Source organism: Streptococcus sp. HF-1907, from assembly GCF_015594605.1.
Taxonomy (GTDB): Bacteria; Bacillota; Bacilli; order Lactobacillales; family Streptococcaceae; genus Streptococcus.
On sequence record NZ_JADNQT010000011.1, the window covers coordinates 1 to 57,671 of the forward strand.

The window sequence follows — 57,671 nt, forward strand, 5'->3', positions numbered from 1 at the left end:
AGCCATTATCCGGCATAGCTCAGTTGGTAGTAGCGCATGACTGTTAATCATGATGTCGTAGGTTCGAGTCCTACTGCCGGAGTCATATAGAACTTTGAAGCGTTGAGAGGTCAGCGCTTTTTGTTTGAAAAAACTAAAGCGAAAAGCGGCACGAAAAAATTATCCTTATGCTAAGTTTAGTTGAAATTTTTAAATTTTAGTGTGTGTTAGATCTCTTGCCACAGTTCTATCGCCTTTATTTTGTCGTAACATGAGTTAGCAGGTGGAACATGCTTAGAGTTTTTGTGGAACTTATGATCAATGATTAAAATAAAGATTTGAGGTATTCTTATGCTATAATAGTTGTAAGATTTTTACAGAGGTTATGGTGTATTGAGCATTATTGAAAAAGCGCCAGCTAAGATTAATCTTGGTTTGGATATTGTTGGCAAGTTGGAAGATGGGTATCATGAGTTGTCAATGATTATGGTTAGTGTCGATTTAAATGATTATGTGACACTTTCAGAGATTGAAGGTTCTGATATTATTGTTGAATCCAATAATTACAGGATGCCTTTAAATGATAAGAATGATGTTTTCAAAGCAGCGCAATTGGTTAGGGAGCGTTTTTCAATTAAGAAGGGATTATTGATTTCATTAGATAAGTCAATTCCTATTTGTGCTGGTTTAGGTGGTGGCTCAACGGATGCTGCTGCTGTTATTCGAGGGTTGAATCAGCTTTGGCAGTTGAATTTGACGAATGAAGAGATGTTTACGATTGGATTTGAAGTCGGTACAGATGTTCCCTATTGTATTGAGGGGGGCTGTGCTCATGTTTCTGGTCGTGGAGAAGTAGTGAGACCTCTAGAGGAGACTATTTCTTCTTGGGTGGTTTTGGTTAAGCCGGATTTTGGAATTTCAACGCGAACGGTTTTTCGTGATGTGGATTGTCAGACAATTTCGAGAGTTGATATTCAGGCTTTGGAGAGAGCTATTTTGTCTAAAAATTATGGTGATATGATTGAGTATATGGGAAATTCTTTGGAAGATGTGACGATTGCTAGGAAACCGCTGATTCAAAAAATTAAAGATAGGATGCTGAAGTGTGGTGCCGACGTTGCTCTGATGACCGGTAGTGGTCCGACTGTTTTTGCGCTTTGTAATACAGAGAAAAAAGCTGACCGTGTGGTTAATAGTATGAAAGGATTTTGCAAGGAGGTCTATAAGGTGAGGACCTTGTAGGTGAGGCTGTTGTTCAACCCAGCTACCAATTATCGAAATTTATAAATGAAGAAGTGATTATTTGCTTCTTCTTTTTCTTCATGGTATAATTAACTGGTTAATGAATAGAGGTGTTTTTATGGCGGATTTAGCAAAAAAAGTTGATCATTTGGTTAGTGAGATTTTATTGAAGGCGGAGAATCAGCATGAGCTTTTGTTTGGGGATTGTCAGAGTGGGGTTAATTTGACCAATACACAGGAGCATATTTTGATGCTATTGTCGCAGGAGCGTTTAACCAACTCGGAGTTGGCCAAGCAGTTGAATGTGAGCCAGGCTGCTGTGACGAAGGCGGTGAAGGGTCTTATTGCCCAGGATTTGTTGGTGTCTGTCAAGGATACTAAGGATGCTCGGATTTCTTATTTCGATTTGTCTGATTTAGCTAAGCCGATTGCTGACGAACACTTGCATCATCATCATGCAACTTTAGGTGTCTATGATGACTTGGTTGAGCAATTTTCGACAGAAGATCAAGCTGTCATTGATCACTTTTTGGAAGTATTTATCAATCGTTTAGAAAGGTAGTTATGAGATATATTACAGTATCAGATTTAGCTTTCCAATATGATAATGAGCCTGTTTTGGAAAATATTAATTATCATTTGGATAGCGGGGAGTTTGTGACCCTTACGGGGGAGAATGGCGCAGCTAAATCAACACTTTTGAAGGCAACCTTAGGGATTTTAACGCCTAAGGTGGGAACCGTCACTATTTCTAAAAAGAATACAGATGGCAAAAAGTTACGGATTGCTTACTTGCCTCAACAGATTGCTAGTTTTAATGCGGGTTTTCCTTCGACGGTTTATGAGTTTGTGAAGTCGGGGCGCTATCCTCGAAAGGGCTGGTTCCGTCGATTGAACAAGCATGATGAGGAACACATTAAGGCTAGCCTAGAATCAGTTGGCATGTGGGAAAATCGTCACAAGCGTATTGGCAGCTTGTCAGGTGGGCAAAAGCAACGGGCGGTCATTGCGCGTATGTTTGCTTCGGATCCAGATATCTTTGTTTTGGATGAACCAACGACAGGTATGGATGCTGGAACAACGGAGACCTTTTATAAATTGATGCATCATAATGCGCATGAGCATGGCAAAGCTGTTTTGATGATTACGCATGACCCTGATGAAGTGAAAGGTTATGCGGATCGTAATATTCATTTGGTTCGTAATCAGGAATTGCCTTGGCGTTGTTTCAATGTCCACGCAAATGAACAGGAAGGAGAAACTGATGCTGACTGATATGCTTTCTTATGATTTTCTGCAACGTGCCTTGCTGTCAGTGATTGCCATTAGTGTTTTTGCACCGATTTTAGGAATTTTCTTGATTTTACGTCGTCAGAGTTTGATGAGCGACACATTGAGTCACGTCTCTTTGGCTGGGGTTGCTATGGGGATTGTTCTTGGGATGAATACGACCCTTTCAACCTTGCTAATTGTTGTGGTAGCTGCTGTGATTTTGGAATATTTGCAGACTGTTTACAAGCATTATATGGAAATTTCAACAGCCATCCTCATGTCGTTTGGTCTGGCAGTTTCCTTGATTGTCATGAGTAAGTCGAGCAATGCAGGTAGTGTCAGCCTAGAGCAATATCTTTTTGGGTCTATCATTACTATTAGCATGGGGCAGGTGATTGCTCTATTTGCCATTGCTGTGACAGTCTTCATTTTGACTTTACTCTTCATTCGTCCTATGTATATTTTGACCTTTGATGAGGATACGGCATTCGTAGATGGGCTTCCTGTACGTTTGATGTCAATTTTGTTTAATATTGTGACTGGGATAGCGATTGCCCTCACCATTCCCGCAGCGGGAGCTCTGCTGGTTTCTACTATCATGGTTTTACCAGCAAGTATCGCCATGCGTTTAGGGAAAAATTTCACTTCCGTTATTTTTATCGGTATCATCATCGGATTTGTTGGTATGGTCGCAGGTATTTTCCTTTCTTACTATTGGGAAACACCGGCTAGCGCTACAATTACCATGATTTTTATCAGCATTTTCCTACTGGTTAGCTTGGGTGGAATGCTGCGCAGAAAATTAGCCTAGAGCGACTATTTTAAAAGTTTAGTTAAAATAAGAAAATGCGCGGACAGTTAATTGTTCGTGCGTTTTTTAGCTAGATAATTGCAATAAAAAAACGAGCCGAAGCTCGCTTGTTACTAGTAAGTCAAGACGAAATATTTTTTCTTCCCGCGACGGATAACGGTTAGCTCGTTTTCCAATTTATCTTGGTCTGAAAGGTTGTAGTCTAGGTTTTGGATGCGTTCGCCGTTGATGTAGATGGCACCATTTTGGACGTCTTCGCGTGCTTGACGTTTTGAATTGACAACGCCGGCGGTAACTAGGATATCAACGATATTAAGGTTATCGTCAGCCTTGACATCGTAGTTTGGCACACCGCGGAGACCTTGCTTAAGTTCTTTAACTGAGAGGCCTTTGATGTTACCTGTAAAGAGTTGCTCTGTGATGTTAAGGGCTTCTTTGTAGGCTTCTTCACCGTGAACAAGAGTCACAACTTCGCGTGCCAATGTTTTTTGTGCCAAACGTTCATGTGGCGCAGCTTCAAATTGAACACGGATGTCTTCGATTTCTTCCAAAGTAAGGAAAGTAAAGATTTTCAAGAAACGAACAGCGTCAGCATCCATGACGTTGAGCCAGAATTGGTACATTTCGTATGGTGATGTTTTATCAGCGTCGAGCCAAACAGCATTTCCTTCAGATTTACCGAATTTTTTACCAGTTGAGTCTGTGATAAGTGGCACTGTCATCACGTGTCCAGTTTTATCAGCTTTGCGACGAAGCAATTCAGTACCAGCTGTCATATTGCCCCATTGGTCTGAACCACCGATTTGGAGAGTAACACCGTGCTTGTCATTGAGTTCGTAGAAGTCATAGCCTTGCATGATTTGGTAGGCAAATTCTGTGTATGAAATCCCTGTTTCAATACGTTTTTTAACTGATTCTTTACTCATCATGGCATTGACAGTAAAGTATTTACCAACATCACGAAGGAAATCGATGAAGCTGATGCTACCGAACCAGTCATAGTTGTTGACCATGACAGCCCTGTTGTCACCATTTTCAAAATCAAGGAAACGTGATAGTTGACCTTGGATTTTAGTGACCCAACCTTCAACGGTTTCTTTGGTTTGAAGGCTGCGCTCAGCATCCTTAAATGATGGGTCTCCAATAAGACCAGTGGCACCGCCCACAAGTGCATAAGGTTTGTGCCCTGCCATTTGCAAACGACGTGATGTCAAGATGGCTACCAAGTGCCCAAGGTGGAGGCTGTCAGCGGTTGGATCGTAACCTGTATAATAAGAAACAGAACCCTCTTCGAGCGCTTTTCGGAGTGCTTCTTCGTCCGTTGTCTGGAAGACAAGGCCACGTTCTTTGAGTTCGTCAAAAATGTTCATCCGTTTTCTCCTATAATAATTGTGTATCACTACAAACTATAGCAAAACTCTTTGAGATATGCAAGTCTAATAAAGTTTGTTATAATAGAAAACGAGGTATTGTTGATGGTTAAGAAAACTAGAAAAAAAGGGAAACGAGAGAAGCAGGCTGTTAACCTGTCTGAAGTTGGTTCCATCTTTTTACGAATTATGAAGTTGATGTCTGACTTCTTTTATATTATTTTACTATTATTTGGAATGTTGGGAATTGGTCTGGCTTTTGGGTATTTAGCCAGTCAGATTGATTCTGTTAAGGTTCCGAGTAAGGCTAGCTTGGTTAGTCAGGTGAGTTCTGTTAGTCGGATTTCGAGTTTGACTTATTCAGACGGTTCACAGATTTCTGAGGTTGATAGTGATTTGCTTAGGACACCAGTAGCAAGTAATGAGATTTCTGATAATATCAAGAAGGCGATTATTGCGACTGAAGATGAGAACTTCAACAGTCATAATGGGGTTGTGCCCAAGGCTATCTTTAGGGCGACAGCTGGGTCTTTACTTGGTCTTGGCGAGAGCTCTGGTGGGTCAACCTTGACCCAACAGTTATTGAAACAACAGGTTCTAGGAGATGACCCGTCCTTCAAGCGTAAATCTAAGGAAATTATCTATGCTTTGGCTTTGGAGCGTTATTCTGACAAGGACAGCATTTTGACCAACTACCTGAATGTGTCACCGTTCGGTCGTAATAATAAGGGTCAAAATATTGCTGGGGTTGAAGAGGCTTCGCAAGGAATTTTTGGTGTATCTGCTAAGGATTTGACGATTCCACAGGCTGCCTTCATCGCAGGTCTTCCTCAAAGTCCAATTGTTTATTCACCTTACACGGCAGATGGTCAATTAAAATCAGATGACGGTCTTTCTTACGGTTTAGCCCGCCAGCAAAATGTTTTGTACAATATGTACCGCACGGGTGTTCTGACCAAGAAAGAATATGAGTCTTATAAAGCTTACAATATTAAGAAAGATTTTATTGCATCAGAAACGGTTGAAACGACTGAGCATGATTATCTTTACTACTCTGTTTTGAGTGAGGCTAAGGATATCATGTATGATTACCTGGTTAAAAAAGATGGTGTCTCTGAGCAGGATTTGAAGAATGATGAGACCAAGTCAGCCTACAAGACTCGTGCATCCGAAGAGTTACAGCAGGGTGGTTACATAGTTAAAACAACGATTAACAAGTCAATTTACAATGCCATGCAGAATGCCGTTGCTCAATATGGCAATTTGTTGGATGATGGGACGGGAACTGTTCAGGTTGGTAATGTTTTGACAGATAATGCTACGGGTGCCATCTTAGGCTTCATTGGTGGGCGAAATTATTCAGCCAACCAGAATAACCATGCTTTTGACACGCAACGGTCGCCAGGGTCAAGTATTAAGCCAATTTTGCCTTACGGTATTGCTATTGACCAGGGGCTTCTTGGTAGCGCCAGCGTCTTGTCCAACTACCCAACAACCTACTCAAGTGGTGAGAAAATCATGCACGGCAATGACGAAGGAACGACTATGATTGACTTGCAAGAGGCTTTGAATACGTCTTGGAATATTCCGGCTTATTGGACTTATAAGCTTTTGCAGGATAAGGATGTTGATGTCAAATCCTACATGGATAAGATGAACTATAGTATTTCGGACTACAATATTGAGAGTCTTCCGCTTGGTGGTGGTATTGAGGTTTCTGTCGGTCAACAAACTAATCTTTACCAAATGATTGCTAATAATGGTGTTTATCACGAGCAGTATATGGTTGAGAGTATCACGGATAGTAGTGGCAAGGTCATTTATCAGCATAAGGATAATGGTGTTCGCGTCTTTTCTAAAGCGACAGCTACTATTCTTCAAGAACTGCTTCGTGGACCGATTTCATCTGGTAAGACGACGACTTTTAAATCACGTTTGCAAAGCCTTAATAGTGGTCTGGCAAATGCTGATTGGATTGGTAAGACCGGGACAACCAACTCGACATCTGATGTTTGGTTGATGTTGGCAACGCCTAAGGTAACTTTGGGTGGTTGGGCTGGTCACGATGACAATAGCTCGCTGTCAAGTTTAGCTGGCTATAATAATAATGCGAATTACATGGCTAATTTGGTTAATGCCATCAACAGCGCAGATGGTAGCGTCTTTGGAACTGGTAGCAAATTTAGTCTTGATTCTAGCGTCATCAAGTCAACGGTTTTGAAATCAACTGGCTTACAGGCTGGTGTTGTTTCTGTCAACGGACGTAATATTACGGTCGGTGGTGAGACGACAACAAGTAACTGGGCTAAGAACGGTGCAGGAACGATGACTTACAAATTTGCTATCGGTGGTACCGATAGTGATTATCAAAAGGCTTGGTCAAAACTTGGTGGAAACTAAGACGACAGGTCGACTGATTAAGGATTGAACGTCACTGTTCAGTCCTTTTTCTTATGCTGATTTTCTGGATTCGCTTTCAAAGTAAGATGGCTAAGACGCTTGGTTTAAAAGGGTTAAAAAGCAATGAATGCGACCAGAAAAATTTGCTTTTTTTCTTAAAATAGGTTATAATATTGTTAACTATTTGTCGTCTGTTCTAGCTGAAATATTGTCCAGCTGGGGCTTACAGCAGTTAAATCAACCTGATAAAGTGAGATTTAGCTGCTCTTTTTGTGCCTAATTTTGAGAAAAATGGGGTTTGTAACCTAGATTTAAACTTTCTGAAAATTATTGGTTTCAAGGCGATAAGAAGAGTATTTTTCTAGATATTCGATGTAACTAGACTGCAACTAGACGTTGTGGCTGCTGTATTTTAATAAAAGGAGCTAAAAACTTGGCAGGACATGAAGTTCAGTACGGAAAACACCGTACACGTCGTAGCTTTTCAAGAATCAAAGAAGTTCTTGATTTACCAAATTTGATTGAAATTCAAACTGACTCATTCCAAGATTTCCTAGATTCTGGTTTGAAAGAAGTATTTGAAGATGTACTTCCAATTTCAAACTTTACAGATACTATGGACCTTGAGTTTGTTGGTTACGAATTGAAAGAACCAAAATACACTTTGGAAGAAGCTCGTATCCACGATGCCAGCTACTCAGCACCAATTTTTGTAACCTTCCGTTTGGTTAACAAGGAGACTGGTGAAATCAAAACTCAAGAAGTTTTCTTCGGTGATTTCCCAATCATGACTGAAATGGGTACATTCATCATCAATGGTGGTGAACGTATTATCGTTTCTCAGTTGGTTCGTTCTCCTGGTGTTTATTTCAACGATAAAGTTGATAAAAACGGTAAAGTTGGTTACGGTTCAACTGTAATTCCTAACCGTGGAGCTTGGCTTGAATTAGAAACAGATTCAAAAGACATTGCTTACACGCGTATTGACCGTACACGTAAAATTCCATTTACAACACTTGTACGTGCACTTGGTTTCTCAGGTGATGATGAAATCATGGATATCTTTGGTGACAGCGAGCTCGTTCGTAATACTATTGAAAAAGATATTCACAAAAATCCAGCAGATTCACGTACTGACGAAGCACTTAAAGAAATTTACGAACGCCTTCGTCCAGGTGAACCAAAAACTGCTGACAGCTCACGTAGCTTGCTTGTAGCTCGCTTCTTTGACCCACGTCGTTATGACTTGGCAGCTGTTGGCCGTTACAAAATCAACAAAAAACTTAACCTTAAAACACGTCTTTTAGGTCAAACCATTGCTGAAAACTTGGTTGATGGTGAAACAGGTGAAATCCTTGTTGAAGCTGGAACTGAGATGACACGTGATGTCATTGATTCAATTGCTGAATACATTGACGGTGACCTTAACAAATTTGTTTACACACCAAATGACTACGCGGTAGTAACAGAACCTGTTGTACTGCAAAAATTCAAAGTGGTTGCACCAAATGATCCAGACCGTGTTGTGACTATTGTTGGTAATGCAAATCCAGATGATAAAGTACGTGCTCTTACACCAGCTGATATCTTGGCAGAAATGTCATACTTCCTTAACCTTGCTGAAGGTATTGGTAAGATAGATGATATTGACCACTTGGGTAACCGCCGTATCCGTGCCGTTGGTGAATTGCTTGCCAACCAATTCCGTATTGGTCTTGCTCGTATGGAACGTAACGTTCGTGAGCGTATGTCTGTTCAAGACAACGAAGTCTTGACACCACAACAAATCATCAACATTCGTCCAGTAACAGCAGCGGTTAAAGAGTTCTTCGGTTCTTCTCAATTGTCACAGTTCATGGACCAACACAATCCGCTTTCTGAATTGTCTCACAAACGCCGTTTGTCAGCCTTAGGACCTGGTGGTTTGACACGTGACCGTGCTGGATATGAAGTTCGTGACGTGCACTACACTCACTATGGCCGTATGTGTCCGATTGAAACACCTGAAGGACCTAACATCGGTTTGATCAATAACTTGTCTTCTTACGGACACCTTAACAAATATGGATTCATCCAAACACCATACCGCAAGGTTGACCGTACAACAGGTGTGGTTACCAATGAAATCCAATGGTTGACAGCCGATGAAGAAGATGAATTTACAGTAGCGCAAGCGAATTCTAAACTTAACGAAGATAACACATTTGCTGAAGAAATCGTTATGGGTCGTCACCAAGGTAATAACCAAGAATTCCCTGCAAGTATCGTTGACTATGTTGACGTTTCTCCAAAACAGGTAGTTGCCGTTGCGACAGCATGTATTCCTTTCTTGGAAAACGATGACTCCAACCGTGCCCTTATGGGTGCCAACATGCAACGTCAGGCTGTGCCATTGATTGATCCACATGCACCATTTGTTGGTACTGGTATGGAGTATCAAGCTGCCCACGATTCAGGTGCCGCTGTCATCGCTAAACATGATGGACGCGTTGTCTTCTCAGACGCTTCTAAAGTTGAAGTTCGTCGCGAAGATGGTTCACTTGATGTTTATCATATCACTAAATTCCGTCGTTCAAACTCAGGTACAGCCTACAACCAACGTACATTGGTTAAAGTTGGTGACCTTGTTGAAAAAGGGGACTTTATCGCAGATGGTCCTTCAATGGACGGTGGTGAAATGGCCCTTGGTCAAAACCCAATCGTCGCTTACATGACTTGGGAAGGTTACAACTTCGAGGATGCCGTTATCATGTCTGAACGTCTGGTGAAAGAAGATGTTTACACATCAGTTCACTTGGAAGAATTTGAATCAGAAACTCGAGATACAAAGCTTGGGCCTGAAGAAATTACCCGTGAAATTCCAAACGTTGGTGAAGATGCGCTTAAAGACCTTGACGAAATGGGTATTATCCGTATCGGTGCTGAGGTTAAAGAAGGCGATATTCTTGTTGGTAAAGTGACACCTAAAGGTGAAAAAGACCTTACTGCTGAAGAACGTCTCTTGCACGCTATCTTTGGTGATAAATCGCGTGAAGTCCGCGATACATCATTGCGCGTGCCACACGGTGGTGACGGTATTGTCCGCGACGTGAAAATCTTCACTCGTGCTAATGGTGATGAGTTGCAATCAGGTGTTAACATGCTGGTTCGTGTTTACATCGCACAAAAACGTAAAATTAAAGTCGGAGATAAGATGGCCGGTCGTCACGGAAACAAAGGGGTTGTTTCTCGTATCGTTCCTGTTGAAGACATGCCTTACCTTCCAGACGGAACTCCAGTTGATATCATGTTGAACCCACTTGGGGTGCCATCACGTATGAACATCGGACAAGTTATGGAACTCCACCTTGGTATGGCTGCTCGCAACTTGGGTATCCACATCGCGACACCAGTCTTTGATGGTGCTTCATCTCAAGACCTTTGGGATACTGTTCAAGAGGCAGGTATGGATTCTGATGCCAAAACAATCCTTTATGATGGTCGTACTGGTGAACCATTCGATAACCGTGTGTCAGTTGGTGTTATGTACATGATCAAACTTCACCACATGGTTGATGATAAACTTCATGCCCGTTCAGTCGGTCCTTACTCAACCATTACCCAACAGCCACTTGGTGGTAAAGCACAATTTGGTGGACAACGTTTCGGGGAAATGGAAGTTTGGGCTCTCGAAGCTTACGGTGCGTCAAATGTTCTTCAAGAAATCTTGACTTACAAGTCAGATGATGTGACTGGTCGTCTTAAAGCTTATGAAGCTATCACTAAAGGTAAGCCAATTCCAAAACCAGGTGTTCCAGAATCATTCCGCGTTCTTGTTAAAGAATTGCAATCACTTGGTCTTGACATGCGTGTCCTTGATGAGGATGACAATGAAGTAGAACTTCGTGATCTTGATGAAGGTGAAGATGATGACGTGATGCACGTTGATGATCTTGAAAAAGCGCGTGAAAAAGAAAAGGCTGCAGCTGCTGCGACAGAAGCTGAAGTTACTGAAGAAGAAAAATAAGCTAGGTCAGCGTAAGCTATTGACTTAGACTGATAAAAAGATACTAGTCCCCGAGGCAAGCCTCCTTGGGGTAGCTGGTGTCCTGCTAAAACGAAGAAAGGTAAAACTAGTGGTTGACGTAAATCGTTTTAAAAGTATGCAAATCACATTAGCCTCACCAAGTAAGGTCCGCTCATGGTCTTATGGTGAAGTTAAAAAACCTGAAACAATCAACTACCGTACATTGAAACCAGAACGTGAAGGGCTCTTTGATGAAGTTATCTTTGGTCCTACAAAAGACTGGGAATGTGCTTGTGGTAAATACAAACGTATCCGTTATAAAGGTATCGTCTGTGACCGTTGTGGTGTTGAAGTAACTCGTGCTAGAGTTCGTCGTGAACGTATGGGTCACATCGAATTGAAAGCACCAGTATCACATATCTGGTACTTCAAAGGTATCCCATCTCGTATGGGTCTTGCTTTAGACATGAGCCCGCGTGCTCTTGAAGAGGTTATCTACTTCGCAGCTTACGTGGTTATTGACCCAATGGATACACCGCTTGAGCCAAAATCACTCTTGACTGAGCGTGAATACCGTGAAAAACTTCAAGAATATGGTTATGGTTCATTCGTTGCTAAAATGGGTGCTGAAGCTATTCAAGACCTCTTGAAGCAAGTTGACCTTGATAAAGAAATTGCAGAGCTTAAAGAAGAACTTAAATCTGCAACAGGTCAAAAACGTGTCAAAGCTGTTCGTCGTTTGGATATTTTAGATGCCTTTAAGAAATCAGGAAATAAACCTGAATGGATGGTATTAAATATCTTGCCAGTTATTCCACCGGATCTTCGTCCAATGTTGCAATTGGATGGTGGACGCTTTGCAACATCAGATTTGAACGATCTCTACCGTCGTGTTATTAACCGTAACAATCGTTTGGCACGTTTGCTTGAACTCAACGCTCCAGGTATCATCGTGCAAAATGAAAAACGGATGTTGCAAGAAGCCGTTGATGCTCTTATTGATAATGGCCGTCGTGGTCGTCCAATTACAGGACCAGGTAGCCGTCCGCTTAAATCCCTCAGCCAAATGCTGAAAGGGAAACAAGGTCGTTTCCGTCAAAACTTGCTGGGTAAACGTGTTGACTTCTCAGGACGTTCCGTTATCGCCGTTGGTCCAACGCTTAAAATGTATCAATGTGGTGTGCCACGTGAAATGGCCATCGAACTCTTCAAACCATTTGTAATGCGTGAAATTGTTGCCAAAGATCTTGCTGGTAACGTTAAAGCTGCTAAACGTATGGTTGAACGTGGAGATGAACGCATTTGGGATATTCTTGAAGAAGTTATCAAAGAACACCCAGTCCTTCTTAACCGCGCACCGACTCTTCACCGTTTGGGTATCCAAGCTTTTGAACCAGTTCTTATCGATGGTAAGGCACTTCGTCTTCACCCACTTGCTTGTGAAGCCTACAATGCCGACTTCGATGGGGACCAAATGGCCATCCACGTACCACTTTCTGAAGAAGCACAAGCAGAAGCTCGTCTTCTTATGCTTGCGGCTGAACACATTCTTAACCCTAAAGATGGTAAGCCAGTCGTAACGCCTTCTCAGGATATGGTTCTTGGTAATTACTACCTTACAATGGAAGATGCTGGTCGCGAAGGCGAAGGCATGGTCTTTAAAGATAAAGACGAAGCTGTTATGGCTTACCGCAATGGTTACGTTCACTTGCACACACGTGTTGGTATCGCTGTTGACTCAATGCCAAATAAACCTTGGACAGATGAGCAAAAACATAAAATCATGGTAACAACTGTTGGTAAGATTCTTTTCAACGACATCATGCCAGCTGACCTACCATATTTGATAGAACCAAGTAACAGCAACTTGACTGAAAAAACACCTGATAAATATTTCTTGGAACCAGGACAAAATATCCAAGAAGTTATCGATGGTTTGGAAATCAACATCCCATTCAAGAAGAAAAATCTTGGTAACATCATTGCTGAAACCTTCAAACGTTTCCGCACAACTGAAACATCAGCCTTCCTTGACCGCTTGAAAGATCTTGGTTACTACCACTCAACACTTGCTGGTTTGACAGTGGGTATCGCCGATATCCCAGTTATCGATAACAAACAAGAAATTATCGATGCAGCTCACCATAAAGTTGAGGAAATTAACAAAGCCTTCCGTCGTGGTTTGGTAACTGATGATGACCGTTATATCGCGGTTACAACAACTTGGCGTGAAGCTAAGGAAGAACTTGAAAAACGTCTGATTGAAACACAAGATTCTAAGAACCCTATCGTTATGATGATGGACTCAGGAGCTCGTGGTAACATCTCTAACTTCTCTCAACTTGCCGGTATGCGTGGATTGATGGCCGCTCCGAATGGTAAAATCATGGAATTGCCTATCCTTTCTAACTTCCGTGAAGGTTTGAGCGTTTTGGAAATGTTCTTCTCAACTCACGGTGCTCGTAAAGGTATGACCGATACGGCCCTTAAGACAGCCGATTCAGGTTACCTTACTCGTCGTTTGGTTGACGTTGCCCAAGACGTTATCATCCGTGAAGATGACTGTGGAACTGACCGTGGTTTGACAATTAGCGCTATTACATCTGGTAAAGAAGTGACTGAAACACTGGAAGAACGTCTTGCTGGTCGTTACACTAAGAAATCAGTTAAACACCCTGAAACTGGTGAGGTTCTTGTTGGTCCTGACACATTGATTACTGAAGACATGGCTGCTACAATTGTTAAAGCTGGTGTTGAAGAAGTAACTATCCGTTCAGTATTTACATGTAACACTCGTCACGGTGTCTGCCGTCACTGTTATGGTATCAACTTGGCAACTGGTGATGCTGTTGAAGTTGGTGAAGCAGTTGGTACAATCGCTGCACAATCTATCGGTGAGCCTGGTACTCAGCTTACAATGCGTACCTTCCACACGGGTGGTGTGGCCTCAAATACCGATATCACTCAAGGTTTGCCTCGTATCCAAGAAATCTTTGAAGCACGTAACCCTAAAGGGGAAGCCGTTATCACTGAAATTAAAGGTGAAGTGGTTGCTATCGAAGAAGACGCCTCAACTCGTACTAAGAAAGTCTTTGTTAAGGGACAAACTGGTGAAGGTGAATACGTGGTACCATTCACAGCTCGTATGACTGTTGAAGTTGGTGACCAAGTTCACCGTGGACAAGCTCTTACTGAAGGGTCAATCCAACCTAAACGTCTTCTTGAAGTCCGTGATACCTTGTCAGTGGAAACTTACCTTCTTGCTGAGGTACAAAAAGTTTACCGTAGCCAAGGGGTAGAAATCGGTGACAAACACGTCGAAGTTATGGTTCGCCAAATGCTTCGTAAAGTACGTGTTATGGATCCAGGTGATACTGACCTTCTTCCAGGTACACTTATGGATATTTCAGACTTCACAGATGCCAACAAAGATATCGTTATCGCTGGTGGTATTCCTGCAACAAGTCGTCCTGTTCTTATGGGTATTACTAAAGCTTCCCTTGAAACAAATTCATTCTTGTCTGCTGCATCATTCCAAGAAACAACTCGTGTTCTTACAGATGCTGCAATTCGTGGTAAGAAAGATCACCTTCTTGGTCTTAAAGAAAATGTTATCATCGGTAAGATCATCCCAGCTGGTACTGGTATGGCTCGCTACCGTAACATTGAACCACTTGCAGTCAATGAAGTTGAAATTGTTGAAGAAGCTCCTGCAACAGCAGAAGTTGAAGAAACTGTATCAACAGACGCAGAATAATATGAAAAAGAGATTGAGCCTTGCTCAGTCTCTTTTTGTATTTTTAGCGTTAGCTATTTATAATTATTCTTAATAAGCATATGTTTTCTAAAAACTGGGAAATTATTCTATAATAGTATTCTAAGGAAGAGAAATATATGTATCAAGTAATAAAAATGTATGGAGATTGGGAGCCTTGGTGGTTCCTTGAAGATTGGGAAGATGACATCACTGAAATGTTTGAGTTTGATGACTTTGAAGAAGCGTTGCACTATTTTCAAAAGGAATGGGATATTGAGCGAAATAGTTTGCCGTGTTTTCAGAGTAAGGCCAATTTATTAGCGACTTTTTGGGATCCCAAGGATCAACGCTGGTGTGAAGAATGTGATGAGGATTTGCAGCAATACCATTCCATTTTATTGTTGAAGGATGGGGAAGAATTGCCTAAGGAATACCATTTACCAGCTTTTAATCAGAAAAATAAGATTCCAGAGATGCCATCATCTTGTAGTTTGAATTTAAAAATGTGACAGAAACTTTTCTAAAAAGAGAAAGTTTCTTTTTTATTGCGAATAAATAAAGTGAGGAGGTTGACATGGTTCAAAATCTAGCAAAAGAAATAATTAAAGACGCGGTGGAGCTCAATGCTCAGGATATTTACATGATTCCTAAGGGTGATCATTACGAGCTTTACATGCGTGTTGGTGATGAAAGGCGGTTTGTGGATGTTTATGACTTTGATTGCATGGCTAGCCTTATTAGTCACTTTAAGTTCGTTGCAGGGATGAATGTGGGTGAGAAGCGACGGAGCCAGCTTGGTTCTTGCGACTATAGTTTTGCAGAAGGAGAGGAGGTATCGCTTCGTCTTTCTAGCGTTGGTGATTATCGCGGTCAGGAGTCCTTGGTTGTGCGTCTGCTCTACTCGGAGCGACATGATTTGACTTATTGGTTCAATGGCATGCATAATCTCAAGGAAGCACTTGGTGGAAGGGGACTATACCTTTTTTCCGGCCCAGTAGGGAGTGGCAAGACCACTCTCATGTATCAATTGGTAGCGCAAGCTTTTCCCGACAAACAAATCATCACTATCGAAGACCCTGTCGAGATTAAGCAGGACAATATGCTGCAGTTACAGCTCAATGAGAGCATCGACATGACTTATGATAGCTTGATTAAATTATCGCTGCGCCATCGTCCTGATATTCTGATTATTGGGGAGATTCGGGATGTAGCGACGGCTCGGGCAGTCATTCGGGCCAGTCTTACGGGGGCCATGGTTTTCTCGACCATTCATGCCAAGTCCATTCCTGGAGTTTATGCTAGACTTCTAGAGCTTGGTGTGAGTCAGCAGGAGTTGGACAATAGCTTGCGCTTGATTGCTTATCAACGTTTGATTGGGGGAGGAGGTGTCATTGACTTTGAAACTCACCATTTCCAAAACCACCAGCCGATAGACTGGAACGAGAAAATGGACCGCTTGGCTGACCAAGGATATATCACTTGGAAGCAAGCGCTCACCGAAAAAATTGCCCTTTAAGAAACGACGTAAGGTCATTCAGCTCTTTAATAATCTCTTTGCTAGCGGCTTTACGCTGACAGAGATAATTCCTTTCTTGAAACGGAGTCAGTTATTAGAAGATAATTACACTGACCAGATGACTGAGACTTTACTTGCTGGTAAGGGCCTGCCCGAAATGTTGACGGTACTTGGTTTTTCTGATGCCGTAGCGACCCAGCTAGCATTGGCTGATATTCACGGTAACACGGCAAAAAGTCTGGTAAAGATTGAGTCTTATTTGGGTAATATGTTGACAGTTCGTAAGAAATTAGTTGAGGTGGCGACTTATCCGCTGATTCTCTTGACCTTCTTGGTTTTGATTATGCTGGGGCTCAAAAATTATCTCATTCCGCAGTTGGAGCAGGGAAATCTTGCGACCCAGCTGATTGCCAATTTTCCAGCTATTTTCTTAGGTGGTTTTGCAGGTCTTTGTATGCTTGGGCTTGGGCTGTACTTATGGTCTCGGCGTCTGTCCCGCATCAGACTCTTTACTGGACTAGCTAAGCTACCACTTGTCGGCAAGTTCGTGCAACTCTATTTGACCGCCTACTATGCGCGTGAGTGGGGCAATCTTTTGGGTCAGGGCATTGAGCTGGCGCATATTGTCGACCTCATGCAGGGGCAAAAGTCCAAGCTGTTTCGAGAGATTGGCGCTGATATGGAAGCCAGTTTACTTGCAGGTCGTGCCTTTCACCAGAAGGTTTTGGACTATCCTTTCTTCTTACGAGAGCTGAGCTTGATGATTGAATACGGTGAGGTGAAGGCAAAACTCGGTGCAGAATTAGAAATCTATGCTGAGGAAGCCTGGGAACAATTTTTTAGTCGCTTAAGCAAGGCGACACAAGTCATCCAGCCTATGATTTTTATCTTGGTCGCGCTGGTGATTGTCATGATTTACGCAGCAATGCTCTTGCCTATGTATCAAAATATGGAGGTATTTTAAATGAAAAATGTATTGAAAAAATGGAAAGCGAAAACTGTCAAAGGCTTTACTTTGATTGAAATGTTGGTTGTTCTGGTAATTATCTCGGTCTTGATGCTTCTGTTTGTGCCGAACTTGGCTAAGCAAAAAGAGAGCGTCACTAAGACAGGAAACGCTGCGGTGGTTAAGGTAGTTGAGAACCAGGCGGAGCTATTTGAATTGAACAATAATAAAAAAGCCACTTTAAGAACTCTTCAGAATGACGGTTACATCACAGATAAGCAGGCTAAGGCATTCAATGACTATTACGCTAAGAACGCTGACGCAGCACGAAATGTTGAAAATTAAGGCTTTCACGGTTCTGGAAAGCTTGGTTACATTGACCATCGTTTCATTTCTGACAATCAGCCTATCTGGTTCGGTCAATCAGATTTTCAGTCGCGTGCAGGAAAGCCTCTTCTTTCTCTCCTTTGAAAATCTCTACCGAGACACCCAAAAGTTATCGGCGATTAAACAAGAAGATTCAGAGCTGTGGCTGACGGGTCGGACTATTCGTTCTACTTCGGGGCAGCTGACCTTACCTGAGACTGTTGAGCTGACGACGCCAATGATACTCACGTTTGACCAGGCAGGTGGCAATTCGTCGCTTAAGAAACTCATTTTCCAGACCCCAGACAAGGAGGTGCGCTATCAACTTTATCTCGGAAATGGCAACTTTAAAAAAACGGAAACTAGCCGGCTACATTCTCCTTGAGAGCTTGGTAGCGCTCAGTATTTTGGTCGCCATCAGCAGCTTAGTCCTAACCGAAATTCAGAACCAGCGTAGCTATTTTGCCCATAAAAACCATGAACAGGAGGTTTTGCAGCTGGCGACAATGGCGGTTCAGACAGGTCAAAAAGAACTGGCCCTCAACGGTATCGAGGTGACAGTCACTCAAAGTCCAACCGAGCTGTCCGTACAAGCTGACGGAAAGGAGCTCATCCATGTCCGCAAAAATTAAAGCCTTCACGCTCTTAGAATGCTTGGTTTCCTTGCTGGTGATTTCAGGTGCTGTCTTAGTCTATCAAGGCTTAACAAAGTCAGTAGTATCAGAACTCCGCTATTTATCACGGTCTAGTCAACGAGATTGGTCACTGTTTGTCCAGCAATTGAGCAAAGAATTTGAGGGAGCGAGCTTAGTCAAAGTGGACAGTCAGAAAATCTATCTCAAAAAGGGCAATAAAGACCTGGCTTTTGGCTTGTCCAAGTCTGATGATTTTCGTAAAACGCATAGCGATGGTCGTGGTTATCAGCCTATGATTTATGGCTTGGATGAGGTTGCCATCAGCCAGACGGGTGCTGTGATTAGGCTTGATTTTCATTTCAAAGACGATTTTGAAAGGACTTTTGTCTATGCTTTTGAAGAAAAAGGTTAAGGGAGGGATTCTACTCTACGCTCTCCTTATGTCAGCTATTTTCGCCTTAGTTTTACAATTTTATTTGGGGCGCGTGGTCGCCATGGAGCGTCAGCAGTCAGCGCAGCTATTGTCCACAAAGGCTTACCTAATGGCTCAGATGACCAAGCAAGTGGCGGACAAGTCAGAAGGAAAAGTTAGCTTTGAGCAGGGGCAGGCGACCTATGAGGCTAAGGGCGGGGTCATGACAGTTAATGTGCTTTTGAAAAATGGGCAGAGCTTCTCATATGATTTTAATGTCAAGTCTGATGAAGGTCTTTCAGAGAAGAAGGTTGAGGAGACTGCTAAGCAGGAAGAAACAGATAGTTCTCAAGCTCCAAAGTTGCCATCGTCAACTCAAGATGATATGCTAGGCTCAACAAATTAAAATGAGGTGACTTATGGGATTACTATGGTCTATGATTGTTGGTGCTATCATCGGTGCTATTGCGGGGGCTATTACAGATAAGGGTCAGTCGATGGGTTGCTTTACTCGGATTGCTGCAGGTTTGATTGGGTCATCGGTTGGTCAAAGTCTCTTTGGCTACTGGGGTCCAAGTTTGGCTGGCATGGCGCTCTTTCCATCTATCTTAGGAGCAGTGATTGTCATTGCGGTGGTTTCTTTCTTCTTTGGAGACCGTTAGGTAGCCGTTTAGAGAGTTTTTGAAAAATAGCAGAGCTGTTTTGACCAGCTCTCTTTCTTTATACCTTCATTTTTGATATGATAGGTTGCGGAGGAAATCATGAATTTTGAAAACATTGAAGCAGCCTATGAGCTGATTTTAGAAAATATCCAGACGATTGAAAATCAATTGAAAACCCATATTTATGACGCTATGATTGAGCAAAACTCTTTCTATCTTGGTGCCGAAGGGGCAGAAGACTTGGTGCAGGCTAACAATGATAAATTGCGCCAGCTTAATTTGACCAAGGAAGAATGGCGTCGTGCCTTTCAATTTATTTTTATCAAGGCTGCGCAGACAGAGAGCTTGCAAGCCAATCACCAATTCACACCAGATAGCATCGGCTTTATTCTGATGTTCTTGATGGAGGAATTAACAGATGGGCAAAAACTTGATATTCTTGAAATTGGGAGCGGAACGGGAAATCTAGCGCAGACCCTACTCAATAATTCTTCTAAAGAATTGGATTATATGGGCATTGAAGTGGACGACCTTTTGATTGATTTGTCGGCTTCTATCGCAGAGGTGATGGGTTCATCTGCGCAATTCGTTCAAGAAGATGCGGTGCGCCCTCAGATTCTCAAAGAGAGTGATGTCATTATCAGCGACCTACCTGTCGGTTATTATCCCAATGATGAGATTGCCAAACGTTACCAAGTGGCAAGCGACACCGAGCATACCTATGCCCACCATCTCTTGATGGAGCAATCGCTTAAGTACCTTAAGAAAAATGGGATTGCCATTTTTCTAGCGCCAGCTAATTTGCTGACAAGCCCACAGAGTGACCTTTTGAAAACTTGGCTTAAAGGTTACGCGGATATCATTGCGGTCATCACGCTTCCTGAGACGATTTTTGGTAGTCCAGCAAATGCTAAGTCCATTTTTGTTTTGCAAAAACAGGCGGAGCAGACACCAGAAACCTTTGTCTATCCCTTGGTGGATTTGCAAAGTCGTGAGAACATGGCAGATTTTATTGAAAATTTTCAAGAATGGCAAGGTAGAGCGTAGCAATTTACTTTTGAATGTGTTAGAATAAGTAAGTGAAAACGCTTTACGAGAGGTAATAAAATGTCAAAAACAATATCAATAAATGCAGGTTCTTCAAGTTTGAAATGGCAATTGTATCAAATGCCAGAAGAAAAAGTCATTGCTAAAGGTCTGATTGAACGCATCGGTCTTGAAAACGGTATTTCTACCGTTAAATTCAATGGCGAATCTGAACAAATCACGACAGATATTCCTGACCATACTATCGCTGTTAAGATGCTTTTAGATGACTTGATTCACTTGAATATTATCGCTAGCTATGACGAAATCACAGGTGTTGGTCACCGTGTGGTTGCTGGTGGTGAGTACTTTAAAGAATCAGCGCTTGTTGATGAGAAAGTCATTGAACAAGTTGAGGAATTGTCTTTGTTAGCACCTCTTCACAATCCAGGTGCAGCGCTCGGTATCCGTGCTTTTAAAGAATTGTTGCCAGAAATTACAAGTGTTGTTGTTTTTGACACTGCTTTCCACACAAGCATGCCCGAAGTAGCTTACCGCTATCCAATCGCTAACCGCTACTATGAAGATTATAAAGTTCGTAAATACGGTGCTCACGGCACAAGCCACCAGTACGTTGCCCAAGAAGCAGCTAAAGTGCTTGGTCGTCCAATCGAAGAGCTCAAATTGATTACTTGCCACATTGGTAATGGTGCCTCAATCACTGCCGTTAAAGGTGGCAAATCAGTTGACACCTCAATGGGCTTGACACCACTTGGTGGGGTGATGATGGGAACACGTTCTGGAGACCTTGACCCGGCTATCATTCCATTCTTAATTGACCGCGAACCAGAATTGGCTGACGCTGAAAAAATTCGTAACGTCTTCAACCGCGAATCAGGTTTACTTGGTATTTCTGAAAAATCAAGTGACATGCGTGACATCATTGAAGGTAAGAAAGCTGGCGAAGCCAAAGCTAGCCTTGCTTATGACATGTACATTGACCGTTTGAAAAAATACATTGGTCAATATGTTGCTGTTTTGAATGGTGTTGATGGTATTGTCTTCACAGCAGGTATCGGTGAAAATTCAGATATTGTTCGTCGTGATGTGATTGAAGGCTTGTCATGGTTTGGTATGGACGTTGACCCAGAAAAGAATGTTTTTGGAGCAAATGGCATCATCTCAACAGACGGCGCTAAGGTGAAAGTCATGGTTATCCCAACAGATGAAGAATTGGTGATTGCCCGTGACGTGGAACGCTTCAAAAATGCTAACTAAGTTATCAATATTATAATGATAAGACCAGAAAAGTTGGTGGAGAAATCCATCAGCTTTTTTGTTTTTAGATTGGGTTAAAATAAAATTTAAATTAGCAATGGAATCAATGAGATTTCAAGAAACTATCCACTGGATAATTTCTTCTTGCGTCCACACTATTTAAGAAAATATCAATCAGAAAGTTTATAAAAAATGTAAAATATACTTGACATAAAATGTAAAGCAGACTATACTATAAGTATAAAGTTAACTGTACAAAAAGAAGGAGGCGGAGAATGGAAACAAAGATTCAGGAACTGCGAAAGTCGCAAAAGCTGAGTCAGGCTGACTTAGCGGATGCACTTGGAGTGACCCGACAGACCATTATTTCGCTGGAAAAAGGTCGCTACACGGCATCGCTGGAATTGGCTTTTAAGATTGCAAGGTACTTTGGAAAGAGTATCGAAGAGATTTTTATTTATAAGGAGGAAGAGTAAAATGCTAAAAGAATTGTTTTCAATCAACGGTAAGATGTCTAAAGCCAACTATAAGAAATATCTTTGGACAGTATCAACTATTTTTATTACAATTGGCTTGATTCTATTGATACTACCATTTTTTGTAGTAACTGGTGGTAAGTCTGACTTTGATGCTGGTCTATCTTTAGGAGCGGGTATTGCTTTGATATTGATTAGTCTCTACTTCATTTGGTTGCCAACTAATGAAAAACTCTTTAATCGTTATTACATCAGCGTTTTTGATGAACGCACAAAATTTGTGACAAATTTAACCTGCAAGATTTTGATTGCCCTTCTTTTGATTGGAACCTTCATTCTGTGGGTGCTCTACCTAGTTGCAGGCGTGACTTTTACTTACAGTGGTCTCTTAACAGTTTTCTTTTATCTTGTAGCTTACGGGTTTATCATTCTCCGTTGGCTCTTAATGAAGCTCATTTAGAAAGGTTTTTATATGAAGTTAATCCTCGAAAAACTTAAAATCATCGGCTTACTATTAACTATGCTAGTATTGGATCAGCTTGTTGTAACGGTCGCAGCTCTCATGTCCAAACAGCATGCGCTCGCTACCGGCTGGGCAGTGGCTCTCTTTTTAGCACAGATCTTGGCGACTGCCCTCTTTCTCGTCTACGCTAAGCGCAAGCAATTGCTGCGCGGAAAAGTCTTCTGGTCAGGGCGCACCATCAAGATAGCCCTACTTGCTTGGTTAGCCATGCGCCTGCCAATGTATGCAGGGAGCGCCATCATGGCTCTGGAAGGAGTTAAAAATACAGCCAATCAGGCTGCGCTAGCAAGCTTGATGACGCGGCTGCCTCTGGCACTCATGGGACTTTTCACTGTTATCAGCGCCCCCATCACGGAAGAAATCATGTTTCGTCACGTCATCTCCAAAGAACTTTTCAAGAGTCATCAGAAAATCGGCTTTGTCATCGGAGTGCTTCTCTTTGCCCTCTTACACGGACCCTCTGACCTTGGAAGCTTCGTTGTTTACGCGGGAACGGGTGCTATTCTGGCTTACGTTTACTACAAAACGGAGTGTTTGGAATATTCAATCGTAACACATGCTTTGAACAATGGATTGAGTTTTCTCATGATGATGCTTCTACCTTTGTTAACATAGAAAAAACAGCTTTGAGCGTGTGCTCAGAGCTGTTTTGCTTTTTCAATTGTCGCATCGATTGATGAAATCACGCTGGCGGTTAGACCAGTCTTTTCAAGGTCCAGAAGTCCAGCGATGGTAGTGCCGCCAGGGCTGCAGATTTTATCGATGAGATCGTGCGGTGTATCGCTACCCTCAATGAGATTTTGGCTTGATGCCATGACGGTTTGGGCGACAATGGCTAGCGCTTGGTCTTTAGGAAGACCATATTTGACACCGGCCTTGGCTAGCGCCTCGATAAAGAGGTAGATGTAGGCAGGACTTGAACCCGCTAGGGCGGTAAAGGTGTCAAAGTCCTTTTCTGCAATCACGAAGGCAGTTCCGAATGACTCAACAATCGCTTTAGCTTCCGTGAATAAGTCGTCAGAGACGTGTTCGTTGGCACAGATGGCTGTGCTGCTTTTGAGGATTTGTGCATTGATGTTTGGCATGATACGGATAAGGGGAAGGTCTTGTTTACTCATACTTGCTAAGCGCTCAAGTGTAATCCCAGCTGCCATAGACAGGATAGGCTTGTCGATGCTTAGCGGAGCCAGCACTTTTTCAAACATCTGAGGTTTAATACCTAAAATAACAAGGTCAACAGAGTCAATCAAATCCTGATGAGATTGAGCGTAAGCGACCTCAAGTTGCTCCGCTATTTCCTTAGAGCGAGCAAGGGAAGAGCCTGAGATGATGACTTCGTGGTCAGTGGTTTTGAGCCCTTGGATGATAGCGCTAGCCATTTTGCCAACGCCGATGATACCGATTTTCATATCTGCCTCTTTCTAGTAGCCTTTGATGAGGTCTACGGTTGAGCGGTCTAGCTTTTTGACGATGGCTTGCAAGAAGGCTTGCGCTTGAAGAAAATCGTCCATGGCGTAGAGGGTTTGGTGAGAGTGGATGTAGCGGGCACAGACGCCGATAGTTGTTGATGGGATACCGCCGTTTTTGAGGTGGGCAGCGCCTGCATCGGTTCCGCCTTTAGCAGCGTAGTATTGGTACTTGATGCCGGCTTCTTCGGCGGTTGTGAGAAGGAAGTCACGCATGTCTTTGAGCATGATATGACCTGGGTCGTAGAAGCGGATGAGGGTTCCGTCACCAACCTTACCTTGGTTACCGTAAACATCGCCAGCAGGTGAGCAGTCAACAGCTAGGAAGATTTCTGGGTCAAATTTGGTTGTTGAGACATGAGCTCCGCGGAGACCAACTTCCTCTTGAACATTGGCACCAGCGATGAGAGTGTTTGGTAGTGGTGTATCTTTAGTGTCTTCTAGGAGTTCTTTAACCATAAGGACGCCGTAACGGTTGTCCCAAGCTTTAGAGATAACATTTTTCTGGTTGGCAGTGAGGATGGTTTCTGATTTTGGTACAATGATGTCGCCTGGGGCGATACCAAAGTTTTCAGCTTCTGCTTTATCGGCAAAGCCACCGTCAAAAACAATATCTTCCACTTTTGGCAAAGAAGCTCCGCCATTGCTTCCGCGAAGGAAGTGAGGAGGAACAGAGCCAGAGATAACTGGAATAGCTTGACCTGCGCGTGTGTAAAGAGTGAAGCGTTGCGAGCTAACAACGAGCGGATTCCAACCACCGATACCGACCACGCGGAAAGTACCGTCAGGTTTGATCTCGCTAACCATGAAGCCGACCTCATCCATGTGGGCAGCCACCATGATACGAGGAGCATTGGCGTCTGCATTGTCACGGATACCGAAGATACCCCCGAGACCGTCAGTTTCCACCCGGTCAACAAGGGGCGTAATTTCCCTACGAAGGTGGTCGCGAACACTATGTTCGTAACCAGCAATACCGTCAAGCTCAGTTACAATTTTGATTTTATCGAATAATGTTGTCATGATTTACCTCGATTCTATGCCTACTATTTTAGCACAAATTATAATATAGGTCATTAAAAACCTTGTTATATCAACGTTTTATGACTTAGTCTTATAATGTAAAATGAAGTAGTAGTCAGGTATTGATTTTGTTATAATAAGAATTGCCCCTTTTGGATAGGAAGGGGGTGAAGTACACAATGATGACAATCTTCACAGTTTTTGTTGCACCTTTGCCAGTGGCTATCCTCACAGCATTGTTTGAGTATTGGCTTAACTCACGTAACAAGTAACCCATTGGGTAGCTAGTATAGCTAAAAGCCAAAAAGAAAACCCTCAACGTTGCGACCGTTGGGGGCTTTTTTGTTGTACACGAGTTACAACAATCTTCACTATTACATTTAATATAACTCTAACTACTAGGTGAAGTCAAATAATTTATAAGGAAGTTAGGGTTATTATTTTGTCATAAATTATGGTAAAATAAAGGCTATGAAATACAAAAAGACCTTGATTGGTGCTGGTTTTGTCGGGCTTGGTCTCTTGGCAGGGGCTAGCTATGTGCTCAAGCAAAAGCGTGATGACTTCAAGCGCCAGCAATTGACTCGAAACATCAGAGATTATTTTAGCCAGATGGGTCCTATCCAGGTGCTTTACATCAACAGCTACGAGTCAGATGAGACCACGACGACTGGTGGGGTGGTTTTGGAAAATGGCAGAGCTTTTGAGTTTGTTTACCATGACGGCACTATTGATTATATGGAGGATAAGCGATGATTGAACCAAAATCTTATGAAGAAATTGCATCTTATATTGAAAAAGATGAGAAAGTTGTCTTCTTTTTCACGGCTGACTGGTGTCCAGATTGTCAATTTATCTACTCAGCTATGCCAGACATCGAAGCTGAAAATCCAGACTTTACCTTTGTCCGCATCAACCGTGACGACTACATGGAAGTCGCTCAAAAATGGAATATCTTCGGCATCCCAAGCTTTGTTGTCGTCCAAAATGGCAAAGAACTCGGACGCCTTGTCAACAAACTCAGAAAAACCAAAGCTGAAATCAACGACTTTTTGAAGAGTATTGGGTAAATCATTTTACTGACCTGATGGAAAAATAAGAGAAGCTCCGCTCCGCGAACGCAGTGAGCTCTAGTGAGCTCTAACGAGGTGCTTTCTGCCGTGGTGGAATCTTTAGTAACAACTAGGTTGTTACTAAAGACGGAAATTTGGAGACCCTAGGCTCCAAATTTAGCAATGGAAACGCAGGTTCGCCTGCGTCCGCACTACCTAAAGAAAGCACAAAACAAAAATAAATAACAATTATAGGAGAAACCATGATTTTTACATATAACAAAGAACACGTCGGCGATACGCTCATGATTATTGTCAAAGACAGCAAAGGTGCAAAACTTGACGTTGACCGCCGTGGTAATGTTGCTCGCGTCTTCTTGCAAGACAGCAAAGAAACTGTTGCTTGGAATATTTTCCAAGTCTCAAGCCTTTTTGCCATCGAGGGGCGCGGTCAGGTGACCTTGTCAGATAGCGACGTTGAAAAACTTAACGCTGAACTCTCTAAAGAAGGTTTTGAAGAAACTATCATCAACGATGCTGAGCCAAAATTTGTCGTGGCTGAAATCAAAGAAATGGTTGACCATCCAGACAGCGACCACTTGCACATTTGCCAAGTTAAAATCAATGACGGCAAGATGGTTCAAATCGTCTGCGGGGCACCAAATGCGGCCGTAGGTCTTAAAACCGTGGCAGCTCTTCCGGGTGCAATGATGCCGAGCGGCAGCCTTATTTTCCCAGGGAAACTCCGTGGTGAGGATAGCTTTGGTATGCTCTGCAGCGCGCGTGAATTGGAATTGCCAAACGCTCCGCAAGTGCGTGGGATTATCGAACTTGGTGCAGACGCAGTTGTCGGTGAGGCTTTCGATGCCAGCAAACACTGGAATGGATAAAACTAGGCACGGCTACGGTCGTGTTTTTTCATAGATAGGAGAAAATCATGCAGGTTGAGATAAAGGAATTATCTGAGAAAGTTATTTACGGACAGGCACACGAGGTGACTTTGGACCAGGATTTGTCAGGTTTATGGATGGGATTTTTATCAGAGTTTATGACGGATGGGCAGACTTATGGATTTAGCACTCTGCTTGATAAGGATGGGCGATTCACTTATGTATTGGGGCGGGACCAGGATAGGGCCGGCTTGGAGAGTTTTGTCCTGCCAGCGGCTAGCTATGCTTGCTTCAGCTTAAAAGGTCCTGCTTTTTGAAACTATTCCTCAAGCCTGGCAATATGCGCAAGCTCATTTTTCAGTGGCAAATGGGTCAAGCCCAGAAGTTTACAAGGGGCTGGGCAACCGTACGGCTAGTGATTATGAGATAGAATTGTGGGTGCCGGTGAAATAAATTCCAAAACTCTCTCAACTTTCCCTTCCACTTACGAATAATATAAGTGAGGAGGTAATCATATGTATAACAAAGTGATTATGATTGGGCGTCTGACGGCGACGCCTGAGATGGTGAAGACGTCAAATGATAAATCGGTGACGCGCGTGACAGTTGCAGTTAATCGTCGTTTCAAAAATCAGACTGGTGAGCGCGAAGCAGATTTTATTAATGTCGTTGTTTGGGGGCGCTTGGCTGAAACTTTGGCGAGTTACGGTTCCAAAGGCTCACTCATTTCTTTAGACGGCGAATTGCGAACGCGTAAATACGATAAGGATGGGCAAACGCGTTATGTCACTGAAGTGGTTGCCTCTTCCTTCCAATTATTGGAAAGTCGTGCCCAACGTGCCATGCGTGAGAACAATGTCGCTAATGATTTGGCTGACCTAGTGCTCGAAGAGGAGGAATTGCCCTTCTAAACGATTATCTTTCAAAACTCCAAATTATTTTTATCAGAAAAAGTTGAGATGCGAGAGCACTCAGCTTTTTTTGTACTCTGAGAGGCCTGCTAGTTGTAGCAGTAGAGCAATCATGTTATCATTTGCTCAATTTACACTTCAAAAACCTTGTCAGCAGCCAGGAAAAGGCTTACAATAATAGTAAAAAGGATAAATCTGATGGAAAAAGTTATTATTTTTGATATGGATGGGGTTATTGTGGATTCGGAGTACACTTTTCTTGGGACCAAGACGCAGATGTTGCGTGATGAGGGGATTGTGACGGATGAATTCTATCAATATCAGTACATGGGGACCACTTTTGACTTCATGTGGCAAGCCATGAAGGACGAGTTCCATTTGCCCAAGTCTGTGGCGGAATACATCGAAGATATGAACCAGCGGCGGGAGCAGATGATTGCGCGTGATGGGGTTAGAGCCATCAAAGGGGCTCAGGACTTGATTCATTGGTTGCATGAGCATGGCTACCGCTTGGCAGTTGCTTCTTCCTCTCCCATGAAGAATATTACCCGTGATTTAACCGAGTTAGGGGTGGCAGAATGTTTTGAACACATGGTAACAGGCGATGATGTTGCTCATTCAAAACCAGCTCCCGACGTTTTCTTAAAAGCAGCGGAGCTATTGGGCGTGGTCCCAGAAATCTGTACTGTTATCGAAGATACTAAAAACGGTAGCCGTGCGGCTAAGGCTGCGGGGATGTATTGCTTCGGTTTTGCTAATCCAGACTATCCATCACAAGATTTAAGCGCTGCTGACCGCGTGATTACTGACTATGCGGATATTTATCAGTACTTGCCAGAATAAAATGAAAAAGCCAGCTTTTTATGAGCTGGTTTTAATGTTTCTTTCGTCGTGCAAAATCTACAAATTTGAATTTCTCTAGCTTGTGCCTGCTTTCGGTGAACTGAAATTGTTGCTGATTGGCTAAATAAACGCGCGATTTAACAGAAACAACATGATGTTCAGGTCCTAAATCTAAGAGTAGTTTATCTGTGTCAGTTATTTGATCAATTGTGATTTCCTTTTGCGCATAAGCAATGTCTAACCCTAATTCTCTTTCTAGGTATTGGTAAATAGATTGCTCTGCAATGTCACGGGTCATAGCTGGAATCAAGTCTTTGCTTAGATAGTCGGTATCTAGTACTGACGCGACACCATCGACGACGCGCTGGCGCACGACTCGCCAAACTAAACTATTAACAGGAAAATGTGTTAGCTGGTTGAGCTTGTCATCAACAATTAATTTATCAATTGAGATAACATTGGTTTTGGACGACATTTGTAGTTGTCCAACGAGCTCGTGGTAGCTGGTTAACTCAGAAACTGGGAAATTGATTTGGTCATGTTTGGTCACTTGGGAGCCAGCACCGTGAATCTTCTTAATTAGTCCAGCTTTAGACAGTAAGGATAAGGCTTTTCGAACAGTATCACGACTGACTTGGTATTGTTCGACCAATTCCATTTCAGTTGGTAGATAATCGCCAATAGCATAGCGGTTCTCAAGAATATCTTTCTCCAATTTCTTAAAAATCATTTCATATTTTTTCATTAATAACCTCGTTTTATATATTTGTTTTTAAAATACCGGACAACTAGACTTATTTTAGCAAAAATACTGCTTTTTTCTCCAAACAACTTACATACAACTATAAAATTGTTTACACTTAATACGTAATTAATCGTTGTGCAAGCTTATTGCGAACGTAGTGAGCCCATTAAGCTGTTGGTAAAATCCAACATCAATCAAAAGGAAAAAAGGAATAGGATTATGGGAAAATTTGAAAAAGATGCTCAACAGCTCCTTGATGCTATCGTCGTCATAAAAGCTCTCGTACCCCTACAAATGAGTCTTGCAGGCTTGCAGAGGTCTCTCGTAGGGCTGCAATTGTCTTTTGCAAGCCTGCAAAATGGCCTCGTAGGTCTACAAATGCTTTTTGCAAGTCTGCAAAGGGGTCTTGTAGCCCTACAAATAGGTTTTGTAGGTGTGAAAATTGGATTTGTAGCTCTACGAAGGGTCTGTGCAAGTCTGCAAAAGGTTATTGTAGGTCTACGACGGTAATTTTCATACTTGCAAAAGCTTACCGTAGGGCTACGGAGTGATAAATCAGATTTCTAGAATTTCCAACAGGACATTCATGTCATGTTATCTTTTGGGATAGTCTGTTATGATAGATGCCTAAAGATAAATAAGGAGTTTATTGAAATGACGAAAACTGAAAAAACAATTTTATTAGCTTTGCCTATTACACGACTTGGGAAATACGAACTTAGTCAGTTTATTGTAGATTTTTTATCAGACTATGATAAAAAGCAATTAGATTTTGAGACTGATACCATGCCAGAACAGCTGGTTACTAACATCCGTAAGGCTCATAAAGCTTTTTCAACAGCTTTGAATCAGGTTAAGGTGGAATCACAGACCAAGGCTATCAAGGAATTGGATGATAGACGTGATGAAGATTGGAAAGGGTTCTATTACAGCTTACAAGCTAAACAGTATGCCCGTACAGAAGAAGAGCGAAAGGCTTATCAAACCCTCAATCAGCTAGTAGCCCCTTATCGTGACATTGTCCGAAGCAATTACGAAGTTGCTAGCGCTAAGTACAAGCAATTACTAGAGTATTTGAAGGATGAAAAGTATTCAGTACAGTTAGAAACACTGGGATTAACAGACTATGTCAATCATTTAAAACAGAGTCAGGAAGCCTTTGAACGCTTCTATATCAATCACGCCAATACTAAGCTGGATATTATCAAATATGATGATGCCAAATTGAAAAAGGCTTTAGAGTCTGCCTACAAAGATCTGGCCGACTATTGTCAACTCATCGCGCGCTTGAAAGAGGATGCTGTCTATCAAGATATGATTGCCCTTCTCAATAATAGCCGTAAACCATTCTTAGAAATGATTAACCGTCGTGGCAAACGTGACCGTAGCAAAAAAGAAACAGTAGAAGCAAGTCAAGGCTAACAATCTGACTGGTCTAATAAAGGAAGAACCAGTCATCATCACTCTTTTGCAAATAATAAAAGGAAGTTGGACATCTGATACCAGCTTCTTTTTGTTCTATCAAGCCTAGTAGTGACTGTCAAGTCGCATAAGCGGACGCATAAAAAGTCTTTGAAAGATTTTTCAAAAAAAGCTTGCGCAAAATATGACAATAGCATATAATAATGTTACAGAAAAGTTACAAATGTTACACAAATGACATTTAGAAGATAACTCATGAAAACTACTACAAAATTGATGACAGTTACAATGCTTAGCTCACTTGTTTTACTTGGTGCTTGTGGTAAAAACCAAGAATCAGCTAAGGCTTCGTTTACAAACAGTAAAGATAAGACAGTACAAACCAGCAAAACAAGTGCTTCAAAAGCTAAGAAGGCCACTAAATCTTCTTCATCAACAAGCGCTAGCGATGCTTCTAAAGCTAAAAACACTAAGGCTACTAGCAATAGCTCAGCAACAACAACTAGCTCATCTGCTCAAGCCAAAACAGACACTAAAACTAAGCAGGCTAGTCAAGCAAAACAATCAGGTGTCGACTTGACTGCTCTTACAAATGGTGATTTTTCTTCTATTAAAGGAACATGGTCTAATGACAAAGGACAAACCTTTGCCATTGCTGCTGACGGTAGCTTTAGCAGTACATTTAGCTACACAGCCTTGCAATTTGTAGGAGCTGGTGACAACTATTATAGTGCTACAGCCTATAATCCAAATCAATTAACAGGTTCTTCTGTCTTTATCGTGACACCTGCTGGTAAAGCTAACATTCATACCGGTGCTGTCAATGACAAAGATACTATCGCCATCGGACAATCCGAAGAAGCAGATTATCATCCATTTTATCGCACAACAACAGAGGTCATCCCTCAAACAACGCCTGATACTTCTGTTAAAGTGTCAAATGTTGCAAATGGTGACTTCTCATCAGTAGTAGGAACATGGTCAACATTGGATGGTGTATTTTTAACTATCGGGGCAGACGGTAGCTTTGCATATAATGGGGATACAGACCAAGATATTGCTCTCTCTTCTCAATACACCACAGAAGATGGTGCCGTTTATGCGGTTGAATACCGTAAATCAGGTCAACCAATTGCTTCACCAATGGGACTTTTCATTTATAAAGATAAAATTTACATTACAGGCCAATTAGTTGGTAGTGAACAAACATTTTACCGTCAATAATCAAAAGCCTTGGTCGTTTTACCAAGGTTTTTGACTGTTTAGGATGTTTTGACGACCGTTCAAGATAAAGTGCCCTATTTGAGGGTGGTTTGTTTTATAATATGATATATTATAAAACAAAAAGAGGTCTTAGATATGATTACTATTAATGTTTTAGAGGATGATTTACTTCAACAATCACGTATTGAGAAAATTTTGCGTCGTGTGCTTAGTGAGCAACAAATCGATTATCGTAGTTTGGGAATTTTTGGTCGGTCAGACCAACTGATTGATGCTGCGACGGAGCGTGGCTATCACCAAGTCTTCTTCCTTGATATTGAGATTAAAGGAGAAGAGAAAAAAGGTCTTGAGGTAGCGCAAGCTATTCGCAAAAAAGACCCAAATGCAAGCATTATCTTTGTCTCAACGCACTCAGAGTTTCTTCCAGTAACGTTCCGTTATAAGGTGGCTGCGCTGGACTTTATTGACAAAACTATCGGCGATGAGGAGTTTGCGGTAAGGATTGCGGAAGTTCTAGAAGCCGTCCAAGAACGTCAGGAAAATACTGTCGCAGAAGATTCCTTCGTCTTTGAGACCAAACAATCTGTGATTCAAGTGCCTTATAAGAGTATTTACTTTATCGAGACATCACCCGTCCCTCACAAATTAGTCTTGCATACCCGCCACGAACGCATTGAGTTCTACGGCAAGCTATCCGATGTCCTAAAAGCTGACGAGCGCCTATACAAGTGCCATAAATCTTTTGCTATCAATGTCGATAATGTCGTTCGAGTTGATAAAAAGACCCAACAAGTTTTTTTTGAAAACGAAGCTACTTGCACAGTGTCACGTTTGAAGCAGAACGCGCTAATTGAGAAGATTAGGACGAGCGGCGCGGCTGGTGGGATGGAAGTGGTTGTATGATGCCGATTTAAAAGTGTCATCCAGATTGTTGGATATGAAATCTAACGATTTGGGTGTTTTTATATAATATTTTCAGTCAATAGTTTATAATTTCTCAATTATTTTTAATAGGCATTTGTAGTATAATAGTGATATATTTTAGGAGATCAGGAGTAGTTATATGGGTATTATTCTTGAAAATGTGAATTTCTTTATCTTACTTATAGCCGATTTACTGATTTATCAGCATGTAATGGGTAAAAGGATTGCTAAATATCATTTTTTAACATTTCCATTAGTGTTAAGGCTATTATTTTTAGTGTTACCGCCTGTTGCTTACTTTGCGACATTTTTGTTTCTACCCATATATTCTGTGGTAAGGAACTGGGGGCAGTTAAATAAAAGTATGGCGCTGTTTTATGGCTTATTCCCCGTAATTATTGAGGATTTGTTTAGTAGATACTATCAATTTTTTCTATTTCCTTTTCTAGGAATAGAGGAAACACATTTTACAATCCTAATTTTTTCAATTTGCGGTCGTATTTTAGGAGTGCTTACTTACTTTGCTTTAGTCAAATTGTTAAGGATTGATTTCCAAAGTTATCATATTGGTTTAAACCCGCAACGAGTTAAATTACCATTGGTTGTAATTGATATTGCAATGATTATCTATTTTGTGATTTTACAAGTTTTTCTTCTAGGAGATAAGAGATATCCTATTTTTGTAACTTATCGTGGTTACTTGGTTACCTTATATGTTGTTTCGATTTTGGTTTTATTAAGCTATACGAATGCAAACCTAAATGATAAACTCAAGATGGAGCTTCTAGAACAAAAAGACAATCAATTAAAATCGTTAGAACAGTATAGTCAACAAATAGAAGATTTATATCAGGAAGTTAGAAGTTTCAGACATAATTATGTCAACGTTTTAACTAGTCTTAAGGTTGGTATTGACAAAAAAGATATTGGAGCAATAGAAGAAGTTTATAGAAAGGTGTTAGGTGAGTCAGGGAGAAGTATTCAAGATAGTAAATTTGATTTTACAAGGCTATCTTTGATTAAGGACACTGCTATTAAAAGTATATTATCCGCTAAAATAATCGATGCGGAATCAAAAAATATTGATATTAGCATAGAAGTTACTTCAAGAATTGATAACTTTCCTATCAAGACGCTTGATCTGGTAGTCATATTATCCGTTTTATTAGATAACGCCATAGAGGCTTCGTTGTTTGCAAAACAACCCCAAATAATTATAGCGATACTTGAAGAAAATAATCAAGTGCTTATTGTTATTGAAAATAGTACTTTAGATGAACAGGTTTCGATAACAAATCTTTACTAGAGAGGATTTTCAACGAAAGGTAAGGGAAGAGGAATTGGTTTGGATAATATTTCGAGTATTTTAAGAGACTATCCTAATGTTAACTTAAAAACTTCAAGTAAACATTATCGTTTTATACAAGAATTATATTTAGAATTAGAAAATGACTAGATTATATCAGCTAGTCACTTTTTAATTATTTTCCAAATAATGCATCCCACCAACCAGGCATAATTATCCCCTTTTCGTAAATATTGAAATTAGTGTTATTATAGCAGAAAAATAAATGAAAATTTAATTTTGTCTTGAAATGTGCTTGAAACATCCTGAAATGTAGGTCAATCGCTATTACTAACATTTCAGGATGTTTTGACGACCGTTTAGGATAAAGTGAACTTTTTTCTCAAAAAAGGAATAAGATAGTGTCCGTAAACAAACTAAATCAATTACGAGGAAATTTAAAATGAAAAAATCAACATCAAAACTAATGGCAATTGCTATGCTAAGTTCACTTGTCTTATTGGGTGCTTGTGGTAAGCAGGAATCAGCTAAAGATTCATTTTCTAATAGCAAATCTAAAACGGTTCAGACCAGCAAATCATCTAGCTCATCAAAAGTTAAAGCTAAAAAAACGACTAAGTCTAGTTCTTCTCAAGTATCATCAAGTTCTAGTCAAGCAACTTCGTCAGAAACTTCAATTCCTTCATCAGCAGTTCAAACTGAACAAAGTCAAGCTACGACAACCGCACAAGCAAGCCAAAACCAAGTAGCTGCTAGCCAATCAACGGTGGAACAACCAGATACTACATCAAATTCAGACTTAGCAAATGGTAATTTTACTTCTATTGCAGGGACTTGGACAAACGATTTAGGTGCAACGGTTACTATTGGAGCTGACGGTAGCGTCAGTTATAGTAATCAAGGAAATTTGACTGCTATCCAAGGTTCTGTTTCAAACGGTGGCTTTGCTGGAAGTTTGTATGACCCAAATAGTCCAGTCGGTTCAGTTCCAATCTGGGTTTCAGCGGATCAAGGAACGATCACAATCGGCCAATCTACTTCAGAAACAGCTCATCCATTCCATCGTTAAGCAATAATATCACAAGGTTGGGACATAAGTACCCAGCCTTTTCATATACTGTGATTTTTTAATCAATAGTCGCAGTGGTTGAGTGTGACAATGCAATCGAAACCTTTGTCTGACCGATTTCTGCCACACTCTTTTTATACCGTTCAGGATGTTTTGACGACATTTCAGAACAAAGTTGGTTTTTGTGGTTAAAAAGGTGTAAAATATAATTATCAAAGATATTTAATGATTAAGAAGGTTAATGTGATGATGAAATTACATGGTCAATCAAAACAAAAATATAGTGTTCGTAAATATGCCGTTGGCACAGCTTCTGTGATGATTGGTTGTTTGTTGATGGCGCCAGCTGTTTTGGCAGACGAACAAGGTCAATCTAGTGAATGGGTAGATGCAAATGTTTCTCTAGCCGCAAGTACGCCTAACAGCCACACTGTCTCTGTCTCAGATACAGCAACGTCAGCAACAACAGCGTCAGCTGATGCTACCGCAGCGAGCACAAGGACTACACCAGCTAGTACCACAACTGATGTAACTCCTAAAACGGATGCAGCAACCACAGCTGATGTAACTCCAAAAACAGATGTAGTCACAACGACACCAGCAAGCGCAGATACAAGTGCTAAAGCGACTGCTACAACGACTACACCAGCGACAGCAAACACACCAGTAGTTGAAACAGCTTCAGAAGCGACACAAACGGAAGAAGTACCTGAAACGACTGCAACAACAGAAGCGGAAGTCCCTGAAGCAGATACGACAGTAGCTACTCAAACACCTGCTATTCCTGATAACGGTCGCTACACTTTTGAAACTCGTACAGAAGTCAAAAATCAAGCAGACATGGACAGCCCAACCGTCTTTTACATGGAAAAAGGCTCAAGTGTCAACTACGATAAGGTGGTAAATGCCGATGATCACCGTTGGATTTCATACCGCTCTTACTCAGGCGTTCGTCGCTACGCGCCAATCGCAGAGCTAACAGCTAGCACACCTGTGGCTCCAAAAACTAAGACCGATAAAATAGATACTACGACAAGTAGCACTCAAACACTCCCAAGTTCAGGTAGCTATACTTTTGACAAACAAGTAGAAGTCAAAAATCAGGCCAAGGTGGATAGCCCAACACAATTTACCTTTGCTAAAGGGGATAGGGTCAATTATGATAAGGTCTTGACAACAGATGGCTACCAATGGCTTTCATATAAGAGTTACAGCGGTACTCGTCGCTATGTAGCTCTCAATAAACTAAGCCCGTCAAGTACAAAATCATCTAAAACACCAACAACTCCTGTTGTGAAAGGTGATATCACTATCGCCAACCAAACCAGCCAAGGTTTTGACGTTGTTGTCAAAAATGTCAAGGATAGCCAAGGTGTCAAAGAAGTTAAGGTTCCTGTCTGGTCTGAAAAAGATGGTCAAGATGACTTGATTTGGTACACTGCTAAAGCCGATACCGATAACACCTACAAAGTCAATGTGGATGTCAAAGACCACAAGAACAACACAGGTGTTTACAATGTTCACCTTTACTATGTTGAAAATAATGGTCAATTAAAAGGAGTTGCAGGTACTCAAGTGACTGTTAAAGAAGCTAAAGCGCAAGCAGAACAAACTGAAACAAGTCTCCCAGCTAGTGGTAGCTACACTTTCACAGCACGCACAAGCATCAAATCAGAAGCTAAGATGGATGCACCAACGATTGCTTACTATGACAAGGGTGATAGCGTCAATTATGATAAAGTCGTCAAAGCAGATGGCTACCAATGGCTTTCTTACATGAGCTATTCAGGTAACCGTCGCTATCTTCCTGTTGAAGCCTTGACAAGTACAAAGACAGCTGATAGCAAAGCGACTACGGATACTTCTAAAAAAGATAGCACTAAAACTGATGTGAAACCAGCAACTAATGATGTAGCGACAGCCAAATCTACTCTTCCAGCCAGCGGTAGCTATACTTTTGACAAGGAAGTTGAGGTTAAAGCTAGCGCTAGTGTGACTGCTCCAACGCAGTTCACCTTTACAGCTGGGGAAACCATCAACTACGACAAGAGCTTGGTTGCGGATAACCACCAATGGATTTCTTACACTAACTACAAGGGTGTTCGTCGTTATGTTGACTTGGGACAAGTAACGGCTAGCACTACAAGTGAAAAAATAGCAACCGATACGACTCTTCCAAGCAGCGGTAGTTATACTTTCACAACACGCACAGCTATCACTAATGAAGCCAGCAATTCAGCGCCAGTCTTTGCCTACTATAACGCAGGCAGTAGTGTCAACTACGATAAAATCGTCAAAGCTGACGGTGCCAACTGGCTAAGCTATATCAGTGGTTCAGGCGTTCGTCGTTATATTAAAGTGAATTAAATTCGTAATCGATTAAATCTTAAAATCTGGGCAGAACTTGTCCAGATTTTTTGGGTTTAAAAACTTAAAGAAGTCTTAAACCATTTGTCGCTTTAAGCATAAAAATAGACTGGGGTCATTGTGCTCTATATAATGGGATATTATGTAGAAATGTGAGGAAACTCGGTCATGAAATCTTGGAAGGGCTTAGTGCTTATCCTGTTTAGTATTGTTATCACGGCTTTGGCGTGGGTCTCTGCGGTCAGATCATGTTTATCGTGCCGGGGGTGGCTTTGACGACCTTGGCTTTGACTTTTGCGCTAGCGACGAAGAGTCGTTTCTTAGAAGAAATCTTCCACGGCATCGAAAATATGTACTTTTTCCATAAAGTGATGGCGGTCTTTTCGATGGTTTTGCTGGTCATGCATAATGTTGCTATGGGAGCTGGTTTATGGAGCAATAGCCTGGCTACAAATTTTGGTCATATGGCTATTTACCTTTTCTTCAGTATTATTTTAGTGGTGTATCTTGGTAAAAGGCTGAAATATGAAGTGTGGCGGAACATTCACCGTTTTGTTTATTTAGCCTATATTTTGGGGCTCTTGCATGCCTATCTGATTTTGGGTGGTACTTTGCTGGCACCGACTTTTCTTGGTCTAGTTAGCTTGGTTTACACGTTGATTGGCTTGCTATCGGGATTTTATATCATCTTTTTGTATCAAACGTTTGGTTTTCGCAATTATGGACGTGTCAAGGGCATCAAGTACCTCAATCATGATACCACGGAGATTGAATTGGAGATGCGACGCGACTTTACTTATGATTTTGGGCAATTTGCTTTCTTGAAAATCTTCCAAGAAGGTTTTGAAACCGCTGCTCACCCCTTCTCAATCTCTGGAGGACAGGGCAAGACTATTTTCTTCACTATCAAGTCATCAGGTGATTTCACGACAGACATTTATAAGAAGTTGCAAGTCGGCACTAAGGTCGCTATTGACCGCTCTTACGGGCACATGACCCTCAAAGATGGGCGTGACAAGCAAGTTTGGATTGCTGGTGGGATTGGCATCACGCCTTTCATTTCCTACATCCGAGAAAATCCCCTTTTGGACAAAGAAGTTGACTTTTTCTACGCTTTCACTGGTGCTGAAAATGCTGTTTATGTGGATATGCTGCGCGACTATGCCAGCAAAAATCCCAAGCTGACGCTTCATATCGTGGACAGTAACGTTGATGGCTATCTCAACTTTGATAATTATGATTTGTCAGACAACACGACTGTTTTCATGTGCGGGACTGTCAAAATGATGACCACCTTCGCCAAAATTTTCCACGAGAAAAATCCAAAAACGGAATTAGTCTATGAAGGGTTCTCATTTAGATAATTTAGCAATCATTTCAGCTTTCTTTAAGGGTTCTCCGATATACTATAAGCATTCCTAAAACTTTTTCATAAAATCTCCAACGAAGGCGTCGCTCATAGCGGTGCCTTTGTTTTGTGAGGAGAAATGGCTGACGCTTTTAAATAAAAACCTTTGACAAAGCCCGTCTTTATCTGTTAGAATAAGAACTGTCGAAAAGACAAACCAACTTTTTCTTGGTTCAAGGAGTGCCAATCCTTGAACTCGGATGAAGCAATAAAAGGAGAAAAATCATGGCAATTTCAAAAGAGAAAAAAAATGAAATCATTGCACAATACGCACGTCACGAAGGTGATACAGGTTCAGTTGAAGTTCAAGTAGCAGTTCTTACTTGGGAAATCAACCACCTTAACGACCACATCAAACAACATAAAAAAGACCACGCTACTTACCGTGGATTGATGAAAAAAATCGGTCACCGTCGTAACTTGTTGGCATACCTTCGCCGCAAAGACGTTAACCGTTATCGCGAATTGATCCAATCACTTGGACTTCGTCGTTAATCAAAAGACGTATAAAGCAAGAAAGCTACTGGAATCCTGTATTCTGGTGGCTTTTTTCTTTTTTTGAGCTTGCGGTCAATGGTATTGTGGTCTGGAAAAGTATCAAAAAACAATTAAAGTGAAAAAAATCACAAAAACTATTGACATTGTTTTTGAAAAGGGTTACAATAACAAGTGAAGAAAGTCACAAACGGTAAAAATAGAAAGAATCGTTGATAAGGACCTCTTCTTAAAAACGCATCTATAACAGACAATATTCGGAGGATATGAGATGGTTAAAGAAACTAAAATTGAAGAACTAAGCGTAGAAGAAATTGCCCAGCAATACACTGGTCAACTCGTTGATAAAGCTGTTGAAGCTGAAAAAATCTTTGCAACTTACACACAAGAACAAGTTGACAAAATTGTTGCAGCCATGGCTCTAGCTGGTTCAGAAGCTTCCTTGGAATTGGCAAAAGAAGCCCACGCTGAAACTGGTCGTGGTGTCGTTGAAGATAAAGATACAAAAAATCACTTCGCAACTGAAAATGTTTACGAATCAATTAAAAACGAAAAAACAGTTGGCGTTATCGGTGAAGATAAAATCTCAGGTAGCATCCAAATTGCAGCTCCTCTTGGTGTCTTAGCTGGTATCGTTCCAACAACCAACCCAACATCAACAACTATGTTCAAGATTTTGGTGGCTTTGAAAACACGTAATGCTATCGTCTTCTCATTCCACCCAGCAGCTCAAAAATGTTCATCACATGCCGCTCAAATCTTGTACGATGCAGCTATCAAAGCTGGCGCACCTGAAAACATTGTTCAATGGATTGACAAACCATCAATCGCCAACACAAATGCTTTGATTTCTAACAAGAAAATCGCATCAATCTTGGCAACTGGTGGACCTGGTATGGTTAACGCAGCCCTCAAATCTGGCAACCCATCAATGGGTGTAGGGGCTGGTAACGGTGCTGTTTACGTTGATGCAACAGCTCACCTTAACCGCGCTGTTGAAGACCTTCTCTTGTCTAAACGTTTTGACAACGGTATGATTTGTGCGACTGAAAACTCAGCAGTCGTTGAAGCACCAATCTACAAAGAATGGCTTACTAAAATGCAAGAAAAAGGCGCTTACCTTGTTCCTAAGAAAGACTACAAGAAATTTGAAGATTTCGTCTTCAATGATCACCACGGTGTAAACGGTCCTGTGGCTGGTATGTCAGCTCAATGGATTTGTGAACACGCAGGTGTTGACTTGCCAGAAGGCAAAGATGTCCTTTTATTTGAACTTGATAAGAAGAATATCGGCGAAAAATTGTCTTCTGAAAAATTGTCTCCACTCCTTTCAGTTTACAAAGCTAAGGATCGTGAAGATGGTATTCAAATCGTTAGAGCCCTCCTTGACTACCAAGGTGCAGGTCACAACTGTGCCATCCAAATTGGTTCTCAAGCTGATCCATTTGTGAAAGAATACGGCGACCGCATGGATTCTTCACGTATCTTGGTTAACCAACCAGACTCAGTCGGTGGTATCGGGGATATCTATACAGATGCACTCAAAGCCAGCTTAACTCTTGGAACAGGATCATGGGGGAAAAATTCATTGTCACACAATTTATCAACTGGCGACCTCTTGAATATCAAGACTGTTGCAAAACGTCGTAACCGTCCACAGTGGATTCGCCTTCCAGAAAAAACTTACTACGAAAAGAATGCTATTTCTTACCTGCAAGATGAAACAGAAGAAATGACACGTGCTATCATCGTTGCTGACCCAGGTATGGTTCAATTCGGCTTCGTTGATGTTGTTCTTGGTCAATTGGCTCTCCGTGACGAAAAAGTGGTGACTTCACTTTACGGAACAATCAAACCAGACCCAACCCTTGGACAAACTATTGAAATCGCTCGTCAAATGCGTGATTTCAAACCTGACACTGTTATCGCAGTCGGTGGTGGTTCTGCCCTTGATGCGGCTAAGATTGCACGTTACATCTATGAATACTCACTTGACCAAGAAGCAGACTTCCTTGACAGATATGAAAAAGTCAGCGAACTCTTCCTTCGTTTGCAACAAAAATTCATTGATATTCGTAAACGTATCGTTCGCTTCAAACACCAAGCTGAAACACGTCTCTTCTGTATCCCAACAACATCTGGTACAGGTTCAGAAGTAACACCATACGCTGTTATCACTGACGACAACACACACGTTAAATACCCATTGACTGACTACGAATTGACACCGCAAGTGGCTATCGTTGACCCAGAATTCGTTATGACAGTGCCAAAACGTACAGTTGCTCTTTCTGGTCTTGATACTTTGTCACATGCCCTTGAATCATACGTATCAGTTATGGCATCTGATTTGACTCGTCCATGGTCACTTCAAGCTATCAAACTTGTTATCGAAAACTTGGAAGATTCTTACAACTACGATCATAAGAATCCAACGCTTCGTGGTGAACAAGCGCGTGAAAACATGCACTATGCAGCAACTCTTGCAGGTATGGCCTTCTCAAATGCCTTCCTTGGTATTAACCACTCTATCGCTCACAAGACTGGTGGTGAATTTGGTCTTCCTCACGGACTTGCTATCTCAATCGCTATGCAACACGTTATCCGCTACAACGGTGTGACTGGTAATGTGAAACGCTCAGTTTACCCACGTTACGAAGAATACCGCGGACAACGTGACTACGCAGACATCGCTCGCGCTCTTGACCTTAAAGGTAAAGACGATGCAGCCTTGGTTGAAGCACTCTGCGAACGCATTGACAAACTCATGCACGCTGTTGATGTTGAACCAAAACTCTCTGCTAACGGCGTTACAAAGGAAGCCTTCGATGCAGCAGTGGATAACTTGGCAAGCTTGGCCTACGATGACCAATGTACACCAGCAAACCCACGTCAACCATACATTGCTGAACTTAAACAGCTTTTGATTGACATGTTCTAATCTAGAAGATGCGTTATAGCCTTCCCTTCCTCGGGGAGGTTTTTTAGATGTTGGTAAGACTTATTGAAAGTTGAAAAAGGATTTTGATATTTTCTTAGGTAGTGCGGACGGAAGCAACCTCTTTCGGACGAATGAGAAAAGCTCCGCTTTTCCTATTTTCAACCTCTAACAGTCTCCCAGACTGTTAGAGCATTCCTATTTCAGTACAGCTTTCCTGCTAAATGGCAGTGGCAGACGAGCTTGATTTCATTAGTCTTTTACTTGCTAGCAATGGGGTTGTTTATTTATCTAGGCATCTGGCATCAGGTCTACCATGTTTCAGTAGTCTACGGTCTTTTCCTCTTTATTTTGGGAATTATTCTTTTGAAAATGGGCTTGCGCTTCACCAAAGACGATTGGAAGCGGCTTTGGAACAAGGTTTAAAATAATCCACAACACATCACTCCATTGTATATGAACAACGGCTTGATTCTCGCGGAATTGGTTCAATGTTTATGAACAACGGGGTGATTCTTACAGAATTAGCTTAATGTTCATAGACAACGACTTGATTCTGATAAAATCGATTACATTTATTCGCTCAACCAAGATGGCTGAGCGTTTTTTATTTGTCTAAAATATGATAAAATAGACCTTATACGTGGGTTTTATACAAAGCTGAATTTAGCAAGTTGCTAGATTGACCTTTGTAGAAAAACACGTAAGCATAATGAATTTGGAGAATCTTATGACAAAACAAGTTTTTGAAACAACTTTTGCAGGCAAACCGCTTGTTGTTGAAATTGGTCAGGTGGCTAAGCAGGCTAATGGCGCAGCGGTTATCCGATACGGTGAATCAACCGTCCTCACAGCAGCAGTCATGTCTAAAAAGATGTCAACCGGTGACTTTTTCCCACTGCAAGTCAACTACGAAGAAAAAATGTATGCGGCTGGTAAATTCCCAGGTGGCTTTAACAAGCGTGAAGGCCGTCCGTCAACGGATGCAACCTTGACAGCGCGTTTGATTGATCGCCCAATCCGTCCTATGTTTGCGGAAGGTTTCCGCAATGAAGTTCAAGTCATTAACACGGTGCTTTCTTATGATGAAGATGCTAGCGCTCCGATGGCAGCTATGTTTGGTAGTTCGCTTGCGCTTTCTATCTCAGATATTCCTTTCAACGGTCCAATCGCTGGGGTTCAGGTGGCTTACATTGATGGGGAATTCATCATCAATCCAACGGCTGAGCAGCAAGAAGCGTCAGCTCTTGAATTGACTGTTGCGGGGACTAAAGAAGCTATTAACATGGTTGAGTCTGGGGCAAAAGAATTGTCAGAAGATGTCATGTTAGAAGCCCTTCTTAAAGGACATGAAGCGGTGCGCCAGCTCATTGCCTTCCAAGAAAAAATCGTCGCTGCTGTCGGAAAAGAAAAAGCGGAAGTTGAGCTCCTTCATGTGGACGCTGACCTCCAAGCTGAAATCATCGCAGCCTACAATGCCGACCTCCAAAGAGCGGTGCAAGTGGAGGAGAAAAAAGCACGTGAAGCTGCGACAGAAGCGGTCAAAGAGCGCGTGACGGCTGAATATGAAGAACGCTACGCTGAGGATGAAGAACATGACCGCATCATGCGCGACGTGGCTGAAATCCTTGAGCAAATGGAACACGCTGAAGTGCGCCGTCTCATCACAGAAGACAAGGTTCGTCCTGATGGTCGTAAGGTTGACGAAATCCGTCCTTTGGATGCGGAGATTGATTTCTTGCCAAAAGTGCACGGTTCAGGTCTCTTTACACGTGGTCAAACTCAAGCATTGTCAGTATTGACTTTGGCACCTATGGGTGAGACGCAAATTGTTGATGGTCTTCATGACGAATACAAAAAACGCTTCATGCATCACTACAACTTTCCACAATTCTCAGTTGGTGAAACCGGTCGTTACGGTGCGCCAGGTCGTCGTGAAATTGGTCACGGGGCTCTTGGTGAACGTGCCCTCGCTCAGGTTCTTCCAAGTTTGGAAGAATTCCCATACGCTATCCGTTTGGTAGCCGAAGTCTTGGAATCAAACGGTTCATCATCTCAAGCTTCAATCTGTGCGGGAACCCTTGCCCTTATGGCTGGTGGTGTGCCAATCAAGGCACCGGTAGCTGGTATTGCCATGGGTCTTATCTCAGACGGCACTAACTACACTGTCCTCACAGATATTCAAGGGCTTGAAGACCACTTTGGTGACATGGACTTCAAGGTTGCTGGTACTCGCGATGGTATCACAGCCCTCCAAATGGATATCAAGATTGAAGGGATTACCCCTCAAATCTTGGAAGAAGCTCTTGCGCAAGCTAAGAAAGCTCGTTTTGAGATTTTGGATGTTCTTGAGGGAACAATTGCTGCGCCACGACCAAACTTGGCACCGACAGCTCCTAAGATTGACATGATTAAGATTGACGTTGACAAGATTAAAATTGTCATCGGTAAAGGTGGCGAAACTATCGATAAAATCATTGCTGAAACAGGTGTCAAAATTGACATCGATGAAGAAGGAAATGTCTCAATCTTCTCAAGTGACCAAGCAGCTATCGACCGTGCCAAAGAAATCATTGCAGGTCTTGTCCGTGAAGCTAAAGTCGGTGAAGTTTACCATGCCAAGGTTGTTCGTATCGAGAAATTCGGTGCCTTTGTCAACCTCTTTGACAAGATTGATGCCCTCGTTCACATTTCAGAAATCGCTTGGACCCGCACAGCTAATGTCGCAGATGTCCTAGAAGTGGGTGAAGAAGTGGATGTTAAGGTTATTAAAATCGATGAAAAAGGACGCGTTGATGCCTCAATGAAAGCCCTCCTCCCACGACCAGCTAAGAAAGGAGAATCACATGACAACAAATGAACTTGATTTACGTCTTCGTGCCTTTATCAATGCACCTGACAACTTTTTAGACGGTATTGCTCTAGTCAATGCCTTGCATCAATTTCCAGTCATGGCCAGCCGTGACCCTTATGCCCTTGAAATTGACGGCCAGCGTGTTGTTCCAGTCTTTACTAGCCCAGCAGACTGGGATCAATTCTGCAAAGATCAGGCTAGCGCTAAAGATCATACTTGGGAAGAACGTTCAAGCCTTGATGTTCTTGACGAATCCATTGTCAATGGCTTGTCAGGCTTGGTTTACAATTTGAAAAAAGATGGTGATTTCGGCAATTCAACCATTTTCTATAACAATGATTTTGTGCAATTCATGAACAATTACACAGCTGTTTTGAACGCGCTCATGAGCGAGGAAAATTTGGAAGCTGATACCATGGACAAGATTTACTTGGTTCCTGCCTTTGTTCACCCACGCGATGACCAAAGTTTTGACCGTATGTTCCCAACCATGTCAACACCAGAAGGCAAGAGCTATGTGCCAGCCTTCTCAAACCTTCAAAGCTTTGCCAAATGGTACAACCAAGAACACTTCGGTGGTGCCTTCCGCAAGGCGCAAGGTGTTGTCTTGACTTGGACTATTGACGACATTTACAAACCACGCAATGGTGAAAATGACCTTGACGAAACCTTTGGTGTGGCCATTGACCCATTTGATGACCAACAAATTCTCGTCGATTGGTCAGATGTAGATAGCGAGTAGGTGCTTATGGGTTGGTGGAAAGAAAGTATTGCTATTGTTAAGGAACAGGATCCAGCAGCCCGAACCTCGCTGGAGGTTGTTCTCACTTACCCAGGGATTAAAGCCCTAGCAGCGCATCGCATTTCGCATTTTTTATGGCGACACGGTTTTAAATTGCTGGCGCGCATGCACAGTCAATTCTGGCGCTTCTGGACACAAATTGAAATCCATCCCGGCGCCCAAATTGCCAGCGGTGTTTTCATCGACCACGGTTCAGGTCTGGTCATCGGTGAGACCGCTGTTGTTGAAAAAGGGGTTATGCTCTATCATGGCGTGACCCTCGGTGGTACTGGTAAAGACGTCGGCAAACGCCATCCAACTGTGCGTGAAGGTGCCTTGGTATCTGCCCACGCACAGGTCATCGGTCCTATCGAGATTGGGAAAAATGCCAAGGTGGGAGCAGCCGCGGTTGTGGTTGCGGATGTCCCAGCAGATGTGACCGTTGTCGGTATCCCAGCCAAAGTTGTCCGTGTCCACGGCAAGAAAGACGACCTGGTCATTCACCAGATTGAAGAGGAGCGTGACACTAGGTACTACACCTCAAAGCTGGAAAAAATGCGTGACGCTAGTTTTCATTCATCGAATTTATAGAGAAATTCTGCTATCCATTTGTGGTAGCAGGATTCTTTTTTAGCCGATATTTTGGTAAAATAAGTCTTAATTTTAAAATTGCGAGGGCTAATCATGCTATTAAATGAATTTGAAGATACGAGGGCGGTCATTGAGCCTTATGATGATGGCATTTCTGGGCTTGGTGAAATCTGTGATACCATGATTTATTCTTTTGATGGGGAAATTGTCAATCGCGTGAAGTGGCTGCGAGGGGTCTATGAAGGCGGTCATCTGTCTAGCCTCAATGGCAAACATCCTTGGTACATTTATGAAAATGAGGAATGTAAGGTTGCTGTTATGACGGCGACGATTGGGGCTCCTATGGCTGTTGGACAACTGGAAGAATTGAAAGCCAAGGGCTTTAAAAACTTTATCATAGTTGGTTCCTGCGGTGTGCTGGATAAATCCATCCAGGCAGACAAGATTATCTTGCCAGCGACAGCCCTGCGTGATGAGGGTGTCAGTTATCACTATGCAGTAGCTAGCGATGAGATAAGCTACGACCCAGCTCTGCTATTGACCATGGAAGACATCTTAGACCGTCATGGAATTGAGCACATCAGGGCTAAGAGCTGGACGACTGATGCTTTTTACCGCGAGACAGCTGCTAAGGTCAAGCGGCGCTTGGCTGCGGGCGCGACTGTGGTGGATATGGAGGCATCAGCCATCATGGCTTGGGCACAATTTAGGCAAGCCAAAGTTTACCAGTTTTTCTACACAGCTGACTATGTGAATCATCATAAGGAGGTCTGGGATACCCGCCACGAGGAACGGACGCTGGATGTTATGGTCTTCTTTGATATTGCGCTCATGATTGCGAGCGGGTTGGCGGATTAGGTGGCTGGTGCGGGCTACTTGTGTAGGATTGCTTTGTGGTATAAAGCGGGTCAGTCAGCGCCACCCGCCGTCGACTTCTTCGGAATGCTAGGGAGTCTATTTCCGTCCGTCCCCCATCTTCCTAGAAGCTAAAAGACATCAGCTACCATGGAATTTTATCTCCCTGTGGGGAAATTGTGAGTCGCAGTGGTTGAGTGGCATCTAAGCACTGATAAATCAGCACTTAGAGACCTACTCAACTGTGCGGGGGTGGGAGTGAAACAGTCTGGGGAGAGACTGTTTCAGCCCAAACCGAGAAATAAAGACGTGAGGGAAAATCGAAGACTTCGTCTTACCAATTTCTGTCCCACTCTCCATTCTGACGAGTAAAACCCAGCAATCAACCATGGATAAGTCCCATTATCTCCCCTCTAGGCCTTATTTGGAGTGGGGTGGGCTTTATGGTATAATAGGGCTAATTGATGAGGGCGAACGAAGTGAGCCAAACCTGATATTTTCGCCGTAGTGGAATTCTCAGTGGCATTTTCTGCCTGATCTTAGAAATAAAAAAGCGAAGAGGCTCGAAGATTAGGAATGCTCTAACAGTCTGGGAGACTATTAGAGGTCTGAGATAGGAAACTAAGAAGCGAAGAAAATATCAAAAATCAGTTATGAGTATAAACTATAAATTATGATAAAGGCTGTTTAAGATGAAAAATTATTTACTAATCGTGACCCAAGTGACGCTGACCTTGGTTTGGTTGCTTGCGTCCTTGCAACTATGGATTGCAGGCAGACAAGAGGCAACTTATGTTGTTCTTGTGCTAGGCATTATCTACTGGTGTTATCGCTGTTATAAATTTGTGACCTCTAGGAGAGCTAAGCAATGAAAAAATGGCTTTCTCAAACTACCATGCGCTGTGCAACGCTTATCCTTAGTCTAATTCTAAGTGTCTGGAATTTTTTAGACGGGTATTTATTATCTGGCTGGCTATGGTTACTAGTGGCTGTTGTATGGGCTTTATACATCTACTTAGACAATCGAAAGAAGTAAAACTATATGATTAAAATTTACGATACCATGACTCGTAGTCTGCGCGATTTTGTTCCCCTCAATGAGGGACAGGTCAACATGTACGTCTGCGGACCAACGGTTTACAACTATATTCACATCGGAAATGCCCGAAGTGTCGTGGCTTTTGACACCATTCGTCGCTACTTCGAGTACCGCGGCTACAAGGTCAACTACATTTCCAACTTCACCGACGTTGACGACAAGATTATCAAGGGCGCTGCCGAAGCTGGCATGGACACCAAGAGCTTCTCTGACAAGTTCATCGCAGCCTTCATGGAAGACGTCAAGGCCCTAGACGTTAAACCAGCCACCAAAAATCCTCGCGTCATCGACTACATGGACGAGATTATCAGCTTTGTTAAGGCTTTGGTGGACAATGGCTTCGCTTATGAATCTGACGGCGATGTTTATTTCCGCGTAGCCAAGTCACACAACTATGCCAAACTTGCTAACAAAACTCTTGCAGACCTTGAGGTCGGCGCTAGCGGTCGTGTAGACGGTGAGGGCGATATCAAGGAAAATCCGCTTGACTTTGCCCTCTGGAAATCCGCTAAACCAGGTGAAGTCTCATGGCAAAGTCCGTGGGGACAAGGGCGCCCAGGTTGGCACATCGAGTGTTCGGTTATGGCGACAGAAATCTTAGGCGATACCATTGATATTCACGGTGGCGGAGCCGATTTGGAATTCCCACACCACACCAACGAAATCGCCCAATCAGAAGCTAAAACAGGCAAGACATTTGCCAACTATTGGATGCACAACGGCTTTGTCAATGTGGATAACGAAAAAATGTCTAAGTCGCTAGGCAACTTTGTGACCGTCCATGATATGCTAAAAAGCGTTGACGGGCAAGTGCTTCGTTTCTTCCTAGCCACTCAGCAGTACCGTAAACCAGTCAACTTTACTGAAAAAGCAGTGCATGATGCCGAAGTCAACTTAAAATACCTCAAAAATACCTACACTCTTCCTGTGCAAGAAGAGGCTGACACAACAGACCTAGCTAAGTTTGTTGCAGACTTTGAGGTTGCTATGGATGATGATTTCAACTCAGCTAACGGCATCACCGTTCTCTTTGACATGGCTAAATGGATTAACTCTGGTCATTACACGCAAGAGGTTAAAGCGACTTTTGCTAAATTACTTGAGATTTTCGGTATCGTCTTTAAGGAAGAAGTGCTGGATGCGGATATTGAGGCTCTCATTGAAGAACGCCAAGCTGCGCGTGCTAACCGTGATTTCGCTAAGGCGGATGCTATCCGTGACCAATTGGCTACGCAAGGCATCAAGTTGCTGGATACCAAGGATGGTGTGAGGTGGACACGTGATTGATGTCAATCTTATTAACGGCATTGCTCTCGCTTTTGAAGGGGATGCCATCTATTCCACTTACATTCGGCAACACCTAATCTTTCAAGGACAGACTAAGCCTAATCAACTGCACCGCATGGCGACTCGTTATGTGTCAGCCAAGGCGCAAGCCATGCTCATCACGAAGATGAGAGAAGCGCAGCTATTGACCGAAAAAGAAGAAGACATCTACAAGCGCGGGCGCAACGCCAACAGCCACACCAAGGCTAAGAACACGGACGTTGTGACCTACAAGATGTCGACGGGTTTTGAGGCGGTTATGGGCTACCTGCACATGACTGGGCAGATTGAGCGCTTGGAAGGATTGATTGATTACTGCATTAAAATAGTTGAGGAGAATTAGCAGACGGCTAGTTCTCTTTTTAATTTTTTGTGACATTTTTGTTACAAAAAAGCGACAGTTTTTTTGTTGGAAACGGTTACTTCAAGTGCTATAATATAATTGAAAAGAGATCATGATAGGAGGTTTTAGGTCATGAGGACACGTCAATTTTTATACGCATCTGTTGCAGTTCTAACACTTGCAAGTTTATCACTAGTACAAGCTGTTCGTGCAGAAGACACGACATCAGCGCCAACAACAGTAATGACACAAGTGTCTAACTTGACTATCAAACAACGTGATAGCAAGTCTATTGTTGACATTGCTATGAGCTTGTCAGCACCCGTTAAAGAAGCGACTCCGATGACAGTTACTTTGTCTGACACTAGCGGTAATAAAATTGATAGCCTTACTCATAAAATGACAACAGGCAGTTCTAGCTTTACCGCTTGGTTTGACTTAACGAATCGTCCAGAAGGTCTCTATCTTGTCTCAGTTGAACCAGAAATGGCTGACGCTAAGATTGACCCTATGACGCAAACCTTTACCTATACCAAACCAGTTGCCGCTAAGACCGATGAAACCAAGACAGAAACAAAACCATCAAGCGAAGCAACGGCAACTGAAACGCCTAAGGAAGGTCAAAAACAAACAGAAATAACTAAGACAACTGACACGACGACACAACCAACTTATGAAAACCGTACCATAACAGGCATATCTGCTCAAATTCGTTCAGACAACTCAGCAGTTGATGTGCCCGTCACATTTGACCAAGCCATGTCTAAAGACACTAAAATCTTGGTTAAATTGACTGATGACAACTTGAAATTGCTATCAAGCTTCGTTTATACTATGCCTAAGGGTAATAAATTCTTCACTGCTTGGTTTAGCTTGAAGAACCTTCCTGTCGGTACTTATCACGTTTCTGTTTTCCCTGATTACAATGAAACAACTGTCTTTGAACATCGTAAAGTTAACGTTTTCCATAAGACAGCCTACGTTGCTCCTAAGACTAATCAAACGACTTCAGCAAGTTCAAGTGCTAAGACAAGCCAAGCAACAACGCCAACACAACCTGCTCGACAACAAAAGAACGTTTTGCCAAAAACTTCTAGTGAAAATAGTGTTGCCATGACCGTCCTCGGTTGGGTGACCTTTGGCTTAGCGGGTTTGCTTGCTAATCATTTCTACAACAACAAACACAGAGAAGGTTGACATTTGAGAAGTTAGGCTAGACGTCTAGCTTCTTTTTGGTATTTCTATGCTATAATAAAACTATGGAAAATAATGACATCGTATACGGCTACCACGCCGTCACAGAAAGCCTTCAGGCTAATACCGGTAACAAACTTTACCTCCAAGACGACCTTCGCGGGAAAAATGTCGATAAGATTAAAGCGCTAGCGGCGGAGAAGAAAGTTTCGATTTCTTGGACCCATAAAAAGACCCTCAATGAGATGACAGAAGGAGGTGTTCATCAAGGTTTTGTTCTTCGCGTTTCAGAGTTTGCCTATGCTGATTTCTCAGCCATTTTGGCAAAAGCAGAGCAGGAAGACAATCCTCTTATTCTCATTTTGGACGGTCTGACGGATCCACATAATCTCGGTTCTATCCTCCGTACCGCTGACGCGACCAATGTGACCGGGATTATCATCCCTAAACATCGCGCAGTAGGCGTGACTCCGGTGGTAGCAAAAACATCAACTGGCGCTATTGAACATGTCCCTATCGCCCGTGTGACCAACCTCAGCCAAACCCTTGATAAACTTAAAAAAGCAGGTTTCTGGGTATTTGGTACTGATATGAACGGCACACCGTCCAACAAATGGAACACAGCAGGCAAACTAGCCCTTATCATCGGCAACGAAGGCAAAGGCGTTTCCCAAAACATCAAAAAACAAGTGGACGAGATGATTACCATCCCAATGAACGGACATGTCCAAAGCCTAAATGCTAGTGTTGCAGCAGCCATTCTTATGTACGAAGTCTTCAGGAATCGTCTCTAATTATTGATTAAGGAAAGCCAATCATGAAAAAACATAACATTCTCTTAGTTGACGGCTACAATATGATTGCTTTCTGGCAAGAGACCCGTCAACTCTTTAAAACCAATCGTCTGGATGAAGCGCGTGAGCTATTGCTCCGAAAACTCAACCACTACGCCCACTTTGAACACCTTGATATTGTAGTCGTCTTTGACGCCCAGTATGTGCCAGGTGTTCGTCAGCGCTATGACCAGTACAAAATTTCAGTCGTCTTTACCGAAGAAGATGAGACTGCGGATTCTTATATCGAACGAACGGCAGCAGAGCTCAATCAGTCAGCACTCAATCTCGTTTCTGTGGCAACCAGCGATTTGAACGAGCAGTGGACTGTTTTTTCTCAAGGTGCCCTTCGTGTGTCTGCTCGTGAGTTGGAACAACGTGTCAACACAGTTAAGTCTGACTTGGATAGGATGTCCAGCCAGATTGATTTAGCCACGCCTAAATTACGTCCCTGGAATGATGACCAGCTAGGAAAACTACAAAATCTTTTAAAAGATCTTTAAAGAAAATTCGCCACTGGCGGATTTTTTTGGTATAATAAGTAAAATTACTTTGACAATCAAAATACTTTAACACAGAGGATCAATATGTCTTTTAAAATTTTTACGGATTCAACAGCAGATTTAGACGAGCAGTGGGCCATTGATAATCAAGTGGGCTTGCTTGGATTAAGCATCGAAATGGATGGACAAGCCTATAAAACAGTCGGACCAGACCGCATCACCAATTCTTTCTTAATTGAAAAAATGCAGGCTGGCGCTAAACCAACAACCAGCCAGGTGAACGTCGGTCAGTTTGAAGAGGCATTTTCAGCCTATGCCAAAGAAGGCACACCAATCTTATACCTAGCCTTTTCATCTGTTCTTTCAGGGACATATCAGAGTGCCACGATTGCGCGTGAGATGATTTTGGAAAAATACCCAGACGCAAGAATTGAGGTTATTGATACCTTGGCTGCCAGCTTGGGAGAAGGCTACTTAGCCATGTTGGCGGTTGAAGCGCGTGATGCAGGCAAGTCTCTGGATGAAGCCAAAGCTCTGTTAGAGGATGTTGTGCCACGTCTGCGGACCTACTTCCTAGTTGATGATTTGTATCATTTGATGCGTGGCGGGCGTTTGTCAAAAAGCTCTGCTATTATCGGAAGTCTAGCTAACATCAAACCTCTTTTATGGTTGGATACTGAGGGCAAGCTCGTGCCTTTATCTAAAACACGTGGTCGCAAAAAAGGTATGAAAGAAATGTTCAATCAAGCCAGCCAAGATTTAGACCATACAACAGCCTTGGTTGCTCATGCCGAAGACCCAGAGGCAGCAGAATCTCTTAAAGAACAGCTGTTGGCTAAGGATGGTATAGACAAGGTCATTGTACTCCCATTGGGACCAGTCATCACAAGCCACGTAGGACCAGGAACCCTAGCTGTCTTCACCGTTGGGAATCAAGCACGCTAAGAAATTTCCTAGTTAGTTTAGATAGTTAGTAGCTGGAAGCGAATACCTACTTAAGTCAATGATTTTATGGGAAATAAAACGGAAAACAGGTTTAAATCACTTGACGGAGAGCCTGTTTTTTTGGTATTATAATAAACGGTATTGTTTACCCCATTTGAAAGGCCCCGGAACCTTCCAAATACCTTCGATGGGACGGAACACCCATCACCCTTGTAAACAAATATTACGAATTCGTATAGGAGAAATCATGAACAAAACAACATTCATGGCTAAACCAGGCCAAGTTGAACGTAAATGGTACGTTGTTGACGCAACAGATGTACCTCTTGGACGTCTTTCTGCAGTAGTTGCTAGCGTACTTCGCGGAAAAAACAAACCAACATTCACACCACACACTGATACAGGTGACTTCGTTATCGTTATCAATGCTGAAAAAGTTAAATTGACTGGTAAAAAAGCAACTGATAAAGTTTACTATACTCACTCATTGTACCCAGGTGGTTTGAAATCAATCACAGCTGGTGAATTGCGTTCTAAAAACGCTGTTCGCTTGATTGAAAAATCAGTTAAAGGTATGCTTCCACACAATACTCTTGGACGCGCACAAGGTATGAAATTGAAAGTATTCGTTGGTTCAGAGCACACACACGCTGCACAACAACCAGAAGTACTTGACATTACAGGTCTTATCTAAGAGAGAAAGGAGTATTATCTAAATGGCACAAGCACAATACACAGGTACAGGACGCCGTAAAAACGCCGTTGCACGCGTACGTTTGGTTCCAGGTACTGGTAAAATTACTGTTAACAAAAAAGATGTAGAAGAATACATCCCACACGCAGACCTTCGTCTCGTTATCAACCAACCTTTCGCAGTTACTTCAACTGAAGGTTCATACGACGTACACGTTAACGTTGTAGGTGGTGGATACGCTGGTCAATCAGGTGCGATCCGTCACGGTATCGCTCGCGCATTGCTTCAAGTAGACCCAGACTTCCGCGATTCATTGAAACGCGCTGGACTTCTTACTCGTGATGCACGTATGGTTGAACGTAAGAAACCAGGTCTTAAAAAAGCTCGTAAAGCTTCACAATTCTCAAAACGTTAAGAACAGCTTTACAGCAACGATTACAGACACTCAATGTTTACCTCATTGGGTGTTTTTTCGTGCACTTTTTGAAAAACTCACCTCAAAATTCACCTTATTTTTACCTTATTTATTTTTGAGCTCTCTGTAAGCAGTTTCGCCAGCACTAAGTGGAACAACATTTGAAGTATTAACATAAATCTTTGTTGTACTCAAATCACTATGTGTTAAAGCTTCTGAAATGGATTCCAGAGACATTCCTGCCTTCTAGCTAAAGTAGCACCAGTATGCCTTAACATGTGAGGAGTGGCATGCCTAAGATTTTTATGGCGACGTTCTACAGATTTCATCTTGTTATTAAGGTAATCTGCATGCAGAGGGCTATTCACATTGCCTTTAGTGTCAATATAAGTAAAGACATATTGTTCTGGAGTTTGAATGATACCAAATTTTGCTAATTCTGATTTTTGTTGAATTTTCCATTGATATAAGAGAACAGTTAGCTCTTGAGGAATAGCAAAAATTGTTTTCTTTTCTCCTTTAGTAGACTTAGGCTTCTTATATTTATCCAAGGCTTGGATTAAACCAATTTCAGATGTATCTAAGGAGATATGTTTCCACTGTAAAGCATAGCTTTCCGATTTACGGTCGTTTAAGATAAAAGTTGTAAAAAATAAAACATAGTCTTTAAGCGACAATTTTTTGTTTTCTAGGTCTTCTTGGAACATTTCAAACCATTCCCGTAACTCACTTAAAGTAAGGTATAAATCTTCATCACGCTTAGCTTCTTGTAATTTGATTTTTTTAGTAGCCTTAATACGACTGATTGTTTTAGATAGGCGATTCATTTCAATATATTCTAATTCCTCTGCCCAGTCAAAAATGGAATTAACATAACTACGTATGACTTTGAAATTTGCATATTCATTTGCTTTAGCAGTCATCAGATTTAAGACGACTGTTTTATTCTGATTTAAAAATTTAATGGAATAATTTCCAAACATTGGTAAAATATGTAATCTAAAAACAGTTTCTGTATTGTTAACTGTTGGAAGAGTGGGTGGTTTATTTGTTGAAGTCGTTTGACCTGCTTTATAGGCTTCCCACCAGACATTATGATAAAAATCTTTGAAGAGAATATCGCCATTGATTGCTTGATGTGGTAATGCACCCCCTTTTTGGATAGTGTTAATATCTATTAAAATGTGTAGTTCAGCTTCTTTAGCCTCCTTCTTTGTTTTAAAACGCTTATCGTAGTAATTTCCTGAAATTCCCAAAGAAGGTCTAGCTTCTGTTGGAACATAGAGTTTTAAACGATAAGAACCATTTGAGGTTTTTGTAATTGTCATAGTAATCTCCTTTTTACTGAGCTAGAAAATTACCCTGACTTTATTATAATGAAATCAAAAGTGATTTTCCAGTTGTATCATCCATCTACGGATACTGTCTTTATCAAATCGAATTGTTTTTCCAATCCGAATATGTGGCATTCCCTTTCTTATCCAGATATCCAGCGTGTTATTTGAAATTCCCAGATACTGACAGGTCTGCTTTTTATTTAAAAAAGGACTAATTTGTCCTGAATCTTCTTTAACGGTTTCAATCTCATTTTTAATAAGATTTGCAACAAACAGTTGAATTTCTTTTGTTTGTTCTTCTGGTAAAATAACTTGCATAATTTTCCTCCCTTTTAGGCAATAAAAAAGCAAGAGCTATAAAGCCCTTACCTTAAGGAGATTATGAAAAAGAAAAGTTTTAGGATTATTTATAATATAATCGTATAATCTTAATTTTCTTTTAAAAATTTTTCAAATCTCTGTTGGTCATTTTCTGTTAACTTTCCGATTAAGCGAACTTGAACAAGTTCTACATCTAAATCATAAAGTTGAACGGTATCAATCCAAGATGGTTTCACTAATCCTGCCTCTTCCCATTCTTTTATTTCAAAGTATTTTGAACGAATATAAGATGATTTACGGGAATACTGACTAGTGATATGGTAGGTTCTGATAACTTCTTCATTATTTGCAATGACTAGAGACGGTAGGTTCTGATAACTTCTTCATTATTTGCAATGACTAGAGCAGGACGTCTTTTAGCTCCCGTCCCATCACTAAAAGCGATAGTCGCTATCAGAATATCATATGGGTTATAGTTGTCCATGTCTTTCCTCGTATTCTGGATAGTCTTCATCAAAGAAATCTGCGATTACTTCTGGATTAGAAGCAGTCACTTTGATAACATTTGAGTTTGCCAAAGCTAGTCTTTCTAAAGGATTATCAGAAATAGCATGGACTTGTTTTCTTAAATCAAATGGCAATCCATTCACCTCCTTTGATTTTTGTAAGAACATCACGAAAGCGTCACCTACAGAAGTTCCTAAGGATTTGTATAGTACCGATACTTCATCTAGTAATTCTGAATCTACTCGCTTTTGAAACATTTTTTTAGTCATACAATCACCTCTTTTGTACTTCAATTGTACGACAAATGTAGTTT

Annotated in this window: 55 protein-coding genes, 1 tRNA gene and 4 pseudogenes; 52 read left to right on the forward strand and 8 right to left on the reverse strand. The window is 41.9% G+C overall.

Going from position 1 to position 57,671, the window contains the following annotated elements; genetic code table 11:
- Window positions 1–8 precede the first annotated feature (8 nt).
- The 5 genes from IYQ92_RS06710 (at window position 9) to IYQ92_RS06730 (ending at window position 3,304) form a co-directional block, all read left to right on the forward strand.
- Window positions 9–82: transfer RNA gene (locus tag IYQ92_RS06710), tRNA-Asn, on the forward strand.
- A gap of 290 nt (window positions 83–372) precedes the next feature.
- Complete coding sequence (ispE, locus tag IYQ92_RS06715; RefSeq protein WP_195675956.1) at window positions 373–1,221, forward strand: 4-(cytidine 5'-diphospho)-2-C-methyl-D-erythritol kinase; 849 nt, start codon at window positions 373–375, stop codon at window positions 1,219–1,221.
- A gap of 118 nt (window positions 1,222–1,339) precedes the next feature.
- Window positions 1,340–1,783 carry a zinc-dependent MarR family transcriptional regulator gene (locus IYQ92_RS06720; protein WP_195675957.1) on the forward strand — a complete coding sequence of 148 codons (444 nt, stop codon included), beginning with the start codon at window positions 1,340–1,342 and terminating at the stop codon, window positions 1,781–1,783.
- 2 nt (window positions 1,784–1,785) lie between these two features.
- Entirely contained in the window at window positions 1,786–2,496 is a 711-nt protein-coding gene (locus IYQ92_RS06725; RefSeq protein ID WP_195675958.1) for a metal ABC transporter ATP-binding protein, read from the forward strand.
- Window positions 2,486–3,304 carry a metal ABC transporter permease gene (locus IYQ92_RS06730; RefSeq protein WP_195675959.1) on the forward strand — a complete coding sequence of 273 codons (819 nt, stop codon included), beginning with the start codon at window positions 2,486–2,488 and terminating at the stop codon, window positions 3,302–3,304. Before IYQ92_RS06725 ends, IYQ92_RS06730 begins: the two co-directional genes overlap by 11 nt.
- A 113-nt stretch (window positions 3,305–3,417) precedes the next feature.
- Here the strand turns inward: IYQ92_RS06730 and tyrS are convergent, their stop codons facing one another.
- Complete coding sequence (tyrS, locus tag IYQ92_RS06735; protein WP_195675960.1) at window positions 3,418–4,674, reverse strand: tyrosine--tRNA ligase; 1,257 nt, start codon at window positions 4,672–4,674, stop codon at window positions 3,418–3,420.
- A gap of 105 nt (window positions 4,675–4,779) precedes the next feature.
- Here tyrS and pbp1b point away from each other — a divergent pair, with 105 nt between their 5' ends.
- The 17 genes from pbp1b to IYQ92_RS06820 all read left to right on the forward strand — a co-directional run bounded on the left by pbp1b (window position 4,780) and on the right by IYQ92_RS06820 (window position 23,292).
- Complete coding sequence (pbp1b, locus tag IYQ92_RS06740) at window positions 4,780–7,074, forward strand: penicillin-binding protein PBP1B (RefSeq protein WP_195675961.1); 2,295 nt, start codon at window positions 4,780–4,782, stop codon at window positions 7,072–7,074.
- Between the two features lie 433 nt (window positions 7,075–7,507).
- Window positions 7,508–11,080, forward strand: coding sequence for a DNA-directed RNA polymerase subunit beta (gene rpoB, locus IYQ92_RS06745; RefSeq protein WP_195675962.1), 3,573 nt, complete (start codon window positions 7,508–7,510; stop codon window positions 11,078–11,080).
- 109 nt (window positions 11,081–11,189) lie between these two features.
- On the forward strand, window positions 11,190–14,837 hold the full coding sequence (rpoC, locus tag IYQ92_RS06750) for a DNA-directed RNA polymerase subunit beta' (protein ID WP_195675963.1): 3,648 nt from the start codon (window positions 11,190–11,192) through the stop codon (window positions 14,835–14,837).
- A 137-nt stretch (window positions 14,838–14,974) separates the two neighbouring features.
- A complete protein-coding gene (locus IYQ92_RS06755; RefSeq protein ID WP_195675964.1) occupies window positions 14,975–15,346 on the forward strand; it encodes a DUF1033 family protein in 372 nt (123 codons plus the stop codon).
- A gap of 65 nt (window positions 15,347–15,411) precedes the next feature.
- Window positions 15,412–16,353, forward strand: coding sequence for a competence type IV pilus ATPase ComGA (comGA, locus tag IYQ92_RS06760; RefSeq protein ID WP_195675965.1), 942 nt, complete (start codon window positions 15,412–15,414; stop codon window positions 16,351–16,353).
- A complete protein-coding gene (gene comGB / locus IYQ92_RS06765; protein WP_324253068.1) occupies window positions 16,298–17,317 on the forward strand; it encodes a competence type IV pilus assembly protein ComGB in 1,020 nt (339 codons plus the stop codon). Before comGA ends, comGB begins: the two co-directional genes overlap by 56 nt.
- Window positions 17,318–17,644 carry a competence type IV pilus major pilin ComGC gene (gene comGC, locus IYQ92_RS06770; protein WP_195675967.1) on the forward strand — a complete coding sequence of 109 codons (327 nt, stop codon included), beginning with the start codon at window positions 17,318–17,320 and terminating at the stop codon, window positions 17,642–17,644. It begins immediately after the preceding gene.
- On the forward strand, window positions 17,631–18,050 hold the full coding sequence (gene comGD / locus IYQ92_RS06775) for a competence type IV pilus minor pilin ComGD (protein ID WP_195676013.1): 420 nt from the start codon (window positions 17,631–17,633) through the stop codon (window positions 18,048–18,050). The genes comGC and comGD overlap by 14 nt, the downstream gene beginning before the upstream one ends.
- A complete protein-coding gene (gene comGE, locus IYQ92_RS06780; protein WP_195675968.1) occupies window positions 18,004–18,297 on the forward strand; it encodes a competence type IV pilus minor pilin ComGE in 294 nt (97 codons plus the stop codon). The genes comGD and comGE overlap by 47 nt, the downstream gene beginning before the upstream one ends.
- Window positions 18,281–18,712, forward strand: coding sequence for a competence type IV pilus minor pilin ComGF (gene comGF / locus IYQ92_RS06785; RefSeq protein ID WP_195675969.1), 432 nt, complete (start codon window positions 18,281–18,283; stop codon window positions 18,710–18,712). Before comGE ends, comGF begins: the two co-directional genes overlap by 17 nt.
- The gene (gene comGG, locus IYQ92_RS06790; RefSeq protein WP_195675970.1) at window positions 18,690–19,118 is read left to right on the forward strand and encodes a competence type IV pilus minor pilin ComGG; all 429 of its coding nucleotides are present in this window, start codon (window positions 18,690–18,692) and stop codon (window positions 19,116–19,118) included. The genes comGF and comGG overlap by 23 nt, the downstream gene beginning before the upstream one ends.
- A gap of 13 nt (window positions 19,119–19,131) precedes the next feature.
- Window positions 19,132–19,374, forward strand: coding sequence for a GlsB/YeaQ/YmgE family stress response membrane protein (locus tag IYQ92_RS06795; RefSeq protein WP_195675971.1), 243 nt, complete (start codon window positions 19,132–19,134; stop codon window positions 19,372–19,374).
- Between the two features lie 99 nt (window positions 19,375–19,473).
- The gene (locus IYQ92_RS06800) at window positions 19,474–20,421 is read left to right on the forward strand and encodes a class I SAM-dependent methyltransferase (protein WP_195675972.1); all 948 of its coding nucleotides are present in this window, start codon (window positions 19,474–19,476) and stop codon (window positions 20,419–20,421) included.
- 60 nt (window positions 20,422–20,481) lie between these two features.
- The gene (locus IYQ92_RS06805; RefSeq protein WP_195675973.1) at window positions 20,482–21,678 is read left to right on the forward strand and encodes an acetate kinase; all 1,197 of its coding nucleotides are present in this window, start codon (window positions 20,482–20,484) and stop codon (window positions 21,676–21,678) included.
- Between the two features lie 275 nt (window positions 21,679–21,953).
- On the forward strand, window positions 21,954–22,154 hold the full coding sequence (locus IYQ92_RS06810; RefSeq protein ID WP_195675974.1) for a helix-turn-helix transcriptional regulator: 201 nt from the start codon (window positions 21,954–21,956) through the stop codon (window positions 22,152–22,154).
- A 1-nt stretch (window position 22,155) separates the two neighbouring features.
- Complete coding sequence (locus IYQ92_RS06815) at window positions 22,156–22,614, forward strand: hypothetical protein (RefSeq protein WP_195675975.1); 459 nt, start codon at window positions 22,156–22,158, stop codon at window positions 22,612–22,614.
- A gap of 12 nt (window positions 22,615–22,626) precedes the next feature.
- On the forward strand, window positions 22,627–23,292 hold the full coding sequence (locus IYQ92_RS06820; protein ID WP_195675976.1) for a CPBP family intramembrane glutamic endopeptidase: 666 nt from the start codon (window positions 22,627–22,629) through the stop codon (window positions 23,290–23,292).
- Window positions 23,293–23,315: 23 nt separating this feature from the next.
- On the opposite strand, the gene proC is transcribed toward IYQ92_RS06820, so the two are convergent.
- Entirely contained in the window at window positions 23,316–24,086 is a 771-nt protein-coding gene (gene proC / locus IYQ92_RS06825; protein WP_195675977.1) for a pyrroline-5-carboxylate reductase, read from the reverse strand.
- Window positions 24,087–24,098: 12 nt separating this feature from the next.
- The gene (gene pepA, locus IYQ92_RS06830) at window positions 24,099–25,166 is read right to left on the reverse strand and encodes a glutamyl aminopeptidase (RefSeq protein WP_195675978.1); all 1,068 of its coding nucleotides are present in this window, start codon (window positions 25,164–25,166) and stop codon (window positions 24,099–24,101) included.
- 471 nt (window positions 25,167–25,637) lie between these two features.
- Here pepA and IYQ92_RS06835 point away from each other — a divergent pair, with 471 nt between their 5' ends.
- The 6 genes from IYQ92_RS06835 to IYQ92_RS06860 all read left to right on the forward strand — a co-directional run bounded on the left by IYQ92_RS06835 (window position 25,638) and on the right by IYQ92_RS06860 (window position 28,862).
- Complete coding sequence (locus IYQ92_RS06835; RefSeq protein ID WP_195675979.1) at window positions 25,638–25,922, forward strand: DUF4651 domain-containing protein; 285 nt, start codon at window positions 25,638–25,640, stop codon at window positions 25,920–25,922.
- Window positions 25,919–26,236 (forward strand): thioredoxin family protein, encoded by a 318-nt coding sequence (locus IYQ92_RS06840; protein ID WP_195675980.1) that lies wholly within the window; start codon window positions 25,919–25,921, stop codon window positions 26,234–26,236. The genes IYQ92_RS06835 and IYQ92_RS06840 overlap by 4 nt, the downstream gene beginning before the upstream one ends.
- Window positions 26,237–26,481: 245 nt before the next feature.
- On the forward strand, window positions 26,482–27,108 hold the full coding sequence (ytpR, locus tag IYQ92_RS06845; protein ID WP_195675981.1) for a YtpR family tRNA-binding protein: 627 nt from the start codon (window positions 26,482–26,484) through the stop codon (window positions 27,106–27,108).
- A 47-nt stretch (window positions 27,109–27,155) separates the two neighbouring features.
- Window positions 27,156–27,425 carry a GyrI-like domain-containing protein gene (locus tag IYQ92_RS06850; RefSeq protein WP_195675982.1) on the forward strand — a complete coding sequence of 90 codons (270 nt, stop codon included), beginning with the start codon at window positions 27,156–27,158 and terminating at the stop codon, window positions 27,423–27,425.
- A 198-nt stretch (window positions 27,426–27,623) separates the two neighbouring features.
- Window positions 27,624–28,019: a single-stranded DNA-binding protein gene (locus tag IYQ92_RS06855; protein WP_195675983.1), complete on the forward strand. Its 396-nt coding sequence runs from the start codon at window positions 27,624–27,626 to the stop codon at window positions 28,017–28,019.
- 198 nt (window positions 28,020–28,217) lie between these two features.
- Window positions 28,218–28,862 carry an HAD family hydrolase gene (locus IYQ92_RS06860; RefSeq protein WP_195675984.1) on the forward strand — a complete coding sequence of 215 codons (645 nt, stop codon included), beginning with the start codon at window positions 28,218–28,220 and terminating at the stop codon, window positions 28,860–28,862.
- A gap of 31 nt (window positions 28,863–28,893) precedes the next feature.
- On the opposite strand, the gene treR is transcribed toward IYQ92_RS06860, so the two are convergent.
- Window positions 28,894–29,607: a trehalose operon repressor gene (gene treR, locus IYQ92_RS06865; RefSeq protein WP_195675985.1), complete on the reverse strand. Its 714-nt coding sequence runs from the start codon at window positions 29,605–29,607 to the stop codon at window positions 28,894–28,896.
- 219 nt (window positions 29,608–29,826) lie between these two features.
- Between treR and IYQ92_RS06870 the strand changes: the two genes are divergently transcribed.
- The 24 genes and pseudogenes from IYQ92_RS06870 to rpsI all read left to right on the forward strand — a co-directional run bounded on the left by IYQ92_RS06870 (window position 29,827) and on the right by rpsI (window position 55,193).
- Window positions 29,827–30,117 (forward strand): hypothetical protein, encoded by a 291-nt coding sequence (locus IYQ92_RS06870; protein WP_195675986.1) that lies wholly within the window; start codon window positions 29,827–29,829, stop codon window positions 30,115–30,117.
- 144 nt (window positions 30,118–30,261) lie between these two features.
- Window positions 30,262–31,029, forward strand: a complete 768-nt coding sequence (locus tag IYQ92_RS06875) for a DUF6261 family protein (RefSeq protein ID WP_195675987.1) — start codon at window positions 30,262–30,264, stop codon at window positions 31,027–31,029.
- A gap of 255 nt (window positions 31,030–31,284) precedes the next feature.
- Entirely contained in the window at window positions 31,285–32,253 is a 969-nt protein-coding gene (locus IYQ92_RS06880; protein ID WP_195675988.1) for a DUF6287 domain-containing protein, read from the forward strand.
- Window positions 32,254–32,388: 135 nt separating this feature from the next.
- The gene (locus IYQ92_RS06885) at window positions 32,389–33,156 is read left to right on the forward strand and encodes a response regulator transcription factor (RefSeq protein ID WP_195675989.1); all 768 of its coding nucleotides are present in this window, start codon (window positions 32,389–32,391) and stop codon (window positions 33,154–33,156) included.
- Between the two features lie 385 nt (window positions 33,157–33,541).
- Window positions 33,542–34,633: pseudogene (locus tag IYQ92_RS10710) on the forward strand (sensor histidine kinase).
- Between the two features lie 292 nt (window positions 34,634–34,925).
- Complete coding sequence (locus IYQ92_RS06900) at window positions 34,926–35,552, forward strand: DUF6287 domain-containing protein (protein WP_195675992.1); 627 nt, start codon at window positions 34,926–34,928, stop codon at window positions 35,550–35,552.
- A 225-nt stretch (window positions 35,553–35,777) separates the two neighbouring features.
- Complete coding sequence (locus IYQ92_RS06905) at window positions 35,778–37,919, forward strand: SH3 domain-containing protein (protein ID WP_195675993.1); 2,142 nt, start codon at window positions 35,778–35,780, stop codon at window positions 37,917–37,919.
- A gap of 168 nt (window positions 37,920–38,087) precedes the next feature.
- Window positions 38,088–39,283, forward strand: a pseudogene (locus IYQ92_RS06910) (ferric reductase-like transmembrane domain-containing protein).
- A gap of 269 nt (window positions 39,284–39,552) precedes the next feature.
- Complete coding sequence (gene rpsO, locus IYQ92_RS06915) at window positions 39,553–39,822, forward strand: 30S ribosomal protein S15 (protein ID WP_115268123.1); 270 nt, start codon at window positions 39,553–39,555, stop codon at window positions 39,820–39,822.
- A 271-nt stretch (window positions 39,823–40,093) separates the two neighbouring features.
- The gene (adhE, locus tag IYQ92_RS06920) at window positions 40,094–42,763 is read left to right on the forward strand and encodes a bifunctional acetaldehyde-CoA/alcohol dehydrogenase (RefSeq protein WP_195675994.1); all 2,670 of its coding nucleotides are present in this window, start codon (window positions 40,094–40,096) and stop codon (window positions 42,761–42,763) included.
- Between the two features lie 240 nt (window positions 42,764–43,003).
- The gene (locus tag IYQ92_RS06925) at window positions 43,004–43,186 is read left to right on the forward strand and encodes a hypothetical protein (protein ID WP_195675995.1); all 183 of its coding nucleotides are present in this window, start codon (window positions 43,004–43,006) and stop codon (window positions 43,184–43,186) included.
- Between the two features lie 304 nt (window positions 43,187–43,490).
- Window positions 43,491–45,620, forward strand: a complete 2,130-nt coding sequence (gene pnp, locus IYQ92_RS06930) for a polyribonucleotide nucleotidyltransferase (protein WP_195675996.1) — start codon at window positions 43,491–43,493, stop codon at window positions 45,618–45,620.
- Window positions 45,607–46,356: an SseB family protein gene (locus IYQ92_RS06935; protein WP_195675997.1), complete on the forward strand. Its 750-nt coding sequence runs from the start codon at window positions 45,607–45,609 to the stop codon at window positions 46,354–46,356. The genes pnp and IYQ92_RS06935 overlap by 14 nt, the downstream gene beginning before the upstream one ends.
- A gap of 6 nt (window positions 46,357–46,362) precedes the next feature.
- On the forward strand, window positions 46,363–46,986 hold the full coding sequence (gene cysE / locus IYQ92_RS06940; RefSeq protein ID WP_195675998.1) for a serine O-acetyltransferase: 624 nt from the start codon (window positions 46,363–46,365) through the stop codon (window positions 46,984–46,986).
- A 93-nt stretch (window positions 46,987–47,079) separates the two neighbouring features.
- Complete coding sequence (locus IYQ92_RS06945) at window positions 47,080–47,844, forward strand: nucleoside phosphorylase (protein ID WP_195675999.1); 765 nt, start codon at window positions 47,080–47,082, stop codon at window positions 47,842–47,844.
- A gap of 689 nt (window positions 47,845–48,533) precedes the next feature.
- On the forward strand, window positions 48,534–48,713 hold the full coding sequence (locus IYQ92_RS06950; RefSeq protein ID WP_195676000.1) for a hypothetical protein: 180 nt from the start codon (window positions 48,534–48,536) through the stop codon (window positions 48,711–48,713).
- Between the two features lie 170 nt (window positions 48,714–48,883).
- The gene (gene cysS, locus IYQ92_RS06955) at window positions 48,884–50,227 is read left to right on the forward strand and encodes a cysteine--tRNA ligase (RefSeq protein ID WP_195676001.1); all 1,344 of its coding nucleotides are present in this window, start codon (window positions 48,884–48,886) and stop codon (window positions 50,225–50,227) included.
- Window positions 50,220–50,609 carry a Mini-ribonuclease 3 gene (locus IYQ92_RS06960; RefSeq protein WP_195676002.1) on the forward strand — a complete coding sequence of 130 codons (390 nt, stop codon included), beginning with the start codon at window positions 50,220–50,222 and terminating at the stop codon, window positions 50,607–50,609. Before cysS ends, IYQ92_RS06960 begins: the two co-directional genes overlap by 8 nt.
- A 132-nt stretch (window positions 50,610–50,741) precedes the next feature.
- The gene (locus IYQ92_RS06965; protein ID WP_195676003.1) at window positions 50,742–51,806 is read left to right on the forward strand and encodes a hypothetical protein; all 1,065 of its coding nucleotides are present in this window, start codon (window positions 50,742–50,744) and stop codon (window positions 51,804–51,806) included.
- A gap of 62 nt (window positions 51,807–51,868) precedes the next feature.
- Window positions 51,869–52,597, forward strand: coding sequence for a 23S rRNA (guanosine(2251)-2'-O)-methyltransferase RlmB (gene rlmB, locus IYQ92_RS06970; protein ID WP_195676004.1), 729 nt, complete (start codon window positions 51,869–51,871; stop codon window positions 52,595–52,597).
- A 23-nt stretch (window positions 52,598–52,620) separates the two neighbouring features.
- The gene (locus tag IYQ92_RS06975; RefSeq protein ID WP_195676005.1) at window positions 52,621–53,139 is read left to right on the forward strand and encodes an NYN domain-containing protein; all 519 of its coding nucleotides are present in this window, start codon (window positions 52,621–52,623) and stop codon (window positions 53,137–53,139) included.
- An 84-nt stretch (window positions 53,140–53,223) separates the two neighbouring features.
- A complete protein-coding gene (locus IYQ92_RS06980; RefSeq protein WP_195676006.1) occupies window positions 53,224–54,084 on the forward strand; it encodes a DegV family protein in 861 nt (286 codons plus the stop codon).
- A gap of 247 nt (window positions 54,085–54,331) precedes the next feature.
- The gene (gene rplM / locus IYQ92_RS06985) at window positions 54,332–54,778 is read left to right on the forward strand and encodes a 50S ribosomal protein L13 (RefSeq protein ID WP_195676007.1); all 447 of its coding nucleotides are present in this window, start codon (window positions 54,332–54,334) and stop codon (window positions 54,776–54,778) included.
- Window positions 54,779–54,800: 22 nt separating this feature from the next.
- Window positions 54,801–55,193: a 30S ribosomal protein S9 gene (gene rpsI, locus IYQ92_RS06990; RefSeq protein ID WP_002886375.1), complete on the forward strand. Its 393-nt coding sequence runs from the start codon at window positions 54,801–54,803 to the stop codon at window positions 55,191–55,193.
- 105 nt (window positions 55,194–55,298) lie between these two features.
- Here rpsI and IYQ92_RS06995 read toward each other — a convergent pair.
- The 4 genes and pseudogenes from IYQ92_RS06995 to IYQ92_RS07010 all read right to left on the reverse strand — a co-directional run bounded on the left by IYQ92_RS06995 (window position 55,299) and on the right by IYQ92_RS07010 (window position 57,627).
- Window positions 55,299–56,521: pseudogene (locus IYQ92_RS06995) on the reverse strand (site-specific integrase).
- A gap of 54 nt (window positions 56,522–56,575) precedes the next feature.
- Window positions 56,576–56,848, reverse strand: coding sequence for a helix-turn-helix domain-containing protein (locus IYQ92_RS07000; RefSeq protein WP_004224179.1), 273 nt, complete (start codon window positions 56,846–56,848; stop codon window positions 56,576–56,578).
- 110 nt (window positions 56,849–56,958) lie between these two features.
- Window positions 56,959–57,335, reverse strand: a pseudogene (locus IYQ92_RS10615) (hypothetical protein).
- Window positions 57,322–57,627, reverse strand: coding sequence for a toxin-antitoxin system protein (locus IYQ92_RS07010; protein ID WP_195676008.1), 306 nt, complete (start codon window positions 57,625–57,627; stop codon window positions 57,322–57,324). The pseudogene IYQ92_RS10615 and the gene IYQ92_RS07010 overlap by 14 nt, the downstream one beginning before the upstream one ends.
- Window positions 57,628–57,671 lie beyond the last annotated feature (44 nt).

What these genes read in the sequence shown, in the direction of transcription:
- IYQ92_RS06720 (WP_195675957.1), top strand. Translation starts at nt 1,340, where the DNA reads ATGGCGGATTTAGCAAAAAAAGTTGATCATTTGGTTAGTGAGATTTTA.
- IYQ92_RS06725 (WP_195675958.1), top strand. Translation starts at nt 1,786, where the DNA reads ATGAGATATATTACAGTATCAGATTTAGCTTTCCAATATGATAATGAG.
- IYQ92_RS06730 (WP_195675959.1), top strand. Translation starts at nt 2,486, where the DNA reads ATGCTGACTGATATGCTTTCTTATGATTTTCTGCAACGTGCCTTGCTG.
- tyrS (WP_195675960.1), bottom strand. Translation starts at nt 4,674, where the DNA reads ATGAACATTTTTGACGAACTCAAAGAACGTGGCCTTGTCTTCCAGACA.
- pbp1b (WP_195675961.1), top strand. Translation starts at nt 4,780, where the DNA reads ATGGTTAAGAAAACTAGAAAAAAAGGGAAACGAGAGAAGCAGGCTGTT.
- IYQ92_RS06755 (WP_195675964.1), top strand. Translation starts at nt 14,975, where the DNA reads ATGTATCAAGTAATAAAAATGTATGGAGATTGGGAGCCTTGGTGGTTC.
- comGA (WP_195675965.1), top strand. Translation starts at nt 15,412, where the DNA reads ATGGTTCAAAATCTAGCAAAAGAAATAATTAAAGACGCGGTGGAGCTC.
- comGC (WP_195675967.1), top strand. Translation starts at nt 17,318, where the DNA reads ATGAAAAATGTATTGAAAAAATGGAAAGCGAAAACTGTCAAAGGCTTT.
- comGD (WP_195676013.1), top strand. Translation starts at nt 17,631, where the DNA reads ATGTTGAAAATTAAGGCTTTCACGGTTCTGGAAAGCTTGGTTACATTG.
- comGE (WP_195675968.1), top strand. Translation starts at nt 18,004, where the DNA reads ATGGCAACTTTAAAAAAACGGAAACTAGCCGGCTACATTCTCCTTGAG.
- comGF (WP_195675969.1), top strand. Translation starts at nt 18,281, where the DNA reads ATGTCCGCAAAAATTAAAGCCTTCACGCTCTTAGAATGCTTGGTTTCC.
- comGG (WP_195675970.1), top strand. Translation starts at nt 18,690, where the DNA reads ATGCTTTTGAAGAAAAAGGTTAAGGGAGGGATTCTACTCTACGCTCTC.
- IYQ92_RS06795 (WP_195675971.1), top strand. Translation starts at nt 19,132, where the DNA reads ATGGGATTACTATGGTCTATGATTGTTGGTGCTATCATCGGTGCTATT.
- IYQ92_RS06800 (WP_195675972.1), top strand. Translation starts at nt 19,474, where the DNA reads ATGAATTTTGAAAACATTGAAGCAGCCTATGAGCTGATTTTAGAAAAT.
- IYQ92_RS06805 (WP_195675973.1), top strand. Translation starts at nt 20,482, where the DNA reads ATGTCAAAAACAATATCAATAAATGCAGGTTCTTCAAGTTTGAAATGG.
- IYQ92_RS06810 (WP_195675974.1), top strand. Translation starts at nt 21,954, where the DNA reads ATGGAAACAAAGATTCAGGAACTGCGAAAGTCGCAAAAGCTGAGTCAG.
- IYQ92_RS06815 (WP_195675975.1), top strand. Translation starts at nt 22,156, where the DNA reads ATGCTAAAAGAATTGTTTTCAATCAACGGTAAGATGTCTAAAGCCAAC.
- IYQ92_RS06820 (WP_195675976.1), top strand. Translation starts at nt 22,627, where the DNA reads ATGAAGTTAATCCTCGAAAAACTTAAAATCATCGGCTTACTATTAACT.
- proC (WP_195675977.1), bottom strand. Translation starts at nt 24,086, where the DNA reads ATGAAAATCGGTATCATCGGCGTTGGCAAAATGGCTAGCGCTATCATC.
- pepA (WP_195675978.1), bottom strand. Translation starts at nt 25,166, where the DNA reads ATGACAACATTATTCGATAAAATCAAAATTGTAACTGAGCTTGACGGT.
- IYQ92_RS06835 (WP_195675979.1), top strand. Translation starts at nt 25,638, where the DNA reads ATGAAATACAAAAAGACCTTGATTGGTGCTGGTTTTGTCGGGCTTGGT.
- IYQ92_RS06840 (WP_195675980.1), top strand. Translation starts at nt 25,919, where the DNA reads ATGATTGAACCAAAATCTTATGAAGAAATTGCATCTTATATTGAAAAA.
- ytpR (WP_195675981.1), top strand. Translation starts at nt 26,482, where the DNA reads ATGATTTTTACATATAACAAAGAACACGTCGGCGATACGCTCATGATT.
- IYQ92_RS06850 (WP_195675982.1), top strand. Translation starts at nt 27,156, where the DNA reads ATGCAGGTTGAGATAAAGGAATTATCTGAGAAAGTTATTTACGGACAG.
- IYQ92_RS06855 (WP_195675983.1), top strand. Translation starts at nt 27,624, where the DNA reads ATGTATAACAAAGTGATTATGATTGGGCGTCTGACGGCGACGCCTGAG.
- IYQ92_RS06860 (WP_195675984.1), top strand. Translation starts at nt 28,218, where the DNA reads ATGGAAAAAGTTATTATTTTTGATATGGATGGGGTTATTGTGGATTCG.
- treR (WP_195675985.1), bottom strand. Translation starts at nt 29,607, where the DNA reads ATGAAAAAATATGAAATGATTTTTAAGAAATTGGAGAAAGATATTCTT.
- IYQ92_RS06870 (WP_195675986.1), top strand. Translation starts at nt 29,827, where the DNA reads ATGGGAAAATTTGAAAAAGATGCTCAACAGCTCCTTGATGCTATCGTC.
- IYQ92_RS06875 (WP_195675987.1), top strand. Translation starts at nt 30,262, where the DNA reads ATGACGAAAACTGAAAAAACAATTTTATTAGCTTTGCCTATTACACGA.
- IYQ92_RS06880 (WP_195675988.1), top strand. Translation starts at nt 31,285, where the DNA reads ATGAAAACTACTACAAAATTGATGACAGTTACAATGCTTAGCTCACTT.
- IYQ92_RS06885 (WP_195675989.1), top strand. Translation starts at nt 32,389, where the DNA reads ATGATTACTATTAATGTTTTAGAGGATGATTTACTTCAACAATCACGT.
- IYQ92_RS06900 (WP_195675992.1), top strand. Translation starts at nt 34,926, where the DNA reads ATGAAAAAATCAACATCAAAACTAATGGCAATTGCTATGCTAAGTTCA.
- IYQ92_RS06905 (WP_195675993.1), top strand. Translation starts at nt 35,778, where the DNA reads ATGATTAAGAAGGTTAATGTGATGATGAAATTACATGGTCAATCAAAA.
- rpsO (WP_115268123.1), top strand. Translation starts at nt 39,553, where the DNA reads ATGGCAATTTCAAAAGAGAAAAAAAATGAAATCATTGCACAATACGCA.
- adhE (WP_195675994.1), top strand. Translation starts at nt 40,094, where the DNA reads ATGGTTAAAGAAACTAAAATTGAAGAACTAAGCGTAGAAGAAATTGCC.
- pnp (WP_195675996.1), top strand. Translation starts at nt 43,491, where the DNA reads ATGACAAAACAAGTTTTTGAAACAACTTTTGCAGGCAAACCGCTTGTT.
- IYQ92_RS06935 (WP_195675997.1), top strand. Translation starts at nt 45,607, where the DNA reads ATGACAACAAATGAACTTGATTTACGTCTTCGTGCCTTTATCAATGCA.
- cysE (WP_195675998.1), top strand. Translation starts at nt 46,363, where the DNA reads ATGGGTTGGTGGAAAGAAAGTATTGCTATTGTTAAGGAACAGGATCCA.
- IYQ92_RS06945 (WP_195675999.1), top strand. Translation starts at nt 47,080, where the DNA reads ATGCTATTAAATGAATTTGAAGATACGAGGGCGGTCATTGAGCCTTAT.
- IYQ92_RS06950 (WP_195676000.1), top strand. Translation starts at nt 48,534, where the DNA reads ATGAAAAATTATTTACTAATCGTGACCCAAGTGACGCTGACCTTGGTT.
- cysS (WP_195676001.1), top strand. Translation starts at nt 48,884, where the DNA reads ATGATTAAAATTTACGATACCATGACTCGTAGTCTGCGCGATTTTGTT.
- IYQ92_RS06965 (WP_195676003.1), top strand. Translation starts at nt 50,742, where the DNA reads ATGAGGACACGTCAATTTTTATACGCATCTGTTGCAGTTCTAACACTT.
- rlmB (WP_195676004.1), top strand. Translation starts at nt 51,869, where the DNA reads ATGGAAAATAATGACATCGTATACGGCTACCACGCCGTCACAGAAAGC.
- IYQ92_RS06975 (WP_195676005.1), top strand. Translation starts at nt 52,621, where the DNA reads ATGAAAAAACATAACATTCTCTTAGTTGACGGCTACAATATGATTGCT.
- IYQ92_RS06980 (WP_195676006.1), top strand. Translation starts at nt 53,224, where the DNA reads ATGTCTTTTAAAATTTTTACGGATTCAACAGCAGATTTAGACGAGCAG.
- rplM (WP_195676007.1), top strand. Translation starts at nt 54,332, where the DNA reads ATGAACAAAACAACATTCATGGCTAAACCAGGCCAAGTTGAACGTAAA.
- rpsI (WP_002886375.1), top strand. Translation starts at nt 54,801, where the DNA reads ATGGCACAAGCACAATACACAGGTACAGGACGCCGTAAAAACGCCGTT.
- IYQ92_RS07000 (WP_004224179.1), bottom strand. Translation starts at nt 56,848, where the DNA reads ATGCAAGTTATTTTACCAGAAGAACAAACAAAAGAAATTCAACTGTTT.
- IYQ92_RS07010 (WP_195676008.1), bottom strand. Translation starts at nt 57,627, where the DNA reads ATGACTAAAAAAATGTTTCAAAAGCGAGTAGATTCAGAATTACTAGAT.